General features: G+C 36.0%; 64 protein-coding genes and 3 pseudogenes (2 of these 67 only partly in view). 27 read left to right on the forward strand and 40 right to left on the reverse strand.

Annotated features, from left to right (window positions below; genetic code table 11):
* From PGC35_RS10365 to PGC35_RS10385, 5 genes are all read right to left on the reverse strand, one after another.
* Positions 1 to 817: the 5' portion of an NAD-dependent epimerase/dehydratase family protein gene (locus PGC35_RS10365; RefSeq protein ID WP_375219101.1), read on the reverse strand. The gene continues 131 nt to the left of window position 1, outside the view; the window shows 817 of its 948 coding nt (coding positions 1-817); its start codon is at positions 815 to 817; the stop codon falls past the left edge of the window.
* Between the two features lie 406 nt (positions 818 to 1223).
* The gene (locus tag PGC35_RS10370) at positions 1224 to 1949 is read right to left on the reverse strand and encodes an IucA/IucC family C-terminal-domain containing protein (protein WP_375219102.1); all 726 of its coding nucleotides are present in this window, start codon (positions 1947 to 1949) and stop codon (positions 1224 to 1226) included.
* Positions 1950 to 2762, reverse strand: coding sequence for an ABC transporter ATP-binding protein (locus tag PGC35_RS10375; RefSeq protein WP_053591469.1), 813 nt, complete (start codon positions 2760 to 2762; stop codon positions 1950 to 1952).
* Between the two features lie 30 nt (positions 2763 to 2792).
* A complete protein-coding gene (locus PGC35_RS10380) occupies positions 2793 to 3848 on the reverse strand; it encodes a FecCD family ABC transporter permease (protein WP_053591468.1) in 1056 nt (351 codons plus the stop codon).
* Entirely contained in the window at positions 3845 to 4849 is a 1005-nt protein-coding gene (locus PGC35_RS10385; RefSeq protein ID WP_375219103.1) for a FecCD family ABC transporter permease, read from the reverse strand. The genes PGC35_RS10380 and PGC35_RS10385 overlap by 4 nt, the downstream gene beginning before the upstream one ends.
* Before the next feature lie 197 nt (positions 4850 to 5046).
* On the opposite strand from PGC35_RS10385, the gene PGC35_RS10390 reads away from it, so the two are divergent.
* The gene (locus PGC35_RS10390; RefSeq protein WP_275787932.1) at positions 5047 to 6024 is read left to right on the forward strand and encodes an ABC transporter substrate-binding protein; all 978 of its coding nucleotides are present in this window, start codon (positions 5047 to 5049) and stop codon (positions 6022 to 6024) included.
* A gap of 85 nt (positions 6025 to 6109) precedes the next feature.
* Here PGC35_RS10390 and PGC35_RS10395 read toward each other — a convergent pair whose 3' ends face one another.
* The 7 genes and pseudogenes from PGC35_RS10395 to PGC35_RS10425 all read right to left on the reverse strand — a co-directional run bounded on the left by PGC35_RS10395 (position 6110) and on the right by PGC35_RS10425 (position 12296).
* Complete coding sequence (locus PGC35_RS10395; protein WP_375219104.1) at positions 6110 to 7012, reverse strand: DMT family transporter; 903 nt, start codon at positions 7010 to 7012, stop codon at positions 6110 to 6112.
* A 112-nt stretch (positions 7013 to 7124) separates the two neighbouring features.
* Positions 7125 to 8576: a magnesium transporter CorA family protein gene (locus tag PGC35_RS10400; RefSeq protein WP_375219105.1), complete on the reverse strand. Its 1452-nt coding sequence runs from the start codon at positions 8574 to 8576 to the stop codon at positions 7125 to 7127.
* A 118-nt stretch (positions 8577 to 8694) separates the two neighbouring features.
* Positions 8695 to 8862, reverse strand: coding sequence for a hypothetical protein (locus tag PGC35_RS10405; protein ID WP_172794360.1), 168 nt, complete (start codon positions 8860 to 8862; stop codon positions 8695 to 8697).
* Between the two features lie 58 nt (positions 8863 to 8920).
* A complete protein-coding gene (locus PGC35_RS10410) occupies positions 8921 to 9409 on the reverse strand; it encodes a YndM family protein (protein WP_375219106.1) in 489 nt (162 codons plus the stop codon).
* 211 nt (positions 9410 to 9620) lie between these two features.
* Positions 9621 to 10400: pseudogene (locus PGC35_RS10415) on the reverse strand (cytochrome c oxidase assembly protein); the annotation flags it as partial.
* A gap of 16 nt (positions 10401 to 10416) precedes the next feature.
* Positions 10417 to 10896: a DUF2243 domain-containing protein gene (locus PGC35_RS10420; protein WP_056830730.1), complete on the reverse strand. Its 480-nt coding sequence runs from the start codon at positions 10894 to 10896 to the stop codon at positions 10417 to 10419.
* 359 nt (positions 10897 to 11255) lie between these two features.
* Entirely contained in the window at positions 11256 to 12296 is a 1041-nt protein-coding gene (locus PGC35_RS10425; protein WP_375219107.1) for an ATP synthase beta subunit C-terminal domain-containing protein, read from the reverse strand.
* A gap of 186 nt (positions 12297 to 12482) precedes the next feature.
* On the opposite strand from PGC35_RS10425, the gene PGC35_RS10430 reads away from it, so the two are divergent.
* Complete coding sequence (locus PGC35_RS10430) at positions 12483 to 12881, forward strand: VOC family protein (RefSeq protein WP_375219108.1); 399 nt, start codon at positions 12483 to 12485, stop codon at positions 12879 to 12881.
* A 391-nt stretch (positions 12882 to 13272) separates the two neighbouring features.
* Here the strand turns inward: PGC35_RS10430 and PGC35_RS10435 are convergent, their stop codons facing one another.
* The 6 genes and pseudogenes from PGC35_RS10435 to PGC35_RS10460 form a co-directional block, all read right to left on the reverse strand.
* Complete coding sequence (locus PGC35_RS10435) at positions 13273 to 14238, reverse strand: hypothetical protein (RefSeq protein ID WP_375219109.1); 966 nt, start codon at positions 14236 to 14238, stop codon at positions 13273 to 13275.
* A gap of 73 nt (positions 14239 to 14311) precedes the next feature.
* The gene (locus PGC35_RS10440; protein ID WP_275787753.1) at positions 14312 to 15088 is read right to left on the reverse strand and encodes a hypothetical protein; all 777 of its coding nucleotides are present in this window, start codon (positions 15086 to 15088) and stop codon (positions 14312 to 14314) included.
* A 44-nt stretch (positions 15089 to 15132) separates the two neighbouring features.
* Positions 15133 to 15564, reverse strand: a complete 432-nt coding sequence (locus tag PGC35_RS10445) for a hypothetical protein (RefSeq protein WP_375219110.1) — start codon at positions 15562 to 15564, stop codon at positions 15133 to 15135.
* 207 nt (positions 15565 to 15771) lie between these two features.
* Positions 15772 to 16074: pseudogene (locus PGC35_RS10450) on the reverse strand (hypothetical protein); the annotation flags it as partial.
* A gap of 15 nt (positions 16075 to 16089) precedes the next feature.
* Positions 16090 to 16596, reverse strand: a complete 507-nt coding sequence (locus PGC35_RS10455) for a GNAT family N-acetyltransferase (RefSeq protein ID WP_375219111.1) — start codon at positions 16594 to 16596, stop codon at positions 16090 to 16092.
* 53 nt (positions 16597 to 16649) lie between these two features.
* Positions 16650 to 17384, reverse strand: a complete 735-nt coding sequence (locus tag PGC35_RS10460; protein ID WP_375219112.1) for a MerR family transcriptional regulator — start codon at positions 17382 to 17384, stop codon at positions 16650 to 16652.
* Positions 17385 to 17474: 90 nt separating this feature from the next.
* On the opposite strand from PGC35_RS10460, the gene PGC35_RS10465 reads away from it, so the two are divergent.
* Positions 17475 to 18170: a CPBP family intramembrane glutamic endopeptidase gene (locus PGC35_RS10465; protein WP_375219113.1), complete on the forward strand. Its 696-nt coding sequence runs from the start codon at positions 17475 to 17477 to the stop codon at positions 18168 to 18170.
* Positions 18171 to 18207: 37 nt separating this feature from the next.
* Here the strand turns inward: PGC35_RS10465 and clpP are convergent, their stop codons facing one another.
* From clpP to PGC35_RS10505, 8 genes are all read right to left on the reverse strand, one after another.
* Positions 18208 to 18783, reverse strand: a complete 576-nt coding sequence (gene clpP / locus PGC35_RS10470) for an ATP-dependent Clp endopeptidase proteolytic subunit ClpP (RefSeq protein WP_056830739.1) — start codon at positions 18781 to 18783, stop codon at positions 18208 to 18210.
* A gap of 15 nt (positions 18784 to 18798) precedes the next feature.
* On the reverse strand, positions 18799 to 19620 hold the full coding sequence (locus tag PGC35_RS10475) for an RNA polymerase sigma factor (RefSeq protein WP_375219114.1): 822 nt from the start codon (positions 19618 to 19620) through the stop codon (positions 18799 to 18801).
* A 77-nt stretch (positions 19621 to 19697) separates the two neighbouring features.
* Positions 19698 to 20255, reverse strand: a complete 558-nt coding sequence (locus tag PGC35_RS10480) for an isochorismatase family protein (RefSeq protein ID WP_375219115.1) — start codon at positions 20253 to 20255, stop codon at positions 19698 to 19700.
* A 144-nt stretch (positions 20256 to 20399) separates the two neighbouring features.
* A complete protein-coding gene (locus PGC35_RS10485; protein ID WP_375219116.1) occupies positions 20400 to 20771 on the reverse strand; it encodes a DoxX family protein in 372 nt (123 codons plus the stop codon).
* 121 nt (positions 20772 to 20892) lie between these two features.
* A complete protein-coding gene (locus tag PGC35_RS10490; protein WP_056830746.1) occupies positions 20893 to 22086 on the reverse strand; it encodes a nucleoside transporter C-terminal domain-containing protein in 1194 nt (397 codons plus the stop codon).
* A 418-nt stretch (positions 22087 to 22504) separates the two neighbouring features.
* The gene (locus PGC35_RS10495; protein WP_375219117.1) at positions 22505 to 22858 is read right to left on the reverse strand and encodes a hypothetical protein; all 354 of its coding nucleotides are present in this window, start codon (positions 22856 to 22858) and stop codon (positions 22505 to 22507) included.
* Between the two features lie 24 nt (positions 22859 to 22882).
* Positions 22883 to 23674 (reverse strand): GNAT family N-acetyltransferase, encoded by a 792-nt coding sequence (locus PGC35_RS10500; RefSeq protein ID WP_375219118.1) that lies wholly within the window; start codon positions 23672 to 23674, stop codon positions 22883 to 22885.
* Positions 23675 to 24247, reverse strand: a complete 573-nt coding sequence (locus tag PGC35_RS10505; protein WP_375219119.1) for a tetratricopeptide repeat protein — start codon at positions 24245 to 24247, stop codon at positions 23675 to 23677.
* A gap of 143 nt (positions 24248 to 24390) precedes the next feature.
* On the opposite strand from PGC35_RS10505, the gene PGC35_RS10510 reads away from it, so the two are divergent.
* The 3 genes and pseudogenes from PGC35_RS10510 (at position 24391) to PGC35_RS10520 (ending at position 24872) form a co-directional block, all read left to right on the forward strand.
* On the forward strand, positions 24391 to 24552 hold the full coding sequence (locus PGC35_RS10510) for a hypothetical protein (protein ID WP_375219120.1): 162 nt from the start codon (positions 24391 to 24393) through the stop codon (positions 24550 to 24552).
* 53 nt (positions 24553 to 24605) lie between these two features.
* Positions 24606 to 24656, forward strand: a pseudogene (locus tag PGC35_RS10515) (hypothetical protein); the annotation flags it as partial.
* A 6-nt stretch (positions 24657 to 24662) separates the two neighbouring features.
* Complete coding sequence (locus PGC35_RS10520; protein WP_375219121.1) at positions 24663 to 24872, forward strand: hypothetical protein; 210 nt, start codon at positions 24663 to 24665, stop codon at positions 24870 to 24872.
* A gap of 64 nt (positions 24873 to 24936) precedes the next feature.
* Here PGC35_RS10520 and PGC35_RS10525 read toward each other — a convergent pair whose 3' ends face one another.
* Entirely contained in the window at positions 24937 to 25314 is a 378-nt protein-coding gene (locus PGC35_RS10525; RefSeq protein WP_375219122.1) for a nuclear transport factor 2 family protein, read from the reverse strand.
* 246 nt (positions 25315 to 25560) lie between these two features.
* Here PGC35_RS10525 and PGC35_RS10530 point away from each other — a divergent pair, with 246 nt between their 5' ends.
* The 4 genes from PGC35_RS10530 to PGC35_RS10545 all read left to right on the forward strand — a co-directional run bounded on the left by PGC35_RS10530 (position 25561) and on the right by PGC35_RS10545 (position 29239).
* Complete coding sequence (locus tag PGC35_RS10530; RefSeq protein WP_375219123.1) at positions 25561 to 26109, forward strand: GNAT family N-acetyltransferase; 549 nt, start codon at positions 25561 to 25563, stop codon at positions 26107 to 26109.
* Positions 26110 to 26474: 365 nt separating this feature from the next.
* Positions 26475 to 27503 (forward strand): PTS sugar transporter subunit IIC, encoded by a 1029-nt coding sequence (locus tag PGC35_RS10535; protein ID WP_375219124.1) that lies wholly within the window; start codon positions 26475 to 26477, stop codon positions 27501 to 27503.
* Between the two features lie 123 nt (positions 27504 to 27626).
* Positions 27627 to 27776 (forward strand): hypothetical protein, encoded by a 150-nt coding sequence (locus PGC35_RS10540; protein WP_172794361.1) that lies wholly within the window; start codon positions 27627 to 27629, stop codon positions 27774 to 27776.
* A 182-nt stretch (positions 27777 to 27958) separates the two neighbouring features.
* On the forward strand, positions 27959 to 29239 hold the full coding sequence (locus PGC35_RS10545; protein WP_375219125.1) for a glucose-6-phosphate isomerase: 1281 nt from the start codon (positions 27959 to 27961) through the stop codon (positions 29237 to 29239).
* Between the two features lie 205 nt (positions 29240 to 29444).
* Here PGC35_RS10545 and PGC35_RS10550 read toward each other — a convergent pair whose 3' ends face one another.
* Positions 29445 to 30338 (reverse strand): ROK family protein, encoded by an 894-nt coding sequence (locus tag PGC35_RS10550; protein WP_375219126.1) that lies wholly within the window; start codon positions 30336 to 30338, stop codon positions 29445 to 29447.
* A 1-nt stretch (position 30339) separates the two neighbouring features.
* Positions 30340 to 32028, reverse strand: coding sequence for a glycoside hydrolase family 13 protein (locus tag PGC35_RS10555; RefSeq protein ID WP_375219175.1), 1689 nt, complete (start codon positions 32026 to 32028; stop codon positions 30340 to 30342).
* Between the two features lie 167 nt (positions 32029 to 32195).
* On the opposite strand from PGC35_RS10555, the gene PGC35_RS10560 reads away from it, so the two are divergent.
* Both PGC35_RS10560 and PGC35_RS10565 read left to right on the forward strand, forming a co-directional pair.
* Positions 32196 to 32978: an ABC transporter substrate-binding protein gene (locus PGC35_RS10560; protein ID WP_375219127.1), complete on the forward strand. Its 783-nt coding sequence runs from the start codon at positions 32196 to 32198 to the stop codon at positions 32976 to 32978.
* Between the two features lie 128 nt (positions 32979 to 33106).
* A complete protein-coding gene (locus tag PGC35_RS10565; RefSeq protein WP_053591444.1) occupies positions 33107 to 33391 on the forward strand; it encodes a YiaA/YiaB family inner membrane protein in 285 nt (94 codons plus the stop codon).
* Between the two features lie 65 nt (positions 33392 to 33456).
* Here the strand turns inward: PGC35_RS10565 and PGC35_RS10570 are convergent, their stop codons facing one another.
* From PGC35_RS10570 to PGC35_RS10585, 4 genes are all read right to left on the reverse strand, one after another.
* On the reverse strand, positions 33457 to 35064 hold the full coding sequence (locus tag PGC35_RS10570; RefSeq protein ID WP_375219128.1) for a thiamine pyrophosphate-binding protein: 1608 nt from the start codon (positions 35062 to 35064) through the stop codon (positions 33457 to 33459).
* 145 nt (positions 35065 to 35209) lie between these two features.
* Entirely contained in the window at positions 35210 to 35842 is a 633-nt protein-coding gene (locus PGC35_RS10575) for an FMN-dependent NADH-azoreductase (protein WP_375219129.1), read from the reverse strand.
* Positions 35843 to 35976: 134 nt separating this feature from the next.
* Positions 35977 to 36942, reverse strand: coding sequence for a quinone oxidoreductase family protein (locus tag PGC35_RS10580; protein WP_375219130.1), 966 nt, complete (start codon positions 36940 to 36942; stop codon positions 35977 to 35979).
* 328 nt (positions 36943 to 37270) lie between these two features.
* A complete protein-coding gene (locus PGC35_RS10585; RefSeq protein WP_375219131.1) occupies positions 37271 to 38110 on the reverse strand; it encodes a pentapeptide repeat-containing protein in 840 nt (279 codons plus the stop codon).
* A gap of 175 nt (positions 38111 to 38285) precedes the next feature.
* Between PGC35_RS10585 and PGC35_RS10590 the strand changes: the two genes are divergently transcribed.
* Positions 38286 to 38849, forward strand: coding sequence for a TVP38/TMEM64 family protein (locus PGC35_RS10590; RefSeq protein WP_375219132.1), 564 nt, complete (start codon positions 38286 to 38288; stop codon positions 38847 to 38849).
* On the opposite strand, the gene PGC35_RS10595 is transcribed toward PGC35_RS10590, so the two are convergent.
* From PGC35_RS10595 to PGC35_RS10615, 5 genes are all read right to left on the reverse strand, one after another.
* Positions 38846 to 39463: a class I SAM-dependent methyltransferase gene (locus PGC35_RS10595; protein ID WP_056830775.1), complete on the reverse strand. Its 618-nt coding sequence runs from the start codon at positions 39461 to 39463 to the stop codon at positions 38846 to 38848. The genes PGC35_RS10590 and PGC35_RS10595 overlap by 4 nt on opposite strands.
* 198 nt (positions 39464 to 39661) lie before the next feature.
* Complete coding sequence (locus PGC35_RS10600; protein ID WP_375219133.1) at positions 39662 to 41092, reverse strand: serine hydrolase domain-containing protein; 1431 nt, start codon at positions 41090 to 41092, stop codon at positions 39662 to 39664.
* Between the two features lie 69 nt (positions 41093 to 41161).
* Positions 41162 to 41716, reverse strand: a complete 555-nt coding sequence (locus tag PGC35_RS10605) for a TetR/AcrR family transcriptional regulator (protein ID WP_375219134.1) — start codon at positions 41714 to 41716, stop codon at positions 41162 to 41164.
* A gap of 111 nt (positions 41717 to 41827) precedes the next feature.
* On the reverse strand, positions 41828 to 42496 hold the full coding sequence (locus PGC35_RS10610) for an SOS response-associated peptidase (RefSeq protein ID WP_375219176.1): 669 nt from the start codon (positions 42494 to 42496) through the stop codon (positions 41828 to 41830).
* A gap of 140 nt (positions 42497 to 42636) precedes the next feature.
* Complete coding sequence (locus PGC35_RS10615) at positions 42637 to 42984, reverse strand: winged helix-turn-helix transcriptional regulator (protein WP_056830777.1); 348 nt, start codon at positions 42982 to 42984, stop codon at positions 42637 to 42639.
* A 187-nt stretch (positions 42985 to 43171) separates the two neighbouring features.
* Here PGC35_RS10615 and PGC35_RS10620 point away from each other — a divergent pair, with 187 nt between their 5' ends.
* Together PGC35_RS10620 and PGC35_RS10625 are read left to right on the forward strand one after the other, a co-directional pair.
* The gene (locus PGC35_RS10620; RefSeq protein WP_375219135.1) at positions 43172 to 44230 is read left to right on the forward strand and encodes an LLM class flavin-dependent oxidoreductase; all 1059 of its coding nucleotides are present in this window, start codon (positions 43172 to 43174) and stop codon (positions 44228 to 44230) included.
* Positions 44231 to 44242: 12 nt separating this feature from the next.
* A complete protein-coding gene (locus tag PGC35_RS10625; RefSeq protein ID WP_375219136.1) occupies positions 44243 to 44809 on the forward strand; it encodes an NADPH-dependent FMN reductase in 567 nt (188 codons plus the stop codon).
* A 75-nt stretch (positions 44810 to 44884) separates the two neighbouring features.
* On the opposite strand, the gene PGC35_RS10630 is transcribed toward PGC35_RS10625, so the two are convergent.
* Positions 44885 to 45886, reverse strand: coding sequence for an LLM class flavin-dependent oxidoreductase (locus PGC35_RS10630; protein WP_375219137.1), 1002 nt, complete (start codon positions 45884 to 45886; stop codon positions 44885 to 44887).
* A gap of 812 nt (positions 45887 to 46698) precedes the next feature.
* Here PGC35_RS10630 and PGC35_RS10635 point away from each other — a divergent pair.
* From PGC35_RS10635 to PGC35_RS10655, 5 genes are all read left to right on the forward strand, one after another.
* On the forward strand, positions 46699 to 47532 hold the full coding sequence (locus PGC35_RS10635) for an alpha/beta fold hydrolase (RefSeq protein WP_375219138.1): 834 nt from the start codon (positions 46699 to 46701) through the stop codon (positions 47530 to 47532).
* A gap of 198 nt (positions 47533 to 47730) precedes the next feature.
* Positions 47731 to 48447: a carboxymuconolactone decarboxylase family protein gene (locus PGC35_RS10640; protein ID WP_375219139.1), complete on the forward strand. Its 717-nt coding sequence runs from the start codon at positions 47731 to 47733 to the stop codon at positions 48445 to 48447.
* Between the two features lie 14 nt (positions 48448 to 48461).
* A complete protein-coding gene (locus tag PGC35_RS10645; protein WP_053591431.1) occupies positions 48462 to 49148 on the forward strand; it encodes a CoA transferase subunit A in 687 nt (228 codons plus the stop codon).
* Positions 49141 to 49776 carry a 3-oxoacid CoA-transferase subunit B gene (locus PGC35_RS10650; RefSeq protein WP_375219140.1) on the forward strand — a complete coding sequence of 212 codons (636 nt, stop codon included), beginning with the start codon at positions 49141 to 49143 and terminating at the stop codon, positions 49774 to 49776. Before PGC35_RS10645 ends, PGC35_RS10650 begins: the two co-directional genes overlap by 8 nt.
* 12 nt (positions 49777 to 49788) lie before the next feature.
* Positions 49789 to 50982 (forward strand): thiolase family protein, encoded by a 1194-nt coding sequence (locus PGC35_RS10655; protein WP_375219141.1) that lies wholly within the window; start codon positions 49789 to 49791, stop codon positions 50980 to 50982.
* A 79-nt stretch (positions 50983 to 51061) separates the two neighbouring features.
* On the opposite strand, the gene PGC35_RS10660 is transcribed toward PGC35_RS10655, so the two are convergent.
* Positions 51062 to 51382, reverse strand: coding sequence for a DUF3870 domain-containing protein (locus tag PGC35_RS10660; protein ID WP_053591428.1), 321 nt, complete (start codon positions 51380 to 51382; stop codon positions 51062 to 51064).
* 167 nt (positions 51383 to 51549) lie between these two features.
* On the opposite strand from PGC35_RS10660, the gene PGC35_RS10665 reads away from it, so the two are divergent.
* From PGC35_RS10665 to PGC35_RS10695, 7 genes are all read left to right on the forward strand, one after another.
* Entirely contained in the window at positions 51550 to 52881 is a 1332-nt protein-coding gene (locus PGC35_RS10665; RefSeq protein ID WP_056830789.1) for a short-chain fatty acid transporter, read from the forward strand.
* A 188-nt stretch (positions 52882 to 53069) separates the two neighbouring features.
* Complete coding sequence (locus PGC35_RS10670; protein ID WP_375219142.1) at positions 53070 to 53672, forward strand: carboxymuconolactone decarboxylase family protein; 603 nt, start codon at positions 53070 to 53072, stop codon at positions 53670 to 53672.
* Between the two features lie 14 nt (positions 53673 to 53686).
* Positions 53687 to 54574 carry a 3-hydroxyacyl-CoA dehydrogenase NAD-binding domain-containing protein gene (locus tag PGC35_RS10675; RefSeq protein ID WP_375219143.1) on the forward strand — a complete coding sequence of 296 codons (888 nt, stop codon included), beginning with the start codon at positions 53687 to 53689 and terminating at the stop codon, positions 54572 to 54574.
* The gene (locus PGC35_RS10680) at positions 54575 to 54745 is read left to right on the forward strand and encodes a hypothetical protein (protein WP_375219144.1); all 171 of its coding nucleotides are present in this window, start codon (positions 54575 to 54577) and stop codon (positions 54743 to 54745) included. It abuts the gene before it with no gap.
* The gene (locus tag PGC35_RS10685; RefSeq protein WP_375219145.1) at positions 54712 to 55617 is read left to right on the forward strand and encodes a zinc-dependent alcohol dehydrogenase; all 906 of its coding nucleotides are present in this window, start codon (positions 54712 to 54714) and stop codon (positions 55615 to 55617) included. The genes PGC35_RS10680 and PGC35_RS10685 overlap by 34 nt, the downstream gene beginning before the upstream one ends.
* Positions 55618 to 55629: 12 nt before the next feature.
* Positions 55630 to 56310 (forward strand): cyclase family protein, encoded by a 681-nt coding sequence (locus PGC35_RS10690; protein ID WP_375219146.1) that lies wholly within the window; start codon positions 55630 to 55632, stop codon positions 56308 to 56310.
* A gap of 252 nt (positions 56311 to 56562) precedes the next feature.
* Positions 56563 to 57671: the 5' portion of a LysM peptidoglycan-binding domain-containing protein gene (locus PGC35_RS10695; protein WP_375219147.1), read on the forward strand. 406 nt of this gene lie beyond the right edge of the window; the window shows 1109 of its 1515 coding nt (coding positions 1-1109); its start codon is at positions 56563 to 56565; its stop codon lies off the right edge, out of view.

Genomic DNA, 57671 nt, shown 5'->3' on the forward strand with positions numbered 1-57671 from the left:
GACAACTATGTTTAATATCTCCTTCTCTTGGAGATGTAAATTCTTTTGGTACTTGGACTCCGTTTATGTCACTTATTAGAGAGAGTATTTCATTAATAGAAGTTCGTTGTGAGGTGCTAATCTGTATCGTTTCTTGGTCTCCACACTCTATACTTGCGATATTCGCATCCACAACATCTTTTACATAGACGAAGTCTCTAGTTTGTTTTCCATCCCCATGAACGCTAATTTTTCCACCTTTATTAATACGATCGAAAAAGACAGATACAACTCCGCCTTCTCCTTTTGGCATTTGTCTAGGTCCATACACATTTGCAAATCTCAAAATTGTATAGTTTTGTCTATAAAGCTCATAAAAAAGCCTTATGTAGGACTCAGCAGTCAACTTGGATAAACCATAATAAGAAGATGGGTCAGTATTATCCTCTTCGTTTAAGAGTCCTCTATCTAAATTTCCATATACTGCGGAAGTACTTGCGAAAATAAATTTTTTTACCCTTGCATTTTTGCAGGCTTCTAACATATTAATAGTTCCAATAATATTGACATCCGCATCATAACTAGGATTTTGTACAGATTTTCCTACATCCGATTGAGCAGCTAAATGAAAAATTGCATCTGGTCGAATATTCTTAATTATATTTTTTGCATCTTCACTACAAATATCAACTACATGCATATGTGCTTGCGGATTTACTTGTCCAATTTGTCCTGAGCTTAAATTATCAAGAACGTGTACCTCCATTCCTTTTGAAATAAGTTTATCTACTAGGTGAGAACCGATGAAACCAGCACCCCCTGAAACGATTACTATCATAACTAATCTCCTTCTGTTTTTCCATACTATATGCAGTACTAAAGATTGTTAATGGGACATTTGCCAACAAATATAGATTCCTAAAAAGAGATGATTGAATAGCAAGGACATTCATTCATCGGAAAATTGTTTCTAATAACTGGTGTTTAATTAGAATAAGAGAATATCTAGTAGAATGAGGAGGGGTTTATAGAAACTTTGGAATTAGGGTTCGGAAGAATAAGCTATCTAGAAGATGATACGAAGTTTTATGCTTTCGAGGTGGGAATGATCTTGTAGAAGCGGTAGCGTAGCAAAGTAAGATTATTTCAGATAAACGAATGACATGGTAACGCAGAAATTGTAGCCCCTTTATCTGAGAGTGGATTTTTAAAGGAAAAAGAAAAAAACTAGACAATTTAGGTGTCTAGTTTTTTATATGCGGACATGTTGTGCAATACTTACCACTATTCGTTAAATGCGAGTAACAGCAAGTAATTCTTTTCCTACCTCTAATTCCTAACTCTTTTTTGTAATATCTTGCTAAAGGATTTTCACTATACTCACCAAAGAGCTTACTTGATGTAGGTGAAAGGATAAAATGAAAGTCTTCCTCTGCACGTTTTACAACATTTCGAGATATTTCTTCCTCTAGCAAAACAGTCTCATACAGCCAGAAAATATAAACCGCAATATTTTCCCATAAAACAAGCTTCGACACTTTCGCGACATTAGAGAGAATGTTTAGTATTGGTGATAAGTGTTCTTTAAAAAGGCTCTCTATACTGCTTTCCCGCCAATCCTCTCGATTCCCTTCGAGATTTTGCACATCTAGATGGTGAAAGTAGAAAAAAGGAAGCCAAAGTTCATCACTATCTTTCGTTTCTAATGAGACATTTTCAAATGAGATATTTAATCTTTTATTACAAGTGGTCATCGTATACAAATAAATAACAGACAAAAATGCATATCTTTTTATAAAAATAGAAGCTGCAACCTTTATATTAGCAGCCCCAATGTAATGCTGTAAGGAAACTAAATAACTCTTTAAATAGGATTCATCCAAGAGTTTTGACGTTTCAATTGAAAGAGAAGAATCCAATTTTTCTGTAGTCAAACGTAATGTTCGGAGTTTATCGAGATTTAAATTCAATTAAAGTCCTACTTCCTCTAAAATGCATCTTCCCTTACCAAATGGAATACATAATGGCGTACCAAAAAGAGGATCTTTTGTAATCTGACAGTCCATACCAAACACATTTTTTACTAACGGACAGCTTATAATATGCTCTGGTTTACCTTGTGCATAAATTTTCTGATCCTTAATCGCAACTATATTATCCGCGTACCGGCATGCCAAATTTAAATCATGTAGCACCATTACGATTGTTCGTTTCTCTTTTTCATTTAGTTCATAAAGTAAATCAAGAATCTCAATTTGATGTGTCATATCAAGATATGTAGTCGGCTCATCCAAAAGGATAATATCCGTATCTTGCGCTAAAGTCATAGCAATCCACGCTCTTTGGCGTTGTCCTCCAGATAAAGAATCTACCGGACGATCTTTTAAGTCTTCAATACCTGTTGCTTTTAAGGCATTTGTTACTTTTTCTTCGTCTTCCTCTGTCCATTGCTTTAACCATGTTTGGTAAGGATATCTTCCTTGTTTTACTAATTGAAGCACAGTCAAACCTTCAGGGGCAATTGGAGATTGTGGAAGAATAGACATTTGCTTTGCAACATCCTTTGTGGACATTTTAGATATTGCGTCACCTTCTAGCAATACTGCGCCGGTTTTCGGCTTCAACAATCGAGCAATTGAACGAAGAAGTGTTGATTTTCCACACCCGTTTCCACCAATGAAAACAGTAATTTCCCCTTTTGGTATTTGAAGATTTAAATCATTTATAATAATACTCTCCCCATACGATAGGGTTAAATTTTGTGTTTCAATCACTTGTTTCATTTCAATACACTCCTTTTTTCAATATCACTATTATGCATTCCTTGTTTTAAACAATAAATAAATAAAATAAGGTGCTCCTATTCCCGCCGTAAATACACCCGCAGGAATTTCCAAAGGAGAAAACATTGTTCTCCCGATTAAATCAGCTAACATAACCAATATCCCACCGATTAATGCCGACACTGGTAAAAGTGCTCCAAAAGAAGATCCTACTAACCTTCTTGCCATATGAGGAGCCATTAAACCGACGAATCCAATACCACCCGCAAATGCTACAGAACCTCCTACAAGTGCAGTGCTTACTAACAATAAGAAGAAACGTTGTCGTTGAATACTTCCCCCTACTCCTGTAGCTATGTCATCTCCAAGCTCTAAAATATTTATATTTTTTACCATAATGAAGGCAATCGTAACAAAAATAATCGTCCACGGCACTAATATAGCTACATTACTCCAGCTAGAACCATAAACACTACCAGTAATCCATATATTCGCTTGGCTCGCCCTATAAATCGGTCCCATAATCATCATCAATGTAGTTAATGCTTGCATGAGCGCCGAAATCCCTATTCCGATAAGCACTATTCTTATAGGTGATACTCCGTTTTTCCAAGCTAGAACGTATACTAGGAGCGCGATGACCCCTGCACCAACAAACGCTGCAAGAGGTAGCCATTTAATACTTACCGTTAAAGAGTTATTTGTATCACTGAAGAAGGATAAAAAACTTACAACTGCCACGGATGCTCCGCCAGTTATTCCTAAAATGTCCGGCGAAGCCAAAGGATTTCGTATCATTCCTTGAAGGATTCCACCAGCTACCGCTAAAGCAATCCCTACCATTAGTGCTACAATAATTCTAGGTAATCGGAATGATTGGACTACAAGCTGTTCCATGTCGCTTCCACCACCAAAAAGAACGCTCAAGACCGTTAGAGGGCTTAATCTCATATCGCCTAAACCGGTGCTGACAATAAATACAACTCCCGTAATTACAAGGAAACTTATTAAAACGAATATAGCTTTTTTATCAAATAGAAAGGATATTTTTCCTTTTAATGCTCTAAAGCTTTTGTATTGATTCATCGTGCATTAAACCCCTTTCTTGCAATGTAGATGAAGAATGGAGTCCCTATAATAGCAGTCATTACACCTACTGGAATTTCTTGAGGCATAATGATATATCTCGCTAATATATCTGCAACAAGTAACAAAATTCCTCCTAGAACACCTGAAAAAGGTATAAGCCAACGATGATCAATACCAACGATAAATCTAGTAAGATGGGGAATCACAATTCCTATAAAGCCAATTGGTCCAGCAATAGCTACGGATCCTCCTGCTAATAAAATGACGATAATAGCCACTATAATTTTTAAAAACCCAGTATTTACACCTAAACCTTTGGCAACATCTTCACCCATAGATAGAACATTCATTTTAGAAGCTATAATAATAGAACCGAACCAACCTAACAGTAAATAAGGTAAAACATTTAATAAGATTTCCATCTTTCTACCTTCAACTGATCCAGCTAGCCAAAATAAGACCTGCTCAAAAGCAGCTTCATTTATAACAAGAAATCCTTGTGTAAAAGAGGCAAACATAGCTGACATAGCGGCTCCAGCTAAAGTTAATTTCATAGGTGTGAGCCCTTCTCTTCCTGTTGCGCCAATCGTATATACAGCGATTGCTGCTACAGCCGCTCCTAAAAAGGATATCCAAGTAAATGCTTGAAGATTACTTACCGAAAATAAAGTAACTGCTAAAACTACTGCAAATCCAGCTCCAGCATTCACACCAAAAATCCCAGGCGAGGCAAGTGGATTTTTCGTAAGAGTTTGCATTAAGACCCCTGATATGGCTAAGCTACTTCCAACAGCAGCAGCAATAAGTGCTCGAGGTAACCTCACTGTTTCAATCACTATATGTTCGTTGGAACCATTATTATTTTGAAAAGCATCTAGAATCATCTTCCAAGAAGTTTCCGTATATCCGTAAACGATACTTGCACACATTAATAAGACTAATAGAGAAACGGCTATGATTAGACCAAGTAATCTTTGCCCATTTGATTTTAATAACATAACAGTAACCTTCCTAAGACACTTTTATAAACGCTATTTACCCCCTAGTCTATTGTAAGTTTAAAGGAGTGTCAATGAGTTTGAGAATCATTTTCAATTTCTTATTGACATAAGTTAAATAGAGCACTATTATAAAGCTTGTATTGAAAATGATTATCATTAACATTTGAATTTAGGAGGCAATCTAAGTGAATAATATGAAAAAGTTTTTCGCTATTATTTCTATATTTTCTTTATTGTTATTAACAGCGTGCGGACAAACGAAAGAAGACGCTACTACAACAGGTAAAGAGGACAAAGAAGACACAAGCTATACAGTAGAACATGCAATGGGTACTACTACAATTGAAAAAACACCTGAAAAGGTTGTAATTCTTACTAACGAAGGTACGGAAGCCTTACTTGCTTTAGGAGTAACACCTGTAGGTGCTGTTCAATCTTGGTTAGGAGATCCTTGGTATGACCACATTAGTGAGGATATGAAGAACGTAGAAGTTGTAGGCGTAGAGCAAGAGGTAAATTTAGAAAAGATAGCAGCCTTAAAACCAGATTTAATTATTGGGAACAAACTACGTCAAGAAGCTGTTTACGAGCAGTTAAGCGCAATTGCTCCTACTGTGTTCTCTGATACATTACGAGGCGATTGGAAAGAAAACTTCACATTATACGCTAAGGCATTAAACCTTGAAGAAAAAGGAAACGAAGTATTAAGTCAATTTGACACTCATATAGAAGAAGTAAAACAAAGTCTAGGGGACAAAGTGAACCAAGAAATTTCTGTTGTACGCTTTATGGCAGGTAAATCTAGAATTTATTATACTGACTCGTTCTCTGGAGTTATTTTTGATCAATTAGGATTTAAACGTGCTGCTCAGCAATCGGAACTTTTTACAGCTGATAACAAGCTTGGTAATTTAGCTATAGAAGTAGGAAAAGAAGTTATACCGAAAATGGATGGAGATGTGTTATTCTACTTCACATATGCACCACAAGGTGACCAAGCAGCACTAGATACCGCTGCTGAATGGACGAACGATCCTCTTTGGAAAAATTTAAACGCTGTAAAAAGCGGGAATGTTTATGAAGTAAGTGATGCTATTTGGAATACAGCCGGTGGTGTTTTGGCGGCAAATATCATGTTAGATGAAATCGAAGATATCTTTAATAAAAAATAAATAAATAAAAAGACTACAAACTCGAAAAATGAGATGTTTGTAGTCTTTTTATTTTAGTAGGATTAAACAATTTATATTTAGTCTACTAGAAGTCTAGTTTTTTTACCTTTTCATTTCGTTTTATTTGCTGTAGCAAAAAGAAAAATACTCCCAGCAACACAAGTATGCCTCCCATAATTTGCATGGCTACAAGTCGTTCATTTAAAATAATTGCCGCTAAAATAGTCGCCCCTACTGGCTCACCCAAAATACTCATCGATATAGTAGTTGCACTAACAAAATTCATTAGCCAATTGTTAATCACATGTGATATGGTCGGAACTATTGCAAGTAGCACAAAAATACCCCATTCTTTTGCATCATAACCACTTATCTGAACGCTTGTTGCAATATTGTACACAATCAACGCAACTGCTGCAAAAGCAAAAACAGAAAAACTATATATCCAATGGGATACTTTTTTGACGACACTTTGTCCTATTAATAGATATCCCACCACAGCAATGACACTTAGGAATGAAAGGATATCTCCAATAATCGCATTTTTACTTAAACCAAAATCACCCCACCCTACCATAACTGCTCCTACAACTGCTATTGCCATTGTCATCAAGGCAGATTTAGTTGTTTGTTCTTTAAAGAAAATCGCTCCGCCAATCAAAGCAATAATGGGTTGGAGAGCAAGAATAATTGTCGAACTCGCTACGGTAGTTAACTTTAAAGAACCAAACCAAAGAGCAAAGTGAAGTGCTAAAAATAAGCCAGATATGAATAACAATACCCATTCTCTTCTAGTTATTTTTTGAAACTCTTTTCTTTTAATCAATACAATTGGTAATAATAAAAAGCATGCTAAAATCATGCGATACATACTTAAAATAGTTGCTGGTGCATTCGACCATTTCACAAAAATCGCAGCAAAGGAAATTGCAACGATAGAAATAATCAATGGTAATACGATGGATTTCGATGTAGTTCCTTGACTCATTATAACTTACCTCGTCTCATAACTTCCCTATTTTTCTTTTCGTACTTTAATATAATGGATAATGATCGGAAAGTGAAACATAAAATAAACTTTCTATCTTATCGATAGAAAGTTATTTAAAGGAATCTCTTTTTCTTTTCCTATATATATTACGGATACCTTTTATTCCTTCCGTTGTCAGTAAAAGAACAGATAATGAAATCCCAATTAATGCCGTTAGCAGTGATATCCATTCAAAAAAGGAGTACCCCGATACTTTTGACCAATCCGTTTTCCCTTTCCAGTCTTCTATAATTAAGTTCATACCATAAATTCCTGAAATCACTGTAAAAACCGTTAACATAAATAACAACATGTTTTGTCTCTTATCCCGTTGTTTTTCCTGTGCCTGGTTAAGGTCATCTACCGTATTTTTCACTTCTTCAAACAAAGTATTTATATTAAATGTCTCCTTCAATATTTTTGTAAGCTCTTTACCTTCCATTCGAACCGAAACATTTTTAAAATAGTAGCGAGAATCGAACTTTGAAATCATTTCTATTAATTCCTCTACATATTCCTGATCCTTTGACCAACTTACTTCGCTATGTTCGAAAGAGAGTTTTAACAGCATTATTTTATAGTAGTAATGAAGCCATAAATTATAATAATGAATACCCATAAAGTGTGAAATTTCATTTTCTAACTCATGATTTTTTTCTACTGAAACAGTAGTCTGTGTGTGTTCAGAAGTAATAATATATGTACTTGGCGCCCATCGATCATACAACCGTTTCTCTATATAGCGTTCAATATATTTTGGATTATTTGCTGAGATAAACTCCTGCCCTTTTGAATCTTTTCCATCCAACTGTCCCATTCTAAATAATTGGTCATTTGTTATTGTCTGGTTCTCGCCTGCTATAAAAAAGGCAGACGCAAGCATTCGTTCATCTTCAAAGTAAGGTAAGCTTCCGTAGTACCCTTCTAATTTCTTGTTTCGTATGATAAATGGCTTTAAATTATGGCATAAATAATCTAGAATAAGCTCACTAGTTGAATCAAACTTTCCGCTTTGATGAATTATTTTACCGCCTTTTTCCTCTTCAATCTTTGCCTCTAATACACGAAAATGATTCATAAAATCCAAAACATTCGTTAGACTTTCTTGTTTTTTATCCATCTCTGTGCGAATGGTTATTAATCCTATTCCAAATGGGCACAATATAATATCGATGCTATTTAATGTAAAATCTAAGTTGTTTCCATTTACTTCGTAAACATAGGAGTCCCTTATTTGTTTGGAATAACGTAAAAAACCTCTGTCTTTAGTAGAAAAAGGAAATAGTTTATCTTCAATATACGGTAGAAAAAATTGATCTAATTCTTTATGACTAATTTTAATACCTTTCCCATAATAAAGATCCTGTAAATCTATATTTTTTAATTTAAAATAGTCAAACTGGTGCTCTACTAGGTTCTCCATTAAATCAGCCCGTTCTTTCTCGCGAAAAGAAAAAGGAAATAAGAATGTCATATATGACTTGGAGATAGTAAGATTATGTATTTTTATTTTCTCCACCATCTAAACGACCCCCTGATCTATTCCTTTGATAGATTATACCTCAATCCGTGAAACGCTAAACAAAAACACAGTTCTTCCTAATATCCCTTTAGGAAGAACTGTATTCATTTATCGAGTATTATTTTTGTTTGTTGTTTTGTTTGTTACGATTGTTTTTGTTTTTATTATTATTTCGCTCATTGTTATTCGTATTATTTAAATTTTGAAAGTTGAAGTCGTCAGCGAACTCAGCTTGGTTATTTTGGTTGTTATTACGAACCGTGTTATTACGATTATTGTTTCCCATGAAATGCTCACCTCCTTGACCATCTTAGATTGGTCTGAATGGAGGAAATTATACTTTTTTAATACATATTATGTGGCTTTGATTCGTCCTTCTTGTTATCACTAATGTCTCCAGACATTTTATCTAAATCTGCTTCTTCTGCAAATTCTGTTTGTAAATTAGTTCTTTGATAATATCCAGTTTTTTCATCTGGATTGGATTTTTCTGGTTCAAAAATATTCATTTGCATATAACGATGGAAATACATTTCACCAACTCCTAGAATTAAAGCAGATATAAATGCTGCTGTTCCTAATGCGATTGGTTCATCATATAGGTTATAACCCAGCAACCATATCACCGCAAAGGCAAGAACAAAATCACCGATTGCCGCAAGGACATTGCCAATCCTCGGCAAAATAAACTCATCCCCAATAAAACCAACAACAGTTAAAACTACACTAGTTATTAATATTTCGGTTAAATCAACACCAAAAAATAAGCCTAAAACAACCCAAAGAACGGCAGTAGTCATAATTAATTTAATTACAAATGATTTTATATGCATCACTTCACACCTTTCCTTCACTCTTTGTTGGTTGACCTGTTCTATCTTGATTTTCGCCTTTGACTTTTTTAGCAAACCATTCATTCAGTTCTTTATAACTCATCCCTGAATTCGCATTTAATCTTTTTACCTCTTCTATGTTTGTACCAACGACCGTATAGTTCTCTGAATTATGCTTTATGTGAAACCCTCCCTTTTTATACGATTGTAAGTTAGATTGATCCCGCAAACGGGAATGTTTGTACCACTGGAAAAACAAAACACAAATCAAACCTACTTCTATAGCATCACCACCATAGTACATAATCATCCCTCCAAGTTCGGACTGTAATCTCGTAACGCCAACAGGAGGATGGGCATAGATGTGCTTAGAAAGGATTGCATGACCAGACAACGCAAATAATAAAATTACGGATCGATAAACAAAACTTTTTCTATTTGGGGACGGATCAATATAAATGATTGAAATAGTAAATAAATAACCAGCAAGAAAAACATGGAAGTGAATGAACACATATAGAAGCATGTTTTGGTGCATCATAAGGAACAACTCAGTTGTATAAAGCAACCATAGACCTCCGACATTCAATACGGACGCGGTGATAGGATGATGAAGGATTTGTAGTGGCCAACTACGTAATACATGAGAAACTTTCCTTGCAACGGGTACAGGAAGCGTTCGCAATAGAAGGGTCATTGGTGCAGCTATTGCTATAAAAAGCGGGGCAAGCATACCAAGTAAAAGATGCCCAATCATATGTGCAAAAAAATTTGTATGTGATTGTTGAGCCAATGGTCCGATGACTGCAATCGTTGCTGATAATATACCCAGTATCAAAAAAACCATACGATACACCGGCCATTGTTTTTTTCTGCGATTAGATATTATTACTGCTGTTATATAAAGAATGAATGCAAGAAGAAAAGGAGTAGCCAGGACCAATTGAAAAATGTCTATATCACTAGTAGAGGCTTGGTGATTAGTATGCATGTGTGTTCTACTCCTTTCATTGTGCTCTTTGTCGAGTACTATAAAGAAGGAAGATGCCAATAATAATCATAATTGCTGCAGAAATATTCCATACTAAATCATAAGGAAGAATATTTACACCATAACGAATTTGATGTAGTCCCATCCATTTATGCTGAATTATCCCATCATAAAGTTGGAATGCACCTGCTCCCAAAAATATTCCACCTATCCATCGTTTTAACCAGAATGCATGACGACGGTGAAGATCAGCTAGCAAGAAGGAAGATCCTATAGTTGCAAAAAAACTAAAGGCATGAAATAAACCATCGGATACTAAACCAATATCCGTCGTCGACTTATCATAAAAATGATGCCAATGAAGAAGCTGATGAAAAACAGCCTCATCAATAAAAGCAACAAAACCAAAGCCAAATAGGATGCCTGTCCACATATTGCGTTGCGCATATAATAAACGATTTTCATGCTTCTTAGTATTTTTAGTCACTGTATTCATTTGGTCCTCCTTAAGGAAAGTTTTGGTTAGTTTCCCCCCGAAAAGGAATTTCTAAACCAATTAATTACAAGGCTTCTTCTGGAAAGTGGGATTCCAACTAAAAATTTAGAGCTAGTAAAAAATGATGCACATTCCAGGAAAAATACTAATAAAAACACCGTTGACTAATAAAATCGTTTGAAATTTTTTATTTATAGGCTATTCCCAACAAAGTATTCTACTTTCAACTAAATCCTCTAGGATACCGACTAAACGCCCTAAATTTCTACTAACATATTTGAAGATAATTTTCAGCCGTTTGTAGCTTCTATTTTCCAGTAATAAAGTGAGCGGAAAATAAATTCCGCTCACTTTATTAATTATTCTAAACTACCTTTAAACATTAGCTCTTTAATTGTAAAATTGTCAGCTTTACCCTCTAAAATATATTCAACATCTTTTAGCGTCTGTTCCATGTTTACCTCTTTACCCTCTTGGCCCGTAACTTCTTCAGCGACAAAAAACGGTTGAGTAAAATAGGCTTCTAATCGTGTGCCACGTTCGTATGTTTCTAGATCAGTGTCTCGAATCTTATCTTTGCCATGAACTGTTACGATCGAACGCAGTTCTCGATATCTTCTTAATAACTTTTGAGCACGTTGTCTTAAGTTAAAATGACGTTGATCTAAATCTACTCCTTCAATTATTGAGGATGTAGAATATAACGGATGCACCGCTGGATACAAATGTCTTGTAGCGAGATCAACATCTAGTTGCCATACCGTTTCTAAAGGACCGTAAGGCATTTCCTCATCCACTACTTCTCCAGAAAGGTCTAATAATATGGTTGTAATATTATTAATACTTTCAGCCACTAGTTTTTCTTGCAAATCTAAAAGTTCTCCGGATACAATGTAGCTTTTATCCGTTATAAAAATGATATCCCCCGAAATTGCAGAAAGACTTTTGAAAGTCTCCTCAATCGATTTTGTTACATAGTCAGCTAATTCAATGGTCCCTTCTAATACACTGTATTCTGTTGTCGGTAATAAGAATACAGTTGTATAATTGCTCTTTTTAAATCGATGCATTAATTCAGCTAAAATGACAACCTGCCCCATACCTGGTCTAGCAATTAAACCAGTCGTGCCTTCTTTTACGAGCGGCGCAAAGAAATCCAAAGTTTTAATTTTCGTTTCAATCATATTCAACTTCTCCCCTCTTATTATAAGCTCATCTACCGTACAGTTAGCTAATGATGCAAGACCTACTAGCGTTCTTACCTCAGCCTTCCCTAAGTCAATTTTTCCTGTGCATAAATTCGAGACAGTAGCTGGTCGAATTCCTATCGATTTAGCAGCGGTTGTTAGGTTAGGTACTTTTCTTCTTAATAAGGCAACGTTCAAACGTATTTCATCCATTATTTTCCCTCCTTGTTACTTTTAATAGTAATTTATTTTACTTTTAAATGCAATATAATTTTTCTCTTGAGAGTAAAAAATATTACTCTATAGATTAAATGTAAATTTTTTTACCTTTTTATTAAGAGGCAGGAATTCGCCATTCCTATGTGGAATATTTCTTAATAATAAGGAGGATTAAAAACTATGACTCACTTCATTTCGCGCATTTCCACAATAGAGATTCCGGTAAGTAATTTAGAGACTTCCATTGATTTTTATACAACTGTACTTGGTGTGTTTACAGATTTTAAAGGCGAAAAGGCGGCAATGTTGTCTTTTCATCAAAAAGGAGTTCCTACGATTTATTTAGTAGAGACAGAGGACTTCCAACCTCTTTCGTTTTTTAATAATCAATCAAAAATAGAGCATAGTATTATCGATTTCTATACTCCTTTACTAAAGGACTTTTACAAATTTCTAGAAAAGAAAAATATTGAAGTGGGACCATTGAATATTAATGAGGAGGGCATCGGAGGGTTTGGTTTTAAAGATCCTGACGGAAATCTGCTGAGTGCATGTAATGTAGAACATCTTGGACAATAGAAAGAAATTGCTATGTGACTTTATGTAATACCTGTTTTCAACCGTTTCTGGATTGCTACGATCAGACTCGGCTACAACTTTATCGTGGGATTATGAAGGGAAGGTCGTGACTGCGGTCACGACCTTCCCTTCTTTTACGATAATCTTTTGGCGTTCGTCTGTCCTTCGCCCTCTAGAAACTTTTGGAAACAGGTTAATAAAGCCTTGGATTATTAGAGAATTGATTCTGTCTTATTCATATTGTAAGCTCCCGAAGATGCAATTTCGGGAGCTTTCCACTAACTTTATTAAGTAAGCATTCTAATTGAAATGTTATATATCTAGTCGGAAAGAAAAAGCACCAGGTTCATACACAATCTAAAATTGTAGATGAACCTGGTGCTCCGTATTATTAGATTGTTATTGTGCTCAATGACTTATTTAAAAGAAATAATACCTTTTCATTAAATAATGAAGGTGATACTCGAGACATTTCTTCAATCGTTTTGTATTGAATTTGATGGAATTGAGGGTGATTTTCAATACCCCTTAAAATACTGTTCATAACTTCATGTGCTTTTGGATTCATCATTATATCAGAAAATGTACTGTTTATAGAGAAAACATCTCCAGTTATTGATAATTCTTCTACTATAACATTTTGTGTATTAGGCATTAAAAACCAATCTGTTACGGAGTAAATATCTACAACAACAGGCTCTTGTGTTTTTATCTCTACAACAGGTTCTGAAGATGATGCTTCGACAGGACTAACTTCTGTTGTTGGAGTTGGCTGTGGTTGTGGTTGCTCACCGTTTTCAGTTCCCGGAGTAGGTTCTGGCTTCTCTCCCGTTTCCGGTGTTGGTTCTGCAACTACTTCTGGACTTGGAGTAGTCGGAGTTACCGGTGTTGGTACTGGAATGAGTTTTAATTCAGCAGCTTGACCATCCATTTGTGCTTTTGCCTGAGCGATAATTGCATCCAAGTTTGCTAGAATTGCTGCCTGTTGAGGAGAATTGTCTACTTTCATACTTGCTCTAATTTTCTCCGCATGCGCTTGTAGCGCTGCAATGCGAATTTGTTTTTCAGAAGCAGTAAAAGCAGCAAGCTGTTCTTCTGCAATTTTCATTTCCGCTTGAAGTTGACCTTTCAATTGTCCCATAAGCAAATCTCTTTCTGTATTAATAGCTGCATCAATTTCTTTTAGCGATTCGTCTTGTTTTTTTGAAAACCAATTAGCTATTAATAGTTGAACGTCTTGATCAGCTAAAGCTGTTTTAACACCACCACCAAGGCCAATGGATAGGCAAAGAGCTCCAGCTATTATAGTAGCCTTTTTAATCGGTTTTCTTTTATATTTTTCTAATCTACTTAGCATGTCTTTTCCTCCAATCAGAAGAATAAGGACCTCTTAGTAACGGAGGCCCTTATTAAGAATATTATAAGAGATATTAATTATTAAATGCTGTGTCTACAATGCCTTGTAATTCTGATTTCGCTAACCCTTCAAGTTCTACAGCTTTTGCAGTGATTAATCCTTGTTGAACAACAACTAATGCATCTCTTTTAGCTGTAATAATTCCACGAAGTTCAATAATTTTCGCATCAATTAGAGCAATAATTTCATCGGTAGTTTGAGTAGTTTCAGCAGACAATTTATTTTGAAGATCTGTTTTTGCAGCATTTATCGCATCATTTAGATCATTAACTGCAGTAGCTTTTGCTCCTTCTAAATCAGTTGTTAATGTTCCAATTGCTTCAGTTCCCTTTGCTCCAGTGTGAACTGTTAAATCATTATTAGCGTAATTTATTGCCGATGTTCCCGCTTGATTGATTAATCCATTTGCAAAGCCTCTCAGTTGATCAAATTGACCAGATAGATAGGATTCAATATGTTCTTGCTCTTCTTTAATTGCATCTATATGGTCTTGCGCTTCTTTACTAATTTTTTGTTTTTTATCAGCTGATTCGCTATTTTTAGTTTGATTAATGCTATCTGTTGCTCCTTTTTTTAATCCGTTATATTCAGTTACTAAGCCATTTATTCTCCCATTTACATTACTCGCAACATTAGCTTCGATTTGTGAAGATGCACTATTAAATTGACCGTCATACCAAGCTTTTAATTTTGTCCCAGCATCTGAAGCTCCAAATGCTACTCCTGCTCCTGCAAACAAAGTTACTGCTACTGTTCCTGCGACTACTTTACCTTTTACTGTTTTAATCATTTTAATATCTCCCTTAAGTTTTATAATTTTTTTATAATAAGTCCTTAATTACCAAATACCTCTTTTAGTACTTCTTCGATGTCTTGATCGATTTCGTCTTCAATTTTTTCGTTGTCTACGTAATCTTCAAGGTTTACTTCTTTTAGCTCGGTAACTGATTGGTCTAACTGACTTTTAGTGTCCTGTTGATACCCCTCAATATTAGCCTTGGATTCTTTTATCTGATTACTAATCATACCTACAATGGAAGATTCAAAACTCTCTAATGTTTCCAATAGAAAGATATTTACTTCTTCGAAGGTTCTATCAATATCAGATGACACAAACTCTCTTTTACTTCCACTCTCCTTTACAAATGTTTGTCCATACCATTTAGAAAGGGTGTTTTGTGGGAGACCACTTGCATAAATGGTGCTGGCGCTTAGTAATACCATGAATAGTACAATAGTTCCAATAATTTTCTTAATATCTAGCACCCCTTTCTAGTTGCCCCTAAATATTCTATCCATGTACCTATTATTTTATAACTAAATTTACAAATATATTTTTATTATTGTTTGAAATCATTATTTCACATGTAATAAGACACAAAAAAACACACATCAAAATTTGATGTGTGTTTCCTTTTACCCATGATACCATTCTATTTTTCTGGAAATATCAAATATATATAATTTTTATACCTATTTACCCAATATCTTTTTTAACTCTCTATATCCCTGGGAAGTTAAGGTTAATTCCTTCTCCAAAAATTTGATAATTTCTCCGATAATACCACTAGTTTGATGAACTCCTAGGTCGGTATTCATCATAATTACAACGCCCGTCTCTAAATTTGAATGGGCAACCATCATACATTGAAAACCTACTCCCCAACCAAGCGAAGAAATTTTGAATTCTTGTGCGTAATGATTGAGAAACACACCTAATCCAGTCCACTTGGCACAGCCTTGTGAAGATATCATTTCTTCTGTAACTCTTTTGTTTCCGCCTCCTCTTTTTTATATTGTTTTATAGTAGATGATTGTCGCTTGTAATTCGCCAGTTTCGGATTGGGCAAAGTTCGGAATCTTACCTGCTGGAATATAGCCTAATGAAGTGTAGAGGAGATTGGAGGGGTCTCCTTCTCTTGTGTCTAGAACCAACAAAGACTTTCCTTCTTTAATTGCTCTCTCTTCTACTTTTTCCATCAAGGAACGACCAATTCCATTACGTCTATAATGAGGATGTGTCATTAATTTTGCTATTTCAGCTCTATGAACACCATTAGGCTTTTCACATAAATGTAACTGCACGCTTCCGACAATTCGATTGTTCCTTTTCGCCACAAGCAAAATGACATTAGGGCTTAGAACATCCTCCCAATAGTCCATAGCATCGGGAAGCTGTAGTGGCGGTAAAAACCCTACTGAAGCTCCATCTTCTACTACTTGAACGAGTAGCTCTGATAGTTCTTCCATATGCTCTTCCGTGGAAAAAAGTTGTTCCATTACCATTTGATTTATCATTTCTATCACCTCATATTAATGTGTTTTACTCTACAGACTAATTCGACAAAGGTTTAAACTTTCCCTTTTAATGAATCCTCAAGAAAAATTAGGATGTTCTCGTTTATATGGTATAGACCTAAAGCTTGTGATGCACTCTCCGATTTTCGCAACTCCCAAAATTTATTGGCTAACTCCTCATCATTTCCAAAGGTTGATTTGGATAAGTATTCAACGTCTTCTGCAATCAATCTTCCTTCTGGTGAGTTTGGAAGCTTTCCTTCTGCAATACAAAGCTCGATGCGTTTAATAATTTTAATCCATTTCCCCACGTCCCCTGGATCATCTTCCAGCTTTGGCAGACCTTCCAATAAGGTAATCCTTTCCTCCTCAGTGAACATCTCTTGCCATACTTCTTCCTTGTTAAACTTTTTAGCTTTTTGAAATAGAGGTAGTAGTTCCTCCCATTTGAGCGTTCCTTCTAGTTTCACGACATTTAGCAAAGAATTTGTATGATCTAACGATTTTTGCAACTGTTGTATTTCAGTTTTTAGTCGTTCCTGATGCAATTTTAAAATCTGATTAATTGATATCTGATCAATAATTAGCTGAATATCCTTTAACGATAAGGAAGCTGATTTTAATAATGTTATCTTTTCAAGGATTAATACTTCATTATCAGAATAATGGCGTTTACCACTCTCATTTATATATGTAGGCTTTAAAAGACCGATTTCATCATAATAGCGAATAGTTCGAACGGATATATTTAGTTTTTTCGCTACTTCCCCCGTTGAAAAAATTTTCATGTTCATTCCCCCATAAAAAAACCTTGTAGGTAACGTTACGTCACCATTTACTCTTAAAGTAACATATTTATTTATGGGAGGAACGATAAAATGAATGAATTTACATTAAAATCAATGGGCTGGTCTTGGAAAGAACTTATACTATTACTTCTCCTTACATTTGTATTTGTACCAATCATTATTGAACATTTGGTGCATGATGCGTTTTTAAATCTATTTACTAACGAATTATATGCTGGCACTTTAACTGGATTTATTATGGCAATTGTATTTACTACAGGAACTTTTTTTATCGCATTGAAGTTAAATAATTTAACATGGCGTGCTGTCGGCTTAACCCCCTTCTCTAAATCATATTGGAAATCGCTTGTATTTTGGACGTTTGTTTTGGTTGTCACTAGTGTCGTGGTTGTTATTTTAATGGAAATGATTGGTTGGACATCGGGAACTTCGAAGACAGAAAGCCTACAGTCTAATGTGAACTTCTGGACAGTATTAATCGGGTTTGTATCAGCAGCAATTATCTCGCCTGTATATGAAGAAATTTTCTATCGTGGGTTTCTTTATAAATGGTTTCGCTTGAAATGGGGGGTACCGATTGGAATTTTACTTAGTTCCTTTATTTTCATGCTTGTACATATCCCTACGTATAATACTTTGCCAATCAATTTTCTATCAGGCGTTATCTTTTCTTGGACATATGAAAAATCAGGATCTATTTACCCCGGGATGATTATACATGGTATTTTCAATGGCATTGCAGTATTACTAACCATCATAGGATAACAAAAGCTCCTCATCTTAAGTGATGAGGAGCTTTTGTTTAAATAATTTGATCGATTATACCGTAATTCACCGCTTCTTCTGCTGTCATGAAATAATCACGGTCTGAGTCTTTTGCAATTTTGTCGATTGATTGGCCTGTTCGTTCTGAAAAAATGCGGTTGATCCGCTCTTTCATCAGGAGGATACGTCTAGCACTAATTTCAATATCACTTGCTTGACCTTGCGCTCCTCCAAGCGGCTGATGAATCATAATTTCACTGTTCGGTAAGGCAAAGCGTTTTCCTATTGTACCTGCAACGAGTATCGTTGCACCAAAAGATGCTGCCAACCCTGTACAAATAGTCCGAACATCAGGTTTAATAATCTGCATAGTATCGTAAATAGCAAAGCCGGCACTTACCGATCCACCTGGACTATTAATATACAATGAAATATCCTTTTCTGGATCCTCTGCTTCTAGAAACAGCATTTGTGCCACAATATTATTTGCAACTACATCATTGATTTCTGAGCCAAGGAAAATAATTCGGTCTTTCAATAATCTAGAGTAAATATCATAGGAACGCTCTCCGCGACTTGTTTGCTCCACCACATATGGAATAAGATTAGACATTTAATAACTCCTTCTTTAGGCTACTGCTAAAAGCTCTTTTTGCTCCATCCAAGCTATTTGCGACAGCAAGGTCGATAGCTCTAATTGATAAAAAGGAACCATTAGGACTCCACCATTTTTCTTTGGAATCGAGATAAGCACATAAGGAGTACCGCTACCCACAAAAGATTGTACCACTGGGATTGAATTACATTTTAGCTCATTAGTTTGAGCTTGCATGAACGGAGCTTGTATTTCTTCTTGATAAAGTCGTAAGACGGTGTCAGGACTTCCATTTTTTAAAGCATCTATATATGGAATAGTACATTCTTCTTCAAGCTCGTAAAGGGGTTCTTGTCGGACTAGCTGTTTTAAGTTTTTACGAGCACGATGAAGGGCAGCTTTTATAGACCCTTCACTAGAATAAAGAAGGTTAGCTGTTTCTTTTACAGTGTAACCAAAACCAAATACTAACAATACGACTGTCCGTTGTTTGGCTGTCAACTCGTTGAGTAATCGATTAATCGTCGGTGTTATTGATTCTGTATGAGGTTCATCATCATTTAATTTAATATTGGTTACATCTTGATACATGTCTTCTTCTATTTTTCGTTTACGATATTTATCAATCCACGCATTAGAAGCTATCCGATACAAATAAGCCTTCGCTATTTGTTTAGGCATTTTCAACCAGCTTTCATACGTTTTTACAAGGGTCTCCTGCATTAGATCTTCCCCGTCCCATTTGGTATTCGTAAGGGATAGACAATACTTTTTTAAATCGAGCAAGTAAGGCTCGATTGCCATCTCAAATTCATCATTCATTTCAATGGGAGTTTTTTCAACAAGCGGCCGCATGTTTATCCCTCCTAAAAATTTGTCTTTCACTTATATAAACGGAAAAAGGGAGCTAAAAGGTACGGCTTAAAAAAAATTTATCGATACGTATCATGTGTCGGTTGAAACAAATCTTCATGCGCACTTCGTACAACGGAAAAATGTTCAACATTATAATGACCATGAAGTATTTTATTATGATGGTTAATGATTTGTTCTGCTGAAAGGATCGTGGAATCGTTTGTAGAATGCCCATCCCCAACTAACGTTACATCCATATTATTTACTGTTGCAGTTCTAACCGCGGTGTCAATACAGTGTTCGGTCTTACACCCCATAATAACGACATGTTTGATCGCATTTTCCTCTAAGTAATTTTTTAGTCCTGTTCCGTGAAACGAATTAGTAGCTGCCTTATCAAATATTTTTACATCTAATGGAATGGTAATATCCGAATGTATTTGAAAGCCTTCCCCTTTTCCCTCCGAAACATCCGTGTCTCGGACAAATAATACGATTGCATTAGATTCTAAAGCTTTTGATATCACTAAGTTAATGTTAGCAACTAGCTCTTTTTTCTTGAATACACTTTTTTCATTTTGATTCCCTTCAATCAATTCTTGCTGAGCATCGATGATCAATAAAGCTTGTTTCAATAGAAACACTCCTTTTCTAATTCAAATAGGTCTTCATTTGCAACCTGTTTATTTTATTCGACCATTTTCAATCATTTACCTTTTTATTTGAACTCATAAAAAAAGAAGGGATGAAATTCATCCTCTTCTTTAAAATGAGCTTTCTTAGAATCCAGGAAAGTTGGATAAATGACTAAAGTTAATGAAAAATATAATGAACGCTAATATGCCTAGAAATAAAATCGTGGATGTTTGTTTGAAAGAATCCTTCACGCGCAGATGTGTCAAAATTCCACCAATGGCTGTGATCCCAATTATCAGCGCTCCAACAGCTGCCCAGCTATGCGCCAAAATTCCGATAAATAATGCCAATGCCCCTGCTAATTGAACAATACCGGTAACAACGCGGAACCACTGTGGCAACTTCCAATGATTAAAGTTTTGAACATGCATCTTCGAGCCAGTTACTTTACCGTATCCAGCAATCAAAAACGAGAAACCTAATAAAACCTGCAAAATAATTGATATAATTCCCATTTTCACATCCCTCCTTTATTACTTTATATATGCTTGAAGGAACTAATATACGAAAACTTTTTTATACAAAAAAAGACTCGAAAAAATTCGAGTCTTTTTACGTTTAGTTAATGTGGTTTTATTACCAAACAAATAAACCTACAATTGCAGCACTTAATAAGGAAACAGCGATTCCGCTGACAAGAAGTTTCCAAACGTTTCTACCTATAATAGCGGACTTTCCTTCTGACAATAGGGAATTGTATGATCCATAAATCATACCAATCGTACTGAAATTCGCAAACGACGTTAAGAATGTCGCAGCTACAGCTACGGTATGCGGTGACAACGTTTGTAATTGATCTTTTAAGTCTACCATGGCAACGAATTCATTTGTCGCTAATTTTGTCCCCATCAGCTCCGCAACATACATAGCTTCTTGCATTGGTAAGCCAAGCAACAAGGCAAATGGACTAAAAATTACACCAAATATTTTTTGGATAGTCAGACCATCCACGAACACACCTAATATTCCATTTACCGCAGCAGTTAAAGCAACGTATCCAATAAGCATTGCTGCGATTACGATTACCATGTTCATACCAACCATCATACTGTTCGAAATAGTAGAGAAGAAATCCTTTTTCTCTGATTTAGGTGGTGTATAAATAATATCTTCTTCTTTTGTCACAGTTATTGGATTTAGTAAGCTGACAATGAGAAGTGCGTTTAAACAGTTTAACGGAATGGCACTAAAAACATACTCGGCTGGGAGCATTGTTAAATAGGCACCTATTATGGATCCACTGATACAACTCATACTCATGATCCCTATAGTAAGTAAACGGTTATCCTTTAATACTGCTAGCTGGTTTCTTATAACAGCTAAGGCTTCCGTATTTCCTAGGAACATCATTTGAATGGAGTAAAAACTCTCTAATTTCGGTAGCCCTGATATTTTTGATATGACCCAACCAACTTTATCAATCAGCCAAGTTAAAATACCAAAGTAAGAAAGTATATCAAAAAAGGTTACGACGAAAATAATCGGAAGCAATGCACTAACTAAAAAATCCACAGATTCATTTCCAAAGGCAGATGGAATAACAAAAGCGATTCCTTCATTAGCACATTCGATTAGCCATATAAAGAAATCGGCAATTTTATTGATGACCCAACCACCGATATTTGTTCCTAACATAAATGCTGTAACAAGAAGTTCAACAATTAATATGGAAATAATCGGTCTCCATCTAACTTCTTTCTTACTTGGAGAACATAAATAAACAAGACCAAGTACCACAATAATACCTATAACATTCAATAAAAAATACATCCAAGCAACTCCTAGTTGTTAAATTAACTAGCCCTTATTTTTCATTATTTCCGTTGAATGAAAAAAATAAAAAATAGGGGCTTTAAAATAGAAAGAGTAGTTTATACCTACCCCTTCCCTTATTCATATTTAATCAAACTTCAAGTATTCTAAGCTTCTCTATCTTCAGCTATAAATGATTGACCCAAAAAATCCAAGTGGATACAAGAAAGATTTTATTTATACTACCCTTTCCCTTTCTCATAAGCAAGTGATTATCTCGAATTCGAAATTGAAAAATTAATACAAAGATTCGCAAATAAATATTATTTTTAAAAAGTTCTTGCATATAAAATAGTATGAACAAAATTCTTTTTCTCATACTGATTAAGACAATGACAATAGGTCACCGAATTTTTCAGTGACCTAAAATTTCTTCCTATTTATTCTTGCTTGCTAAATGTCCTAAAACTAAATAAATAATTCCGATGAACATAATGAAAAGTTCATTTTTAAAACCAATCAAGCCAAAACCAAGCGTTAAACATAATCCAGTATAAATAAATTTCCAAGGTTTATTTTTAAGAAAAAATGAACCAATTCCAGTGATTAAACCAAACAGAAGCAATAGTATCATTAGGATTAATATAGCTAATTTATCGGATGATGAATAATCATTACTTGTTTTTAATGCTGTTGATAAACTCATTCCTATAAAGTACAATATTCCAAATCCTATCGCTCCAATGATAGTCGTCGTACCTACTACTACCCCTAAAGTCTTTGTATTCACTTATCCGTTCATTTAATCACCTCTTTATCGGAATTTACTCCATAAAGCTTTGGTATAAGCTAATTTCATACCTATCCTTTCCATATTTCGATGGCTAGCACTTCCAAAAGATGTCTCACTTACAATATATTTTGCTCCTTTTTCCATAGCAACTTGTATCCGCTTGTGAAGTAAAGCTGCTTGTACACCTTTTCGCCGATATTCTGGCAAAGTTGCAGCGGCTGCCAATGTTCCAATTCCATCTTTGATAAACAAAACAGCAATTCCAGCAGGCACATCATTCACATATGCAGCAAAAAAATCCCAACCAGGTACATCAAATAAAACCTTATTATTTTGCTTTATACCATCTTGAGTAAAACCGGGAAGACCAAAAGCCTGTACATAAATTGAAGCGAATAAATCAAACTCATCTTTCAACAATGGACGTATCTCCACCTCTGATTGTTGGCTCTGTCCCTTTAAATTAACTGTTTCACCGATAAATGAATTATGAAAACCAGATTGATAATAACCATGTTCAGTTAATGCACGGAATAATGGATCCGAGCTATTTTCAGGTGTTATTTCTATTCTAAAGTTCATGGAAAGATCTTTATAAAATCGAAAAATTTCCTCTAAGTGTAGTAAATCCAATTCGTTTAACCCTCGAACTGTATTAAAAGCCGGACCAGGAATTTTTTTAACAGAAAAAGCATGCGTTTTTCCCTTTATCAATTGATGAACGCCCATTGGATTACCTTCTATCGATTGAATAGCATCCAATCTGGATGCTAAGGTTTGAATTTCTGCTTGCTCAATTATTGATAGTCTCATTTAAATACCTCCAAATTGCTTTGTAAATTTAACAGCCTTTTGAGTGGATTCAATTAAAGATGGGTCCCCTTTTACTTGCCTTAATGACAATGCTTGTTGAAAATTATCCAAAGCCATAATCGGCTGCCCTAATTCTAAAAGACACTTTCCTTTATGCTGATAAGCAAAGTCTAATAGGGTAGTATAATTTAAATCCAACGTACACATATTAATGGCTTGTTCAAACTTTTTTAATGCCAAATCATGTTGTCCATCATATTTTAACGCTTCCCCAAGTCGAATTATATTGGCTATCTTTTTATTCTCTTCGCTTAATGAAACAGCATATTCTAGACATTCAATTGCCGACGTTGTATTTCCAGTAATTCTATATAAATTGCCTATACTTCCATAAATAAAAATTTGATCCTCTAGTTTGTAATTCGATATTGTTTCAAGCTTTTCCTCAAACTTTTCAATTATTTTTTTTAGCACCTTCTCATCAGCACATTTCTCTCTAAGGAATTCATTTTCGTCAAAATATATTAAATCGTTTAGTAATAATAGTTCATTTTTCAAATCATACAAGTTCATCCATTTTCACACCCTCTTTGAGCTTTTGATACGAGATAATAAGAAAAAATGCAATCAGACATTAATTCGGCAAAAAGTGTATGATGTCCTTTTGCTTTATATAACTTCCTCTACAATATTAACGATGAATTGGAGGAATGATGATGACAAAAGGTTATTTAGCAAATGGGTTATTTGGTTTAGGGGATAGATTAGTCAATGAATTGGTAGCTAAAGAAGTTCGAGTAGCAATCCCAGGCGTGGACTTATATGTACCACAAGAAAACTTGGCGATAAATGACAAATCGGCTTACGCAGAAGTTTAGCAATTGCAAATGCAGACATAGAAGCTTTAAAGAACAGCGACTTTTTAGTAGCTATTATTGATGGAGTTGAAATAGATGCTGGTGTGGCTGCTGAAATTGGAGCATTTTCCATGCTAAATCGTCCTATTTTTGGACTTTATACTGATACTCGACAACAAGGAAGAGACAATATAAAAAAAGTCGATGCATTAGTAGCCGATGGAACAGAAAACCAATTTATGTATCGAAACCTGTTTGTCATTGGTTTGATTAAACAAAATGGAGTAATAGTAAACTCTATAGAGGAATTATGTGAAGCTTTAAAAACAACCAATCAATAGATTATTATCTTTATGAAAAAGGCATGTGTTTAATATAATACATGCCTTTTTCTAACCAGACTTACTACCTCTCTAACTCAATATATTCGCGCAATAGTTTCCAGTTATCTTTTTCTTTTCTCCAAACAAACATGCATTGAGCCGAATAAGGTTTACCATCAATCCTGTTTGTTTCTCTTCCCATGATTAAAAACTCCTCCCCATTTTTTCGTTCTGACACAGAAACAGGCACAAAACTTTTTTCTGCATTACCATACTGCTCTAATACACTGTTTAAATCATAGTTATAATCATATCGATCTGGTTGATCGAGGTTTGAATGAGCCCAATAGCCAACAAAGTTTTCAGACATAAACAGCCTGATCCCATCTCCATCTTTACTTTTAAATCCATCATTCCAAGACTTAAAATATTCCTCTATGACTTTTTGTATTACTTCCATGTTCATCCTCCCAACAAAAAAATTTCACCGTATAAGTCATTCGATGAACTTTTAGTAATTCCTTTTTCTTTTAGTTCTTTTCCAATTTTAACTAATTTTACTTTTATATTATAATAAATTTATATAACGAGAGGAGTGTTAAAAATGAAAAACTTTCAAATGGTGATTGAAAAGTAATTGGCATTCGCCTACTCTTTTCAATTCGATTCCCTTCATTTTAAAACTTGAAAAGAAAAGAGGAATTGCATGTTTTATCAAGATGAAGAGTTAATTTTACGACCTATACAAAAGGGAGATTTACCAAGACTTTGGGAACTAATTTATAAAGATGAGGCACCCGAATGGAAAAAATGGGATGCACCGTATTTTGAGCATAAGGTTATCTCATTCGAAGCGTTTATGGAAAAAGCCGATTCATTTGTACAAAGTGAAAATATGTGGGTAATTGAAGTTGCAGGCTTAACCTGCGGTACTGTTTCATATTACTGGGAGCATGAGCCTTCTAAATGGCTAGAGATGGGGATTGTTTTTCACGGATCGGCTAATTGGGGAAAAGGTTTGGGGACACGTGCTTTAAAACTTTGGGCAGAGCATTTATTTAGCACTATACCTTTAGTTCGTGTTGGATTTACAACATGGTCAGGTAATGAGCGGATGATACGTGTAGGAGAAAAACTAGGTATGACAATGGAAGCACGAATCCGTAAAGTGAGATTTTACAATGGAGAATATTACGATTCAATCCGCATGGGTATTTTGAGGGAAGAATGGGAACAACTTAAAATAGGAATTTGAATATTAAAAACTGGTTAGTAAATGATCTAACCAGTTTTTGACTTTAATTGATCATTACTGTTACACTACTCGCTGATAAAGCTGAATGTACGTAGTTAGCCAAATTGCCAAATACGTGCTATTTATAAAATTTAGAAAAAATTGATATTGACTAAAAATAATAATTATATTAGTATTATAACAATTTCATAAGAGAGAAACAGACATCATGGATAATAGACAACACGAAGACGATATTAGAGAAATCAATTAAGTTAATGTGGCAACAGCCAATCAATAGTTTAGCGTGCTGGTCCTTGATAAGGGCTTTTTATTTTTTAATGATTCTCGATATATTTAATACTATATATTAGGAGGAATACATAATGAAGCAGTCGACAAAAGAATATTTGGTCGACCGAATGTACAAGGGTTCCCAAGGATTAGCAAATGCAGTTCTTGTCACTCTAGGGATCGGTCTTCTTATAGAAACATTTGGATCATTTACAGGTTGGGAGGGCTTTTTAGTCATTGGAAAGGCTGCACAGCTTATGTTAGCTCCTGCTATCGGAGCTGGTATCGCCTACCAACTTGGCGGAAATACATTAGTGATATTTAGTGCGATGGCTTGTAGTACTGTAGGTGCTAATGCTTTGCACCTTAGTGCAGAGGGTACCTGGGTACTCACTACAGGACAACCGATTAGCGCCGTTTTGGCTGCAGTTGTTGCTATCTGGGTTGGAAAACGCATTGCCGGTAAGACAAAGTTAGATATGCTAGCTATCCCATTCGCATCTATACTGATTGGAGGTGTCGCAGGTGTTGGTTTAGCCGCAGTAACAACTCCACTATTAGAATCATTAAGTAGATTTATAGCGAATTCTGTAACAGGTTCCCCTCTTATGGGTTCAATTGTTATCGCACTTGTTTGGAGTATTTTCCTTATGTCCCCTGCTTCATCTGCTGCAATTGCAATTGCATTACAACTCGATCCTGTTTCCAGCGCAGCTGCATTAATTGGATGTACTGCTCAGTTTGCAGGGTGGACAGCGATGTCATGGAAACAAAATGATCTTGGTGCAAATATTGCGCAGTCTTTTTTAACACCTAAAGTCCAAGTTCCGAATATTGTTAAAAACCCAAGACTTGTTATTGGTCCATTTCTTGCTTCTGTTATTTGTGCACCAATCACCATATTGGTTTTTAACTTCCAGGTTCCATACACTTTAGCTGGACTTGGACTAAATTCTTTTATTGCTCCTCTTAATATCTTGGCTAATCAAGGTATAGGTGTTCTCCTGATGTACCTTGTATTAGGAGTAGTTTTGCCAGCTCTTATTTCTCTTTCCGTGTATCATTTGTTAAAAGTTAAAGGACTAGCTAAAACTGGTGATTTGCATATGGAAGTTCAATAAATATGATGTTACATTACAAAGCACACATTTTGGTAGATTACCAAATGTGTGCTTTTATTTGTTTACATTGGTATTTACAGGGTATGTAGATTACAAGAATATACAGGGATGGAGTGAAGAGAAATGGATGAAGAAAAACGTGTAGAAGTCCATCGGGAAGAAAAAACAGATACTGGTTTAGTAGGTGCGACATTTATTAAATATGCTGCTTATCTCATTATCTTCTTTGGTGTTCTTTGGTTCCTAATTTCATATATTTTCCCGATGTTTTAAGAAGAAAAAATCACATTCTGCGTTAACGCAAAATGTGATTTTTTTGGTTGGTTTAATTGTTTTTGGTGTATGTCCCTAACTTCTTCTCCTCTCTCCTTTGAAATAAATCAATATGAGCGATTTATTTTCTAAACAATGGTAAAATAAAAGTTAGAAAAATATGATGTATAAAGGGGATAAGCATGAATATTTCCATAAATTATTCTGGAGACTACCTTGAGCTCATTACACCTGAATTAGAAAACAAATTGGAAGCAATACATAAAGGAATTCAAACGAAATCTTCAGAAGGTGCAGATTTTTTAGGTTGGTTAGATTGGCCGAGCACTTTGAGCCAAGATTTTTTAAACGATATAAAAGAAACCGCTGAGCGAATTCGTTCTCATTCCGATGTGTTGGTTGTCATAGGTATTGGAGGATCTTACTTAGGATCGAAAGCAGTAATAGAAGCGTTATCTACACCATTTCAAAAAACTAAAGAGACAGAAGTAATCTTCGCTGGACACCTAGTAAGTGGTGAATATTTAAAGCAATTAATGACATATTTAGACGATAAAGATGTTACATTGAACGTCATTTCAAAATCAGGAACGACATCCGAACCCGCAATCGCATTTCGTTTTTTACAACAGTACATGGAAAAACGATATGGCGATCAAGCTGCAAAACGTATCATCGTCACAACTGACCAAGAAAAAGGTGCTTTGCTTACACTGGCAGTAGAAAAAGGATATCAACGTTATGTAGTACCTGATAGTATTGGAGGTCGCTATTCCGTTTTGACGGCGGTTGGTTTGTTACCAATTGCCGCTGCAGGTTTCGATATCGATCAACTGATCAATGGCGCAAAAATAGCAGAAGAGGAATTTGCTAAATTTGATACAAAATCGAATCGTGCAATTCAATATGCTGTTATCCGCAAGCATTTATATGATAAGGGCTATCCTGTCGAAATCTTGGCAACTTTTGACGAGAAGTTAAAATATGTACAAGAATGGTGGAAACAATTATTCGGAGAAAGTGAAGGAAAAGAAGGGAAAGGAATCTACCCTTCGTCTGTTCTTTATTCAACGGATCTGCATTCCCTAGGTCAATACATTCAAGACGGTAAACGTATGTTGTTCGAAACATTTTTAATGGTTGAAAAGACGGATGTTGATTTGACTGTTTTTGAAGCAGAAAATGACGGGGACGAACTGAATTATTTAAGTGGCCTTACACTTCATGAATTTAATGCTGCATGTCACGAAGCAACAGCATCTGCTCATTTGCATGGCGGAGTTCCCCAAATCACTATTACAATGGAACAAATAGATGAGCGTAATCTTGGCCACTTATTATATTTTTATATGATGGCCTGTGCGTATAGTGCATACTTACTCGACATCAATCCATTTAACCAACCAGGAGTAGAAGGGTATAAAACAAATATGTTTAAAATACTTAAGAAACCTGGATATTGAAAAAAAGTAGTGCACACCAATAAATGGTTGCACTACTTTTTTTGATAAAGGAAGATATGAGTAGACCATCCGAATATTCGGTCAAACCATCCGATTTTACTGATGAACCATCCGATTATTCGGGTCAACCGCCCGATTTTTCTTCTTAGCCATCCGATACCGAATAAAAAACGTTTTGCACCCAATGGACAAAACGTTTTTTCTATTAAATCATATCCATAACAAGCATGGCCGCTCCAAGCATTCCTGCTTCATTTCCAAAATTGGCACGCTTTATTTCTAATGGTTTTAGTTTAAGTGGTTCTACCATAGTAAGCAGGTTCTCCCACCAATCATCAGCCGAATCTGCAACCCCTCCGCCAATTACAACGCAATCCATATCTAACACTGCTTGGAGATTAGATATAACAATTGCAAAATCCGAAAGAAATCGATCACGTACTGTTATAGCACTTGAAAGTCCTGTAGATGCTAGACGAAACAGTAGATGGGATATTACCAGTTTCCCTGTATCAGGATCGATGACATTTTCCTCTTCTATTAATCTTTTTAATGCAGTACCAGAGACATATTGTTCACTGCATCCCTGTCTACCACAGCCACAAAGTAGGCCATGCGGATATAAGATTAAGTGACCTACTTCTCCTGCTCCACCATGTACTCCGTTTTCCACGTTTCCATCAAAAACGAAGCCGCCTCCAAGTTTAGTTCCTACTGTTAAACAAACTACTCTTTTGAAGTCTTTTGCTGCACCAAGTTTTCCTTCTGCAAGCGCAGCGCAATTTGCATCATTGTTAATCTCCACACGTAAACCTGTTGCTGCCTCCAGTTGAGCTTTTACAGGGGTACCTTGCCAGCCTTCAAGTTCTGTCTCAAAGGTTACAACTCCCGTTTTGGCGTCGACCATTCCTCTAGTACCTATTCCGATCCCTAATAAATCGGGATAATTCTCCATCATCTTTAACACTTGCTCTTCTAAATAAGGATATAGCGGTAAAACAGTTGGAATAGTTGTATCCTCTATAACTTTACCAGATTCACATACAACACCAATTCTTATTTTTGTTCCTCCAATATCAACACCAAGAACTTTCTTCAATCTACTTTCCCCTTTCAAAAGCAATCACAAATGACTCGTAAGGACGTACTTCAACCATATCTCCCTCTAACTTAGGAGAATCATAGTTAGCTATCATAATGTTTCCTTTGGTTTGAGGAAGGTTACATTCCTTCCACACAAGTTGGTTTGTTTTCTCTGAAAAATTGTTTACAATTAGCCATTCTTCTTCGGCTGTTTGTCGTTTGTATACAAACAGATCCGGGTGATCAGGTAACAATAATTGAAAGCTTCCATGCGTGATAATAGCATGTATTTTCCTTAATTGGATTAGCCTTTGATACGTATAAAAAATGGATGATGGGTCTGCAATGGCTTGTTCCGAATTAATAAAAGAAGTATTCGTATTCATCCGAATCCATGGTGTACCCGTCGTAAAACCTCCATTAGATGTCCACTGCATTGGCGTACGTGCGTTATCTCTACCCTTTGCATAAATACTAGACATAATTGTATCATGAGCAATCCCCTGCTGGCGCTTTTCCTTATACATATTCAGCGTTTCAATATCACGATACTCACTTAAACTATCAAACTTTACATTTGTCATTCCTAACTCTTCACCCTGGTATATATAAGGTGTCCCTTGAAGCATATGAAGACAAATAGCCAACATTTTAGCTGATACTTCTCGAAATGCACCATCTTCACCAAAACGGGAAACGACTCGAGGTTGGTCATGATTATTCCAATAAAGACTGTTCCACCCTACTTCATGCAGTGCATGCTGCCATTTTTCGAGGTTCCGTTTTAATGCTACTAATTCTAATGGTCGAACATCCCATTTCTCATTAGGGCCACTATCTAAATTCATATGCTCAAATGTAAAGATCATATTCACTTCTTGGTTTTCTGGATTTGTATAGATTCGAGCATCTTCTGTTGAAGCTCCAGGCATTTCTCCTACAGCTAATACATCATAACGACTTAAAACCTTCTCATTCATTTCCCGTAGATATGTATGAATTTTTGGCCCATTCATAAAATAAGTACTTCCATCACCATATCCTTGTTCATGGTGAATCTCTCCGTCAGGAAGTTTCTCGTCCTTTGAAATAAAGTTAATAACATCCATCCGAAAGCCGCCAATTCCTTTTTCTAACCAAAACGTCATCATATCAAAAATATCATTTCGAAGCGGCTCGTGTCCCCAATTTAAATCTGGCTGTTTTTTCGAGAATAAATGAAGGTAATAAGAGTCTGTCAATTCATCCTTTTCCCATGCCGGTCCCGAAAATATAGAGCCCCAATTATTTGGAGGTTGTGCCCCTTTACCATCCCTCCAAATATAATAATCGCGATAGTTAGAATCCTTTGATGAACGCGATTCAACAAACCATGCATGCTCGTCTGAAGTATGGTTCACAACTAGATCCATCACAATTCGAATATCTCTTTGTTTCGCTTCCTCAATCAGCTGTTCAAAATCCTGCATTGTTCCAAACTCTTGCATGATCGTTTGATAGTCTCGAATGTCATAGCCATTATCATCATTAGGAGAATCATAGACTGGACTCAGCCAAATAATACCTATACCTAGTTTCTTCAAATAATCCATTTTTGAGATAATACCTTGTAAATCACCGACTCCATCACCGTTGGAATCCATAAAACTTCTTGGATAAATTTGATAGACGACACTACGCTTCCACCAAGGCTCCATTTCTTTCACCATCCCATTTTTACCAAGTGTTAGAAATATTCTAATCTTTCCACAACTAGAATGCAAGCGCTTGCATTATATTGTTACGATAGAATAGTATTGTATGATTTAGAGGACAATTTTTAGAGGATATCGAAGTATGAAGTTATATATTTTTAAAGAATAGGAGAAATGTAATGACTAATTTATTAACTGATCATCTTGGAAGAGAAGTGAAGGTCACCTCTTCCCCCAACCGCATTGTTTCCATTTGTCCTGCGATTACAGAAACATTATTTGCTTTAGGTTTAGAAAATGAAATAATCGGCCGTACGAAATATTGCATTTTCCCTCAAAAGAAGGTGGAAAAAGTAGAAATAGTGGGAGGTACAAAAGAAGTAAACGAAGAAAAAATACGGGAATTACAACCTGATTTGATTCTAGCTGAAAAGGAAGAAAATACAAAAGAGATTGTGCAAGCTTTAGAAAAAATTGCACCAGTATTTGTTTTAGAAGTACAGTCAATCAAGGATGCATATCGTTTTATAAGAACATTGGGGGCACTTACTAATAGAGAACAAAAAGCAGAAGAGCTTATAACCTCATGTAAATTTTCATTCCCTGTAGTTCCTGGTAACGAAAAGAAAAAAGCAGCATATGTCATTTGGCGGAAGCCTTATATGGTTGTTGGTGGAACTACCTATATTAATGATGTTTTACATACGCTTGGTTTTCATAATCCATTTGAAAAAGTTGGTTCCAGATATCCTGCAGTATCAAAGGAAGAATTTGCAAAGGCTAACCTTGACGTTCTTTTTTTGGCATCCGAACCGTTTCCTTTCCAAGAAAAACATGTAGCAGAATTTCAATCGTTTCTTCCGAACACGAAAATAATTTTAGTTGATGGAGAAATGTTTTGGTATGGTGCGAAGATGGTTACTGCTGGTTCATATTTCAAGGAATTAATTGAAAATATATAAGCAATTTTTAATGATTTCTTTCTTTACAAAACATCTTGTTTGAAAAACGTCTTTCCTGTAAATTAAAGATAAAGGGTAATTTTTCCTTACTACTGAATATATATTAGAAATGAAGAAAGGAGATTTTTATGAATAATAGAAGGTATAGAAGGCGTAATACAATGGCATTCACGGTATTATCCTATTTTACTTTATTCGCTGGCGTCTTCATGTTTAGCATCGGTCTTTATAATGCAGATAATTTAGAGCTCAATGAAAAGGGATATTATATCGCCGTAATGATATTAGTGGCAGTTGGAGCAATACTTACACAAAAAGTCACTCGCGATAACGCAGAAGACAACGAAATTCTTGCAGAGCAAGAACAAGAACGACTTGGTGTAAGAGCCCCTTCAAATGCGAAAGAATCATAATTTTAATGAAAAGTCCTGTGCGAGTTGAACACAGGACTTTATTTGTTTTTATTCTTTTTACAGCTTCACTTTGTTTCTGGAAAGAACTCCTGAGCGGTTGGAATATCAACTAAGGTCGGACCATTTGTTCTAATTGCTTGTTCGAGAATTGTTTCTAATTCACTATCTATTTCTGCTCGGAGACCAGTCCACCCGCATGCTTCCGCCACTTTAACGAAGTCTGGATTCGTTAATTGTGTACCTAGTTCTCTATCTCCAGCTGCTTGCATTTTATCTATTTCCATTTGTAAAGAACCATTGTTAAATACGATTACTGTGATATCCAAGTTATAGCGAGTTGCAGTTAGAAGATCAGCCAACGTCATCTCTATACCACCGTCCCCTACAACAGCAACCACTTGCTTTTCAGGCTGTTCCAGTTTTGCGGCAATGGCAGCTGGAAGTCCAAAGCCCATGGAGCGCCAATAGCCTGAAAATAATACTCTCTGACTATTAGGACGGAAATTACGGTTAAACCAAACCGTTACATCTCCTGTGTCCAATGTTAGTACCGCATCTTCAGCGATTGTTTTTTCAATAGCTCGGACAATGCGAGAAGGAGAGACAGGGAAACCAGATTTTTTACCTTCTTCTTCGTTTTGTTTGGACCATTTTCTTTTCGTTTCTTCGATATGAGATAACCACTCGGTATTCGTCTGATAGTCTACTAAGCTTTGTAAAAGTAGTGGAACCACATGCTCTACTTTGCCTTTAACACCCATTTCAACTGGAATACCTTTTGTAGCATTTTCAAAATGGGTATCAATTTGAATAATCTTTGCATTTGTAGGCACATAGCCCTCTGGCCACCATGTCACTCCTGCTAGTAGAACGACATCAGTTTCCTTGAATACATCAGCTGCATGAGGATTTCCCCCTTCCCCGATCCCTTGTAGAAGTTGTGGCGTATCTTCCTTAAATACTCCTTTTCCTCCTAGACTTACCAATATGCCTGCTCCCCAAGCTTTAGCAAGCTCTTCAAGAGACGAAGATCCATTTACAGCTCCTGCTCCAGCAAGAATCATAGGTTTTTTTGCCGATTTCATTACTTCCGTTATTTCTTTTAAATCTTCTATTTGAAAAGAGGTTGTTCCTTCTATCACAGACGGTAACTTTCGAGGTTTCTTATTTGTTTCTATTTGAAATAAATCCTTTGGAATTGATATATGTGTGACCGTTCGCTGTTCTAAGGAAATTTGGGACGCTTTGACGAGTAGATCCACAATTGCATCCTCACTAGCAAGATTTGCGGAAAAAGTGGCAAATGGTTTAAACAGTTCTTGTTGATCAACATATTGCTGATAGTCTGTACCTATTTTATTTAGTGGTGCCTGGCCCGACAGTGCTAGCACAGGTGCTTTATCCGAATAAGCATCCCCAAGGCCATTCAGTAAATTTGCTGCCCCTGGTCCCATCGTAGCCGTACAAACCGCAAGTCTTCCCGTTAGCTTAGCTTCAGCAGATGCCATAAATGCCGCAACCGACTCATGCTTCACAGGGATAAACTGAATCTTCTCCTGTTTGTCCAGGGCATCCAATAACCCGATAATAGCATCCCCAACAACTCCGTAAATTCGCTTAACCCCCAATAAAGACAGTTGATCCACTACAACCTCGGCAACAGTTTTACCCATACAAAATTACCTCTCCTTTTAACAATTTAATTATCAAGTATTTTCCCTTATATAAATGGGATAAACATTTGACCTGTAAATATAAAAAAACGTTCACTAGTCATCATTAGACTTGTGAACGTTTTTTATAAGTTCATAATTATATTTATACTAATTGTTTAGAAAGGTTTTGAGCAACTACTCTTACTTTTTCTAAACCAGCTGCAATAATTTCTTCTGCTTTGTCAGGCATTGCATTGTGCCCTTCAATAATAACTTCATCCGTAATTTGCATACCGAATACGCCACCTACAACATTTTTAATGTAGTTTGCAGACATTTCCATTGGTGCAGCTTCTGGAGAAGAGTAAATGCCACCACGTGCATTTAAAATAACGGCTTTTTTATCAGTCATTAAGCTTACTAATTGACCTTCTTCGCTATATTTGAATGTGAAACCAGCTTGGTACACATAATCGATAAACGTTTGTAATGGTGCTGGAATTGTTAAGTTCCATAAAGGGAATGCGAATACTACTACATCAGCAGCAGTTAATGCGTCCATAGCTTTTTGTTTTGCAGCTAAAAGACGTGCTTCTAAGTCAGTTAATTCTTCACCGTTTTGAACTTTTCCAAAAGCATTGAAAAGATCTTGACCGAAGTAAGGCATATCTTCTTTAAATACATCAATAGTGGTTACATTTGCACCTTCGATATTTTCCATAAATGTTTCGTACATTTTACTTGAAACAGCTTCAGCAGCTGGACGGTTATTTGCTTTTACTACTAATATATTCACTTGTTATTCCTCCAAAAATTATATTGATAACATACGATATATTAACAGATAGTCTATTAGATTGTAAACTACTTCGATTTCAAGATAAATAATTTTATTATAAAATGTCACATACATTTCACAATTACTTTGTTTTAAGGTATTAATAAAATCTTCCCGACACTTATTCTACTTTCTAAGAGGGCGTGCGCTTGAGCACCATCCTGTAATGAGTACGTTGTCGGTTCATTCACTTTTATTTTCCCATCTTTAATCCACTCAAATAGCTGTGTTGAACGAATTTTTCTTTCCTCAAATGAAGTTAGAACGTTCCAAAGATCCCCACCTGTAAGTGTTTTAGAAGTATCCATTAGCATTCTCGGATCTATCGGAGCAGGATTGCCACCCGACATACCATAAAATACGACTGTTCCACCTACTTTTGTAGCCTCAAAACTTTCTAATAAGGTAGAACCGACTGATTCATAAACCACATCTACCCCTAGACCGTTTGTTACGTCTTTGATTTGTTCAATCCAATCTTCGCTATATAAAAACACAAAATCTGCTCCTGCCGTGGATGCAGCTTTTGATTTTTCTACTGAGGAGGTTAGCCCGATAACTTTTGCTCCTAAAAGCTTACCTATTTGTATAAGATTTTGACCAACTCCACCTGCAGCTGCATGCACAAGTATAGTGTCATTCGCTGTAATTTTGTAACTATCTTTCGTTAAATAATGGGCGGTTAAGCCCTGGAGTAAAACTGAAGCAGCTGTTTCAAAGGAAATATCAATCGGTAACGGTATAACTTTATCTATTGGAACGGTGACCAATTCAGCATTAGCAAATGGGACATCTGCAAAAGCAATTCGATCACCAACCTTCAAGGTCGTTACATCCTTTCCTACTTGCTCCACTACACCCGCCCCTTCGTACCCCAAGATATATGGAGGCTGACCTGCAAGATGATAATTTCCTTTTCTTCTGTATATATCAGCAAAGTTCAATCCAATCGCTTTCATTCTTATCAATAGTTCATTTTCTTTCATGATAGGGTCAGAAACTTCTTTATATTGCAGTACTTCCGGTCCACCAAACTCCTCAAAGATCAGTGCTTTCATGTGAACGCTCCTCGTTAGATTAATTTTAAAAATAATATTAAATGAACTAAGAATTAGAAACAACTAATGGGTCTTTTCGGTAAAAAAAAAAGAGCTAATCGCTCCCTTTGAAAACAATATTCCCACATCATTAACGTAGAATTTTTTGAAGGGTTGTTCGTAACTTCCATCACGACCAACCCTTCTTTTCGGTAATCTTACGGCTATATTCTGCTTTTGAGATAATTAAAAAATAGATGCTGTCCTATTTCTATGTAAGCTCCCTTTTATTTGACGAGTGTTGACTATTTTCAGAAATTCCTCACAAAGCAACCACTCTATTATTTGTTTAATTAGTCCAATGAAAAGGTGTCTTTAAGGAGGATGGTAACTTAGTATTGCTATCTCCTTTTGCAGCGTTTATTTGTGCTTGAGTAAGAAAAATACTTCCCGTTAAATTTGCACCACTTATGTCAGCGTCTCTCAAGTCTGCTCCGATAAAATCAGACATCCTCAAATCCGAATTCTGCAAGTTTGCCGCAATAAGAAACGCACCTCTAAGATTTGCTCCTCTAAGATCTGCTCCTCTTAAGTTTGCTCCTAATAGCTCTATTCCCCGACCAATCTTTTTCTGCTTCTTTATTGGAGCTTTAGATCTTACAAGTTCACTTGTTCGCAAAAGGAACTCGTTAACAGCCGCTCTGTGGGCATGGACATCAATAGTTAAAATTGATTGAGGAGGCAAATGAGTAAGTTCCTCCGTTTTTTCCAAAGCCTCTTCTAAATCTCTATATATAGGCTTTGTCTCCTCTCGACAAAGCGCTTCACTTAAATACAAAAGTATTTCATGAAGTTGCTGCATGATAGGAAAGACATCGAACATTTCCTTAGCGGTTGAAGGATTATCTCTCCAATCATTCCCTTTATATGTGAACTGGGATACTTTTTGCCCTGCGCCAAAGCATTCATAAACTGTACAGCCTTTATATCCTTCATTTCTAAGGTTTTGATGTATTCCACAGCGATAATCGGATTGCAAGTTGGAACAAGGAGTACCTCCGTCTTTATCCAATGGAAAATCAGCTGATTTTGCGTAAGGTAAAGCTACGCAACACAGTCCAAAACAGTTTCCACAATCAGCTTTTAATTTATTTTTAATATTGTCGTTTATTGATATATGTTTAGACAATATCTACACTTCCTTTATTAGTTTGTACCATATAAATAATACATTTAGGAGATGTATATAGGAAGTAAAATTATTCCTATTCTAATTAGGAGAAGGTTAGATTGATGTTGTTAACAAAGCGATGTATAATGCAGCAAGAGAACGGAATAGCTAAAGGATAGGTGGTTCGTAATCTATGGAAGAATTTATACAACATATTCCAACATTGAGTAGCCCCCTCCAATTCCTTTTATTACTCCTGTTGAATTTATTCCTTGGGGCAATTGGTTTTGTGCCAAGTTTCTTCGTTACTGCCATAAACATAGATGCACTTGGTTTAATATGGGGAACCATTCTAACATTTTCGGGAGAAATTCTCGGAGCACTGTTTGGATTTCATTTATATCGCTGGGGATTTTCAAAGGTCCAGCAGGAATGGTTTAATCATTCTATTTTTAAGGCAATAAAAAACAGCTCTCCCTGGAAGGTATTTTCCTTCGTTATTTTATTTAGAATTATTCCTTTTGTTCCATCCGGATTAGTTACCGCAGGAGCTTCATTGACCTCCATTAGTGGATGGTTTTTCATGGGGGCAAGTACGATTGGTAAGATTCCCGCAGTTGCCATTGAGATAGCAATTGTCTTTGGAATTGTAAAAAATGTTCCTTCGAGTTATTTATATGGATTTATGGTCTTGTTCCTAATTATTATTACGCCTTTTTGGATTAGAAAGAAAAGGAAAAACAACAACGGCAGTTAATTTTTGTGAATTACTATTTTTCTATACATTCCTTTCAACATAACTGGCTTGTCTTCTTTTATATAAATATTTTCATTATTTCTTATGAAAAGTTCTTCGAAGCTTAAGCCTATATCAGTTCCTAAAATCCTTATGATCGGTCTTAGTATTGACTTGGGCAATGATAGCTTTTTATTTTTTGGAACAAATTTATCAAAAATAATTATGTCACCTTCCGATTTTAAAACTCTTGTCATTTCCCTAAAGCATTTATCGGCATCAGGCACTACAGAAAGAATTAGACTGGCAACAATATAATCAAACGATTCACTTTCAAATTCCATATGTTGTGCATCCATCTCTAAAAATTGAATGGAGGAATCTACAAATTTTGTTCTTGCTTGGTTTAACATCTCTGTCGAGTAATCAACTGCAGTAATTTCAAAATTTGCATGGTTTATTAATTCTAAGTCAGCGCCAGTGCCTACACCAACAAATAGTATTTTTTGTCCGCTCTTAAAATGTGTTTCCTTAAACACTTCTTTTCGACCATTTAAAAAAGCACCCGAATTAAAAAACTTATCGTACATAGGAGACCAAATTTTATAAATTATCCTATTCCAAAAATTATCCAAGACTGGACCTCCTCTATCCAAATCATCAATTCTCATGTAAGTTCCGATGTAAGTGTCTTTGCTAGATTTCTATTATGTTTTTTTAGTGGATCTACCATTATCTTTATTCAATAAAAACTAGCTAATTCCTTCTAAATTTTACTCGTAATAATAGGATGGAAACCTAATAGGGACGTCCCATATGAGGAAATCCCTATTTTAACAGATTAGCACCTTTCTTTTTTTATACATCATGAAAAATAGTAATAACCCATAAATTGCTAATATCCCGACTAAACATATTATTAAAAATGCAATATCAGGAGCATAATAATAAATTGTATGCCAAGGGGAATCAAACAAATAAGTTATTAAAGGAATTAATACTAATGAAAATATGATGGAGATTACTCCTATAATCGCCCATCGTATAATTCGGACAAGGTTCTTCCTTTTCAAGTGTACGAGATTCCATATAGTCAATACAGCCAGAAGGATTGCTACAATTAATGTTATCCATTGCATTTGATAACTGGCCTTTGGAATTTCAGGCAACTCACCATCTTCGATAATGGTTTTGAGCCCTTCTCTTATATATGCGGTATGTAACACTTCAGAAAAGTTATTTTTATTCGTTAGCAATATGAATCCATAATCCTTTTCAGGGTTTAGGAAAAGCTCTGCACGCGAATCAGGTGTTTCTCCTCCATGAAAATAAAAAGAATCTGTCTTCTTTATAGAAATTCTCCAGCCTAATCCATAGTACATTTCTTCTTTTCTATGCACTTGGGGGGAGGTATATATATCAAAAGTATGATTCGACAATAAGTCTCTACCACCATCTAATAAAAACTGTATAAACTTAGACATGTCATTAGCTGTAGATGCAATATAACCATAGGGAGCCCCACTATCATCAAATAGATTCTCGCTTTTAATCGGTTTTCCAAACCAAGATTGAAAGCCTGGTTGATATCCTAGTCTATTAGCATTTTCATAGTTTGAGACTGTCCGATTCATCTCTAGAGCAGAGTAAATTTCATCATCCATAAACTCAGCAAACGATTGATCTGTCACGTTTTCAATGACCTTTCCTAGAAGTAAATAGTTGGCAGCACTATACTGATGAATTTCACCTGGCTCATGATTGAGCGATACATTATTTAATTTTTGTACTGCTTCGTCAATTGTATTTACCCCTCTTAGCATAAGTTCTGCCACTTCTAAACCCTCATAAGAACTGATTCCACTTGTATGCGTTAATAAATGTCGAATAGTTATATTTTTTTCAAAACCATTTTTATTATATTGAAATGATGGTATGTAGGTATCGATAGTCTGATCTAGTTCGATATTCTTTTGTTCAACCAGCTTCATCAATGCGAGACTGGTCAAAGGTTTACTAATAGAACCCAATGTAAATAATGTTTCACTTGTAACCGGTGTCCCATCACTCCGACTACCCCAATTATCTTGAAAATATATCTCCCCATCTTTCACGATGGTTAATGAAACACCTGGAATTTTATATTCTTCGATGGATTTTTTCATAAAATCTTGTATGAGTTGTGTATGATCACTACTTGTTGCACTTGCGTAAGAGTTAAACATTGTCATACTCAACAATAAAAATAGCATTACTTTCTTCATTTCTCTCACCTAATTTCAATTTTTTATATTAATTGGTCGACCAACCAATACTATTTAAAATTAAAAACTCTACTTCTTCAAATAGAGTTCTAATAGAGTTTCTAACAGACAATAAGCTCCATCTATATCAAAATCTTTATCCACAATTTTTTGTAATGCTAAACCATCAAAGCAAGCTAACAGAATACTAGCTATTTCTTCCGAACCATCTGTGCTACCAATAAGGTTTTCTAATGGTTTAGATAAACTTTCTCTTCCGTTTTTTAAAATAACAGCTACTTCTTCTTGTATATACTCATTTTTTAATCCTAAAGAATATATCTCATAGCGCCAACGGTACCATTCAGAATCTATTTCAGCTCTTGATTTTATTTCCTGTAAAGTATCCTTTAGGGAAATAGACTTCTCGTCTTTTCCATCATATTTATTGTGAAATCGCTCTTGAACTTGATTTTGAACCGAAAGTAACAATTCTTCTTTATTTTTAAAGTAATAATGAACAAGTCCTGATGTTATGTCCGCTTCTTTAGCAATTTCCTTTATGGAAGCATTTGTATAACCTTTCCTTGCAAAAACCTTATAAGAAGCATCAATAATGCGTTGTCGCTTATCTTCCTTGCTCATATTCTCCACCTCGTTTATTTGGTCAACCAACCAAATTATAAAACTTCTATATTATTTAGTCAATTTTTTAAAAACTATAACTATAAAAGAGGCCATTCAAACTGCCCATTTTTATAATGAGTTTAATAACCCTATGTGATTATTCTTTGGTGAATTGACCTCAATTGAGACAGGAAAGGCTTCCATTAAAGAAGCATCATAAGGGACTAACATGCTTTTTAATTCATCTATGTTCTGAAGAGAATCCAACCAATTCTTTTCATTCTCTTGTTTCAATATAACAGGCATACGATGATGAATGTCCTCCATTAAAGTATTAGCTTCCGTTGTCAGAAGGGTACAAGTGTAAATACTTTTACCGTCCGGTGCTTTCCACATTTCCCATAATCCTGCAACCGTAAAAAGTTCATCCGATTTCATTTTAATTAGCATTGGCACTTTTCCAGAGGTTGTCGTTTTCCACTCATAAAAAGAATTCATAGGAATTAAACAACGTCTTTTTAAGAATGCCTGACGAAAACTAGGCTTTTCATCTACTGTTTCTGCTCGAGCATTTATCATTTTATAACCTATTTTTTCGTCTTTTGACCAGGACGGAACAAGTCCCCACTTTAGCTGACCCATGCGATTGCTTTTTCCATCATGGATAATTGCAACAACCTGTTGGGAAGGTGCGATATTAAAACTTGGTATATAGAACTTTTCATCCATTGCGACAGCAACATCAAAGCGATCCATAAGCTGTTCGTAATTTGTAAATAACGTATAACGACCACACATAACCCACACTACCTCTTTCTTCCCAATGCCTATTTTTATCATTATACAAAAGCACCCTATAGATCACTCTTTTTAAGTGGCATTCTATAGGGTACAGTTTATTGTTTTCATTATCTTGCATAAGAAGGTAATACTTCAGTTTACCCTAAAGTCTGCTGTCTTTTTTTCATTTTATGAAGTGTATGAGCTGTTCCCCAATCATGCATTGCAACTAAAATCGGTTCTAAACTCTTTCCGTATTCCGTGATGGAATATTCCACTTTGGGAGGAACTTGAGGGTACACTTTACGAGTAATAATATCCTCTTCCTCTAATTCGCGAAGCTGATTTGTAAGCATTTTTTGAGTAATTCCTGGTATGCTTCTTTTTAAATCGCTAAATCGTTTTGTTCCATTTTGCAATAGAATTAATAATATAATTGGCTTCCATTTCCCAACTAATATACCTAAAGCATCTTCTACACGACATAGTTCTGGCTGCATTTCCAATATATATTCGCCCCTTAGTATCCTTTTGTATACTATACCACTTTTAAGTACGTACTTATATTAAATATCGTTTCAGATTATACTATCATCATTCAAAGAAATTTGAAAGCAAGATAGTGAAATCAGACACAAGTAAAGTAAGTACGAAATAAATAACACATACTTATTAATAGAAGGGTTGATATAAATGGAAAAATATCGAATTGACCAAAGTAAGGGTCTAGAATTTGGACTGTATACTCTTGGTGACCATATCCCAGATCCACTTACAGGTGAACGTATTTCAGCTGAACAACGTATACATGAGATTATAGATTTGGCCAAGCTAGCGGAGCAAGCAGGTTTAGACTTTTTTAGTGTCGGAGAAAGCCATCAGGAGTATTTTGCAACGCAGGCACACTCTGTTGTGTTAGCAGCAATAGCCCAGGCAACTAGTAAAATTAAAATCGCGAGCTCCTCTACCATTATTAGTACGTCTGACCCTGTTCGTGTGTATGAGGATTTTTCAACGATTGATTTAATTTCTAAAGGGCGAGCTGAAATTATAGCTGGACGTGCATCTCGTGTAGGTCTTTTTGATTTGTTGGGGTATAACGTTCGCGATTACGAAGAGTTGTATGAAGAAAAGTTTGATCTGTTATTGAAAATAAATGAAGAGGAAGTTGTCAATTGGGACGGTAAATTCCGCGCTTCATTAAATAACGCTAGAGTAATTCCACGTCCTAAAAACGGCTCATTACCTATTTGGCGTGCAGTTGGGGGACCTCCAGCTAGTGCTATTAAGGCTGGTTACGCTGGTGTTCCGATGATGCTTGCTACATTAGGTGGACCTGCTACAAGCTTTAAATATTCTATTGATGCTTACCGGGAGGCTGCCGAGCGTAGCGGCTTTGATCCATCAACTCTTCCAGTTGCAACTGCCGGCTTTTTCTATGCTGCCGAAACCACTCAACAGGCACAGAGTGAGACCTACCCATACGTGAATCAAGGGATGCAGTTAATTAATGGACGAGGCTATCCAAAACAACATTTTGCACAAGGTGCAGATCCTCGTGATGTGATGAATATTGGTAGTCCGCAGCAAATAATTGAAAAAATTCTCTATCAGCATGAACTTTTTGGTCACCAACGTTATATTGCACAAATGGATTTTGGTGGTATACCATATGAAAAATTAGTAAAAAATATTGAATTGATCGGTACCGAAATCCTACCGGCAATTAAAAAATACACAGCAAAAGATTAGGAGGCCACAAACATGAAAATTGTAGGATTGTCAGGTTCTAGAGTGGGCTCGAAAACGCGTACTGCTATGAATTATACATTTAAAACTATCACCGAAAAATATCCAGATGCAGAAGTGACGTTAATAGATTTAGCGGAATATGACGTTCAATTCAGTGACGGTCGGAATTATTTAGAATATGAGGGCGACACCGGGTATGTGGCAAAAACAATTATGGAAGCCGATGCAATCATTATTGGAACTCCTATTTTTCAAGCATCCATCCCTGCTACACTCAAAAACATTTTTGACTTACTCCCCGTTAATGCTTTTTGGGATAAAGTGGTGAGTATGCTTGTAACAGCTGGGTCACCCAAACATTATTTAATTGCCGAGCAGCAGTTAAAACCGATTTTATCTTATATGAAAGCTCAGATTGTTCAAACATACGTATTTATTGAAGAAAGAGACTTTCACCGAAAAGAAATCGTAAATGATGATGTACTATTCCGAATCGATCGTTTAGTAGAGGATACTGTTGTGTTAACTGAAACCTATACTAAAATCCGAGAAGCAAAAGAAGCGGAATATAATTTTTAATAGTCGATTATGAAGAAAATGAAAAATAGAAAGAGCATGCTTTGATTGTTAAAGCATGCTCTTCTATTTACCTCTTTAATTGCCATCGACGACTTCTTTTAAAATTTTATATGAACGTTTCTGTTTGGCAGGATCATAAATATAAGATACTGCCATGATTTCATCCACGTCATACTTCTCTTGAAAATTGGTAAACTGCTCTCGAATGGAATTTTTATCTCCTAACATAATCATACTGGACATCGATGTAGCCATTTCTTTTTCAGATGGGCTCCATAGGGAATCCATGTTTTCAACTGGAGGACTTAACGGCATTTGTGAGCCACGTACAACATTCAAGAAAAATTGCTGCATTGTTGTCGATTCAAACTTTGCCTCTTCATCACTTTCAGCTGCAATCACATTTAGACAAACAATCATATACGGAGAATTTAAGTATGAAGAAGGCTGAAAATTATTTCGATAAATTGAAATTGCCTCCTCCATATGTCTTGGTGCAAAGTGTGCTGCGAATACATATGGCAGGCCTAATTTAGCGGCTAACACAGCTGAATCTGTCGATGAACCGAGAATATAAATAGGAATATTCGTGCCGACACCTGGATAAGCTTTTGTATAACCTTGGAGCTCTTCAGGCCCAAAATACGTTAGCAAGGACTTTACATCTTCTGGAAATGTATAGACAGAATTATTTTGAGATCGTCTTAGTGCAGTTGCCGTCAGTTGGTCAGTACCGGGTGCCCGTCCAAGACCCAAGTCTAATCGATTAGGATAGATGGTCGCCATTGTACCAAATTGTTCTGCAACTACTAAAGGAGAATGGTTAGGTAGCATTATTCCGCCTGATCCAATCCGTATATGTTCGGTATTTTCTAATGTATGTTTTATTAAAATAGAGGTAGCGGAGCTAACTAGTGTTGGAGTATTATGATGCTCCGCAATCCAGTATCTTGTATATCCCATTTTCTCCGTTGCTTGCGCCAAGTCAACCATTGCATCAATGGCTTCTTTAGGTCCTTGCCCTTTGCGAATTGGAGCCAAATTTAAGACTGATATAGGTATTTGTATAATTGACATTTAAGATTTGTCCTTTCTTCGAAAAGTTTCTATTCCATTGTAAACATAAGAACTAAAGAAACAAATTTATATGCTCCACTCAAAAAATTAATATCCAATAGATTCTAATTAGTAGTTTACGCAAGCAACAATATATCAATACTATCAAGAAATTTAATCGGTACTATTAGTTCTTTTAAAATTTAAAAGTAACTTGTTCCAATTGTTTTTCTAAGTATTATTCTGCTTTACAATCTTTTTATATTTGTGCAATTTTTCAACATAAAAATTACCAAAATGGATTATGCAAATTTTATTAAACTTTTGTTATTCAGTGTTATATTTTTTAGTTTACTTTGTTCTATATTGCTTTAATCCTGATGGGATTTTAATAAATTTATGTTAATTTGGAATCTGGCATTTTTTTAGTTAAATCTGAGTTAATTTCATAATTGCTTCTTGTAAAGAAAAACACGAATATTCGGATAGAATTATATTAAAATATTCGCTTATATTGAGTTCTGATTACATTAATTGGAGCGGAAGGCGGCGACTCTTGCGGGATTAGCTTGAGCTGAAGACCCCGCAGGAAAGACGCTGGCCGAACTTTATTTTGCCAGTGTCTTTGCGACGAGTAACCGCAGGAGCACATGTTTTCCGAGGAGGCTGAAGCCAAGCCCGCGGAAAACGTCCGCCTGAAGCGGAAATCCACTTTGTTCGGATATCAATATTTAGTTCCCTATAAAATTAACTTAAATCTATAAAAATATTTTGACATTTTCTGAAAGTAGGTGTACAAATAATTTTAGACTTTTAACATAAGGAGGATACATATGGAATATCGTTCAATCGAAGTCAATGGTGGTACGCTAGCCTATGCTGAATATGAGGGAACACAAGGGGTCATCATCGGAGCGCATGGCTTAACAGGAAATAGTAAACAACTACATTATTATGCTGAATTACTTAAAGGAGATTACCGATTTATTTCTGTCGATTTACGAGGCCGTGGAAATAGTTCCGCCGCTACAGAAAATACAGGTATTGAGCAACATACGCAAGATATTATTGGTTTAATCGATGCGTTAAATATACAAAATCCCATATTAATGGGCTACTCAATGGGTGGGTTCATTATGGCAAATGTCGCTAGTAAACGCGATGATGTAAAAGGAGTCGTTTTACTTGATGGTGCTGCCACATGTACGGATCATCAACGACAAATAGTGGAGCCTTCTCTAGGCCGCATTAGTAAACATTATGAATCTGCAGAAGACTATTTGGAGGAAATAAAAAAAATCTATAGCAATCTCGGAGTAGTTTGGGATGAGCATATGGAAAGTGTTGGTCGCTATGAGATAGCTGAAGTAGATGGGCACTGGGAGAATAAATCCGATGAAACAAAGATTCGACAAGACTTCCAAAGCTTCTACGAATATAAGCCAGCGGAAGTATTTACTAATATAGAATGCCCCGTGTTACTAGTACATTCTACAGGTGGTATCGGTGCAATGCCTGCGTTATTTTTAGCTGAATCTTATATTGAAACACAACAATATGCAAAAGATATTCATAAAGTTACGTCTGACAGCAATCATTACACACTTGTATTCGAAGAACGTAGCGATGTTAACCCAACGATAAAAGATTTTGTAAATAAATTATAAAAAAAGATTGAAATTTGTCGAACTTTATGTAAATATTTAATTAATCTTATATAAAGCCTATCAGGTGGCTACAAGGAAATAACCTTTCTTTGTTCTTCCCCACTTGACTGTTGGCCTCATTACTCTCAAATGACACTTATGTTACGTGTTCATGAGAGTAGTGTGGCCTTTTTTATTTTGTTAAAGGAGTGAAAATAGATGGCAACTGGATTAGAGTACTTTAAAAAAGTTTATGATGTTGTACCGGGATGGGTACAAAAAATGCATGATTACAATCCGGCAATGTTAGATCACTACACAGCATTACGTGGTGCAGCAATGGCTGATGGAGTTCTATCTGTAAAAGAAAAAGATATTTTACTAGTTGGCATTAATTCTGCTCGACATTATGCTCGAAGCATGGTTTACCATACAAAAGGTACAATCGATGGCGGTGCTACTCTTGGAGAATTGGCTGAGTATTTACTTGTTGCCTATAACTACGGTGGAGAAAAAGCATTACAAATAGGTCTTCAATCTTTTGAGTATGCACTTGAGCTAACTGGCACACATGCTGAAAAAATTCCACATGATGCTACAGCTACAGATATTGTTCGTTATTACGCACATTTCGCTTCCACCGAAGAAAGTAAAAGTTACTACGAACAGCTCATCTCTCTTTTTGTAAATGGTGATGAAAACGCTTTATCTGCTAAATTACTTGAATCAAATATAGTCAATGAACAAATGAAATACATTTTAATGACAGGCATTTACACGACGGTTTTACAAAATGCAGAAACAGATTACTGGGCAAAACAAGCACGTGAAAAAGGCGTAGATGAACCTCGCTTAGCTGAACTTGGATACATTTGTCTTTTGACAGCCGGTATTCCTTCCTGGTTCGAAATCAGTGACGCACTTATTCAAAAATAACGGAGTGAAAAAGAATGAAAATTTATAACTCAGCGGAAGAGGCACTAGATTGTGTCCAAACTGGTCAAACGATAATGGTTGGCGGCTTTGGTCTTGTAGGTGGCCCTCTGACACTAATTGATACTTTAGTAGAACTTGAGGTAAAGGACTTAACCATTATTAGTAATAACCTCGGTGAACAAGGTAAAGGCTTAGGAAAATTGCTAGAACAAAAGAAAGTAAAAAAAGCGATTGGCTCTTATTTTACCGGAAATCGAGACGTAGGTGATGCTTTCCAACGTGGTGAAATCGAGATCGATTTATTGCCACAGGGTACATTAGCTGAATCCATTCGAGCAGGTGGCGCAGGAATTGCTGGGTATTATACAAAAACCTCTTATGGAACAAATTTATCAAAAGGTAAAGAAACAAAAATGTTTGACGACGGAGAATATGTACTAGAAGAGGCGTTAAAGGCAGATGTAGCAATTATTCGTGCTTATCAAGCGGATACATTAGGCAATCTTGTATATTACAAAACTGCACGCAACTTTAACCCTATTATGGCAACTGCTGCTAAAACGGTAATTGTGGAAGTGGATGAAATTGTAGAAGTTGGCGAACTAAAAAGTGATGAAATCGTTACACCCCACCTATTCGTTGATCGCGTCATCTTAGCGAAAAAGATTTTGACAAAGGAAGGTGTCATCGAACATGGCTAATCCAATTCAAGAAGCTATCGCCAAACGTGCAGCTAAAGAATTAGAGCATGGGCAAATTATTAACTTAGGTATTGGGATTCCAACACTTGTAGCCAACTATGTAGAACATAACCATGTTTTCTTCCACACTGAAAATGGAATGCTCGGCGTGGAAGATGTAAACGAAGAAGATATAGACCCAAACATCGTCAATGCAGGTAAATTTGCAGTTGGAGAAGCTATTGGTGCCTCTTATTTTGATAGTGCAGCATCTTTTGCGATGATTCGCGGTGGTCATGTGGACGTAGCAATACTTGGGGTTCTTCAAGTAGATGAACACGCACGTATCGCTAACTGGGCAGTACCAGGAAAAAATATTATTGGTGTCGGTGGCGCAATGGATTTACTCGTTGGAGCTCGCAAGGTCATTGTAACCATGACTCATACATCAAAAGATGGAAAAAGTAAAATCTTAAAGGAATGTAATTACCCTATTACCTCTACACGTAGTGTAGACATCATAGTTACTGATTTAGCGGTTTTTAAATACATCGACAGTCAATTGCATTTAGTTGAATTAATGCCAGGGGTGGATTTAGAAACAGTTGAAGCAAATACAGAAGCTCGTTTCATCAATGCATTGAAATAAGGAGGATGCCACATGAAGGAAGTAGTAATTGTAGAAGGAGTTCGTACTGCAATTGGAAAACTCGGCGGTTCACTAATGAATCAGACTGCTGATTACTTAGGTGCTGCTGTTATAAAAGAATTATTGGCTCGCACGCAAATTGACCCAAATGAAGTGGATGAAGTGATTTTAGGTCAAGCAAAACAGAGTGCTGATCAGTCTAATGTTGCTCGCCTTGCTTCATTACGTGCAGACATACCGCTTGAAGTACCAGGTTACACAGTACATCGTCAATGTGGTTCTGGCTTACAATCTATTAATAATGCCGCACAACAGATAGCTCTAGGGTTAAGTGATGTTATTATTGCAGGCGGTACAGAATCTATGAGTACAGCACCTTATTATATTCGTAATGCTCGATACGGGCTAAATGTAGGAAATAGTCTCCTATTAGATCCAAATACGGAAAGTCAGCCTGGCTCTCAACCAGAATCCTATGGGCTAAAAACTATGGGAGAGACAGCTGAAAACTTAGCTGAAAAATACTCCATTTCTCGTGAAGCACAAGATGCATTTGCGTTTCAAAGCCAAAGTCGTACAGAAAACGCTATTAAAAATGGCTACTTTGAAAAGCAAATTGTCCCTTACGAAATTAAAACACGTAAATCGACTGAAATCTTCCAGGTGGATGAACACCCACGGTTGACGCCCTTGGGAAAACTAGCGACTTTAAAACCTGTTTTTCGTGAAGGGGGTTCCGTTACTGCTGCTAACTCAAGTGGTCGTAATGACGGAGCTGCGGCTCTTCTAATAATGTCGAAAGAAAAAGCCGAAGCGCTAGGACTTCAGCCTAAGGTAAAAATCATTGCCCAAGCAGCAGCTGGTGTAGACCCTTCTATTATGGGTATTGGACCCGTTCCTGCAACTCGAAAAGCACTAAAACAAGCTGGGCTTTCCATTGAGGACATTGATGTGATCGAACTAAATGAAGCCTTCGCTTCCCAATCATTAGCGGTTATCGAAGAACTAGGCTTAGACCAAAGCAAAGTAAACCCTAATGGTGGTGCTATTGCAATGGGACACCCAATTGGTGCAACTGGTGCTATTTTAATGACAAAGCTTATTCATGAACTAGCCCGGACCGGCAAGCGTTATGGATTAGTTACCCTTTGTATCGCCGGTGGACTTGGAATAACAACCATTGTTGAAAATTGCCAAACAAAATAAAAAGAGAATTCTTTTTTAAGAATTCTCTTTCTAAGAAAAATGAAACCGCTTTAATATTACGTAACAACGTTTAACTGATCTATTTAGCCAGCTTTTCTAAATATCTTTTCTGTGCAGATTTTAAAGCAACAATAACAGATCCACTTGATGGAGCTATATAATGCTCTTCAATACGCTCAATTAATATATTTACATCCGATGTAAAGTCAAAATCAACGATCATTCGTTTAAAGAAATCTTGTGCTAAACCAGTAATAAACGTGAATTCAGCATCAACTATTTTATGTGTTTGTTGGTCAATCTCAAGCACAATCCCTGCGTGTTTATAGATCTCGTACATAGATGTACCTTGTGGGGCTTTAGCATACGCAGTCACTAGTATAGTATTTAATTTTTGCATAAATAGGAACCTCCGTTAATTTAACTAGATATATTCTAGCATAGTTATTCTGAAAATTAGCCATTCTTGCAAATTTAGATTCTGCTCAAATTGAAACAAAAGAACTAAACGGGAGTACTTGTTCGCTTATCAAACAAATTATTAACAATTTTTAGGGGGATTTTATGATGGAAAGATTAACGAATTTCTTCACTTCCATAATGAAGAAATATTTGCCAGACCCATTTGTATTTGCAATTGGTTTAACGATTTTAACTTTTATTTTAGCACTTTTAATTGAAGATATCTCATTCCTCGATTTAACAACTGAATGGGGTGGCGGCTTTTGGAATCTTTTAGCCTTCACTACGCAAATGGCTGTAATTTTAGCTATGGGTTATGTATTAGCAACAGCACCTATTACCGATCGCTTTTTAAATAAAATAGCAAGTAAGGTACATACACCTAAGACGGCTATTATTGTTGCTACACTAGTAGGTGGTATCGGTAGTTACTTAAACTGGGGTTTCGGACTTGTAATTGGTGGTATTATCGCTAAAAAATTAGCAGTAAAAGTAAAAGGTGTCCACTATCCATTGATTATTGCTGCTGCCTATTCTGGTTTCACATTTTATGGCTTAGGTCTTTCAGCTTCTATTCCAATTTTAATTTCAACACCTGGCCATTTCTTGGAAGAAAATATGGGTCTGATTGCTTTATCGGAAACTATTTTTAGTTTACCAATGATTCTTACAGCTATTTTCTTATTCATCACATTACCGTTATTTAACGCTATGCTTCATCCAAAAGACGCAAAAAATGTTATCGAAATTGATCCTGCTTTATATTTAGATTCTAAAAAAGAAAAAGTAAAAATACTTGAAGAGAATACATTTGCTAACAAATTAAATAATAGCCGAGTACTTTCTTATTTGATTGGTACTTTAGGAATTATTTACGTCATTGTTTACTTTGCTAATGGAAAATCATTAGATTTAAATATTCTTAACTTTATTATCTTATTCCTAGGGATTATTTTGCTTGGTACTCCTGCAAAATATACGGAGCATCTATCAGATGGTATTAAGACGGTATCTGGTATTATTCTTCAATTCCCATTCTATGCTGGTATTATGGCGATCATGGCTGCATCAGGCTTAGTTGATACAATAGCTAAAGTATTCGTTGACATCTCTACTCAACATTCATTACCGTTTTGGGGCTTGATTAGTTCTTTCTTCATTAACTTCTTTGCTCCATCTGCTGGCGGTCACTGGGCTGTACAAGGACCTTTCATGATTGATGCAGCAAAAGCACTGGGAACTTCACTTGGAGAGACTTCGATGTCTGTTATGCTTGGTAACGCTTGGAATGATTTAGTACAACCATTTTGGATTTTACCAGCACTAGCACTATCCCGTTTAAAATTAAAAGACATCATGGGCTTTTTAGTAATGATCATGTTTTATGTAGGAATAGTCTATATTGTTGCTACACTAGCTTGGTCTTACCTATTCTAATCAAGAAATTCGCAAGCGCCTATTATAGGAATACAGTCTAAGTTCGCGACATCGCGTCGCAACGACTGCATGACCCACTTCCTGTGGGCCTCCCGAGGGGGAAAGGCGCTGAAGTCTGAACATTTTCTAATAAAAAAAGGGCCTTGTTTTTATAACAATGGCCCTTTTATATAAACGGAGGTTTAGTTATGCACTCTTTACTTCAAGATTCTTCATTGTCTAAAAAAGAAAAGTCTTTACTATTAGTTGGTTTATTTGCCGCTCGCCTTGAAGAACAAGCAATGCTTCATTTCACAGAAGTGGCGATTGATGCTGGTAATACGGTCAACGAGATTGCTGAACTGATTTCTGCTGCAATTATTTCTCGTGGAATCCCAACTTGGTTATCTGGTATCGAAGCTATTTCTAAAGCCATTGAAATAACAGGAAAGACTGAATCCTTGATAGAGGCACAGAATGTATCTGCATTTTCAACTCAAGAAGATTGTGTAAGCTATTATCAATCAGAGTTTGAGCAACTACCAAAATGGATTCAGTATTTAGTAGATTATGCACCCGATACATTATTAAAGTATAGCAATTTACGTACTACTTCCCTTCGTGACGGTGTGGTTTCACGTTATTTAAAGGAATTACTTTTATATGCTATTAACCTTTGTGATCAATACCCAAAAGGAATTAATATTCATAAAACGAATGCGATTCAATTAGGTGCAACTGATGCAGTATTAGAAGATATTAAAACAACCTGCATTTATGCAGTTGGTATTCAAGCCATTTTTAATGATTAAAGAGGTGTTTCCTTTTGCAACATGTATGCATAATTGGCGGTGGCTTTATGGGGGCCGCACTCACAAAATATTTCTTAAAAGCACAAGTAAAAGTGTCGTTATTAGAAGAGTTTGCATCACGGCGTATGGAATTGATGGCAGATAAAACATTTCAAGAAGTACAATTTTTAGAAACAATCGAGGAATGTAACGAAGTAGATTTTATTATCGAGGCTATTACGGAAAATTTACAAGCAAAGCAACAGCTTTTCGAAAGAATTGACGACTACTTCCCTACTTCTACTACCTTTTGTACGAACACATCTAGCTATCTAATTAGCTCTATTGCGAAAAACGTAAAACATAAAAACAGAGTGATTGGCACGCATTTCTTTTCACCAGCACATATTACTCCTTTAGTAGAAGTCGTGCCAAGTGCTTTCACAGAATCACATCACATCCAAAAAACAATGAATTTTCTACAATCCATTAATAAAAAGCCTGTACTATTGAAAAAAGAAATTCAAGGATTTGTGGCAAACCGACTTCAAAGTGCACTTTCACGAGAGGCAATGTCACTTGTCCAAAATGGCATAGTGTCATCAGAAGAACTGGATTTCATCGCTAAATGGAGTTTGGGGATTCGCTTAGCTAATACCGGCCCTCTCGAACAGCGTGATATTAATGGCCTGGATACACATATGGCTATTGTCAAATATGTTTATCCTACGCTTGAGAATGGTACGGAACCATTACCTGTTCATGAAGACTTAATAGCAAATAGAAAATTGGGAATGAAGACAAACGAAGGATTTTATGATTGGTCTACAATCAATAAAAAACAATATCTAGCCCATAAAGAGGATGTTCTATTAAATATTATTAGGGCAGTATCAGCTCAGGATGGAGAGGTGGATAACTAAATGCAATACGAAGCGCTAGTGAAAAATACAACAGCTCCAAAAGATATTAAATTTGAGACATACAAAATACCTGCGTTAGAACCCCATCAAAGCTTATTGAAAGTAAATGCAGTGGCATTTGTGGAAGTGATTTGCATATGTATGATGGACATGGAGGCTATGATTGGGTAACCTATCCACTTGTTTTAGGTCATGAGGTAACTGGTTCAGTGGTTGCCGTTGGTGAAGGTGAAGTCCCCCAACAACGTATGGTCATTAACCCATATAAAAGCTGTGGTAGTTGTGAATTCTGCCTCGCAGGGGAAAGTAATCGCTGTGATTTCGATGATTATAAATATATAAAAACGCCGACCGAGGCATTACGTTATGGGTTTCGAGAAGCAGGCGGAATGGCAGAATACATGGTTGTCGACAAGAAGAATTTAATTCCTATCCAGGATACAGTAACTGATGAAGTAGCAGCGATTTCAGAGGCACTAGCTGTTAGCTATACCGCAGTGGCTAAAATAGAAAACTTTGAGAAGAAGTCGATTTTAATAGTTGGTCCAGGTCCCATAGGATTAGGTGTAGCGGCCATATTAGTAGGCGCTGGTAATGAACGTGTGATGATGTTGGGTACTGCGGTTGACGAAAATCGCCTTCAACTAGCAAAAGACATTGGTGTTTCAAAGACTTATCAAAACGCAGGGGATATTCCACATGAACAGTTTAAAGGTTTTGATGCTATTATTGATTGTTCGGGACATCCATCTATTCCAAATGCAGCCCTTCGCCTTTTAAAAAGAGGTGGTGAACTCATTTTAGTTGGCATTAATCCAGCTAGTTTTTCTGTTCCGATGGATCAAATCGTTCGTGGAGAGATCTCTATTAAAGGAAGTTATGGCATTACACAAGCAAATTATGAAGCCATATTATTACTCGCAGCAGACGCCCGCTACCCTTTCCAAAAACTAATTGCACAAACTGTGCCCTTTAAAGATTGTCTACAGGGCTTTGAAAGTGCTTTAAATAAAGCTACAGGTAAGGTTGTCATTAAAATGTAAGGAGGAATTTACTTGAAACTCATTGATTTAACTTTAAAAATTTACGATGGACTTCGCTCTTATACATCACATCCACCAATCGCTATTGCAGAGGAATCCACTTTTGAAAATTCTGGTCATCGCTATGTGCCTCCTTGTGAAGGCTTTGAGTCACGAATGCTAAAAATGTCTGATCATAGTGGAACACATATCGATGCACCTTTACATTTTATTCGCGATGGCGAATCTACTTCTGATATGGATCTCTCAAAAGCATATGGAGAAGCTGTGCTATTAGACGTGTCTGACTTTAAAGATCCTTTCCAAGCTGTAACACGCGAAATGTTAGAGGAAGCGGAAAAACGCCAAGGGATAACCGTTCAACCTAACGACATTGTCCTCACACGTACTCGTAAACTTTCATGGGGAGAAGGATCCTTTTATGAAGAACATGCATTTGCACCTTGTGCTGGTGATTGGCTCATTGAAAAAAAAGTAAAATGTGTTGGATTAGATTTAGCCAATATCGACGTTCACGACAATATGATGCGCGAAGTACATCTTAAGATATTAAGCGTACCTATCTATATTGTGGAAAACTTAGTCAATTTACATTTGCTTCCTTTAAACGAGCATTTCACTTTCATGGCACTTCCGCTGAACCTTAAGAACGCTACAGCATCACCAGTTCGCGCTGTCGCATTTATTAAATAATATTGAATTTAAGGATACTCTTTCTTTATAGAAAGAGTATTTTTTTACTTAACATTAGGTTATTATCTACAAGCTGTTTGCCTCATTATTGGCAATGCTTTTCCCACAACCATCTTTTTAAAGCTACCAAATTAAGTAGTACCGTACACCATTGGATACCTTACCACAAAGTACCTGTATCTATTAAACTTAATCCATAGTAACCTATGAAGGTTCTAATACTATTTTCAAATTAGAGGAGAATGAGATTAAGTGAAAAAGATACTTTATAGTATTTTTATATTAATTTTAGTTTTAAGTTTCGAAACTATAAAAGGTGAGGCCTCCAGTACTTCTCTTTCTGTTGGGTCTGTTCAAATAGATAACGTTAAAGTATTAAGTTCACCAAAACAAGGTTCAACCGTTATTACAACTTTAAAAAGAGGTGAAGAATTTCCTGTTCTGTCCACTATAACGGGAGATTCAACTACTGCGGTAGTCCATACTGTAGTTGTCGGGGACACATTATGGAAAATTTCAAACCAATATGGGATTTCATTGGGTCAGCTTCAGAAGACGAACAAGCTTACTACGACCCAAATTCGAATTGGCCAGAAATTAATAATTCCTCAGAATTACCAAGTATATACGGTTATTAAAGGAGATACTTTATGGAAAATTTCCACTAAGTACGGAGTATCTACGAATGATTTGATCGAATTGAACAATTTGCGTTCTTCAAACATACTGGAAGGGCAAAAATTGAACATTCCTGACTATTACCTACAAGTTCAGTTGCTAGACGGTAAAAAAGGATGGGTTAAGAAATCACTTTTACAACAAAGAACTCAGGAGCTAATCGTTATGGGTTGGAAGTATAGTGGGAGTTCCGAGAGCTATGCCCAACAATTGAAGCATTCAAACTTAAATGTAGTGTCACCACGTTGGTATACTTTAAGCAATTCAGGCAATTTTGTTTCCATTTCAGCCGATACAAAATATTTGCAGGATGCACACAGCAAGGGCAAAAAGGTTTGGCCATTATTTGGAAATAAATTCGATCCTGACTTGACTGACACAGTATTAAATAACGCTGCAAATCGTAAGAAACTTGTTGTCGCACTGAAGGACTCTTTAGTCCAAACAAAAAGTGATGGAATCAATGTAGATTTTGAAAACATACATCCGAAAAACAAGGGAGATTATGTTCTCTTCATAACCGAACTTAAAAAAGCTCTTCAGCCTAATGGAATTAAAGTATCTGTTGACGTCACTCGAGAAAACAGCGATCCTTTTTGGTCTGGAAGTTTAGACCGCAAAGAGCTAGGCAAAATTGCTGACTATATCGTTTTGATGGGCTATGACGAGCATTGGGGAAATAG

This window comes from Psychrobacillus sp. PGGUH221 (assembly GCF_042055255.1).
Lineage (GTDB): Bacteria > Bacillota > Bacilli > Bacillales_A > Planococcaceae > Psychrobacillus.

Excerpts from the sequence above, each read along its gene's own strand:
- PGC35_RS10430 (WP_375219108.1), top strand. The coding sequence starts at position 12,483 with ATGACTCACTTCATTTCGCGCATTTCCACAATAGAGATTCCGGTAAGT.
- PGC35_RS10545 (WP_375219125.1), top strand. The coding sequence starts at position 27,959 with ATGAATATTTCCATAAATTATTCTGGAGACTACCTTGAGCTCATTACA.
- PGC35_RS10650 (WP_375219140.1), top strand. The coding sequence starts at position 49,141 with ATGGCTAATCCAATTCAAGAAGCTATCGCCAAACGTGCAGCTAAAGAA.
- PGC35_RS10580 (WP_375219130.1), bottom strand. The coding sequence starts at position 36,942 with ATGAAAGCACTGATCTTTGAGGAGTTTGGTGGACCGGAAGTACTGCAA.
- PGC35_RS10490 (WP_056830746.1), bottom strand. The coding sequence starts at position 22,086 with ATGTATTTTTTATTGAATGTTATAGGTATTATTGTGGTACTTGGTCTT.
- PGC35_RS10510 (WP_375219120.1), top strand. The coding sequence starts at position 24,391 with ATGACAAAAGGTTATTTAGCAAATGGGTTATTTGGTTTAGGGGATAGA.
- PGC35_RS10440 (WP_275787753.1), bottom strand. The coding sequence starts at position 15,088 with ATGATTAAAACAGTAAAAGGTAAAGTAGTCGCAGGAACAGTAGCAGTA.
- PGC35_RS10625 (WP_375219136.1), top strand. The coding sequence starts at position 44,243 with ATGAAAATTGTAGGATTGTCAGGTTCTAGAGTGGGCTCGAAAACGCGT.
- PGC35_RS10660 (WP_053591428.1), bottom strand. The coding sequence starts at position 51,382 with ATGCAAAAATTAAATACTATACTAGTGACTGCGTATGCTAAAGCCCCA.
- PGC35_RS10410 (WP_375219106.1), bottom strand. The coding sequence starts at position 9,409 with ATGCATATAAAATCATTTGTAATTAAATTAATTATGACTACTGCCGTT.
- PGC35_RS10500 (WP_375219118.1), bottom strand. The coding sequence starts at position 23,674 with ATGAGACTATCAATAATTGAGCAAGCAGAAATTCAAACCTTAGCATCC.
- PGC35_RS10390 (WP_275787932.1), top strand. The coding sequence starts at position 5,047 with ATGAAAAAGTTTTTCGCTATTATTTCTATATTTTCTTTATTGTTATTA.
- PGC35_RS10685 (WP_375219145.1), top strand. The coding sequence starts at position 54,712 with ATGTATGATGGACATGGAGGCTATGATTGGGTAACCTATCCACTTGTT.
- PGC35_RS10570 (WP_375219128.1), bottom strand. The coding sequence starts at position 35,064 with ATGGGTAAAACTGTTGCCGAGGTTGTAGTGGATCAACTGTCTTTATTG.
- PGC35_RS10385 (WP_375219103.1), bottom strand. The coding sequence starts at position 4,849 with ATGTTATTAAAATCAAATGGGCAAAGATTACTTGGTCTAATCATAGCC.
- PGC35_RS10665 (WP_056830789.1), top strand. The coding sequence starts at position 51,550 with ATGGAAAGATTAACGAATTTCTTCACTTCCATAATGAAGAAATATTTG.
- PGC35_RS10560 (WP_375219127.1), top strand. The coding sequence starts at position 32,196 with ATGACTAATTTATTAACTGATCATCTTGGAAGAGAAGTGAAGGTCACC.
- PGC35_RS10520 (WP_375219121.1), top strand. The coding sequence starts at position 24,663 with ATGCTAAATCGTCCTATTTTTGGACTTTATACTGATACTCGACAACAA.
- PGC35_RS10460 (WP_375219112.1), bottom strand. The coding sequence starts at position 17,384 with ATGAAAATTTTTTCAACGGGGGAAGTAGCGAAAAAACTAAATATATCC.
- PGC35_RS10375 (WP_053591469.1), bottom strand. The coding sequence starts at position 2,762 with ATGAAACAAGTGATTGAAACACAAAATTTAACCCTATCGTATGGGGAG.
- PGC35_RS10395 (WP_375219104.1), bottom strand. The coding sequence starts at position 7,012 with ATGAGTCAAGGAACTACATCGAAATCCATCGTATTACCATTGATTATT.
- PGC35_RS10620 (WP_375219135.1), top strand. The coding sequence starts at position 43,172 with ATGGAAAAATATCGAATTGACCAAAGTAAGGGTCTAGAATTTGGACTG.
- PGC35_RS10530 (WP_375219123.1), top strand. The coding sequence starts at position 25,561 with ATGTTTTATCAAGATGAAGAGTTAATTTTACGACCTATACAAAAGGGA.
- PGC35_RS10420 (WP_056830730.1), bottom strand. The coding sequence starts at position 10,896 with ATGAATACAGTGACTAAAAATACTAAGAAGCATGAAAATCGTTTATTA.
- PGC35_RS10475 (WP_375219114.1), bottom strand. The coding sequence starts at position 19,620 with ATGCGGCCGCTTGTTGAAAAAACTCCCATTGAAATGAATGATGAATTT.
- PGC35_RS10645 (WP_053591431.1), top strand. The coding sequence starts at position 48,462 with ATGAAAATTTATAACTCAGCGGAAGAGGCACTAGATTGTGTCCAAACT.
- PGC35_RS10380 (WP_053591468.1), bottom strand. The coding sequence starts at position 3,848 with ATGAATCAATACAAAAGCTTTAGAGCATTAAAAGGAAAAATATCCTTT.
- PGC35_RS10655 (WP_375219141.1), top strand. The coding sequence starts at position 49,789 with ATGAAGGAAGTAGTAATTGTAGAAGGAGTTCGTACTGCAATTGGAAAA.
- PGC35_RS10610 (WP_375219176.1), bottom strand. The coding sequence starts at position 42,496 with ATGTGTGGTCGTTATACGTTATTTACAAATTACGAACAGCTTATGGAT.
- PGC35_RS10425 (WP_375219107.1), bottom strand. The coding sequence starts at position 12,296 with ATGGATGAAATACGTTTGAACGTTGCCTTATTAAGAAGAAAAGTACCT.
- PGC35_RS10535 (WP_375219124.1), top strand. The coding sequence starts at position 26,475 with ATGAAGCAGTCGACAAAAGAATATTTGGTCGACCGAATGTACAAGGGT.
- clpP (WP_056830739.1), bottom strand. The coding sequence starts at position 18,783 with ATGTCTAATCTTATTCCATATGTGGTGGAGCAAACAAGTCGCGGAGAG.
- PGC35_RS10455 (WP_375219111.1), bottom strand. The coding sequence starts at position 16,596 with ATGATAAATCAAATGGTAATGGAACAACTTTTTTCCACGGAAGAGCAT.
- PGC35_RS10635 (WP_375219138.1), top strand. The coding sequence starts at position 46,699 with ATGGAATATCGTTCAATCGAAGTCAATGGTGGTACGCTAGCCTATGCT.
- PGC35_RS10540 (WP_172794361.1), top strand. The coding sequence starts at position 27,627 with ATGGATGAAGAAAAACGTGTAGAAGTCCATCGGGAAGAAAAAACAGAT.
- PGC35_RS10485 (WP_375219116.1), bottom strand. The coding sequence starts at position 20,771 with ATGGGAATTATATCAATTATTTTGCAGGTTTTATTAGGTTTCTCGTTT.
- PGC35_RS10680 (WP_375219144.1), top strand. The coding sequence starts at position 54,575 with ATGCAATACGAAGCGCTAGTGAAAAATACAACAGCTCCAAAAGATATT.
- PGC35_RS10605 (WP_375219134.1), bottom strand. The coding sequence starts at position 41,716 with ATGAGCAAGGAAGATAAGCGACAACGCATTATTGATGCTTCTTATAAG.
- PGC35_RS10405 (WP_172794360.1), bottom strand. The coding sequence starts at position 8,862 with ATGGGAAACAATAATCGTAATAACACGGTTCGTAATAACAACCAAAAT.
- PGC35_RS10400 (WP_375219105.1), bottom strand. The coding sequence starts at position 8,576 with ATGGTGGAGAAAATAAAAATACATAATCTTACTATCTCCAAGTCATAT.
- PGC35_RS10640 (WP_375219139.1), top strand. The coding sequence starts at position 47,731 with ATGGCAACTGGATTAGAGTACTTTAAAAAAGTTTATGATGTTGTACCG.
- PGC35_RS10435 (WP_375219109.1), bottom strand. The coding sequence starts at position 14,238 with ATGCTAAGTAGATTAGAAAAATATAAAAGAAAACCGATTAAAAAGGCT.
- PGC35_RS10505 (WP_375219119.1), bottom strand. The coding sequence starts at position 24,247 with ATGAACTTGTATGATTTGAAAAATGAACTATTATTACTAAACGATTTA.
- PGC35_RS10465 (WP_375219113.1), top strand. The coding sequence starts at position 17,475 with ATGAATGAATTTACATTAAAATCAATGGGCTGGTCTTGGAAAGAACTT.
- PGC35_RS10670 (WP_375219142.1), top strand. The coding sequence starts at position 53,070 with ATGCACTCTTTACTTCAAGATTCTTCATTGTCTAAAAAAGAAAAGTCT.
- PGC35_RS10600 (WP_375219133.1), bottom strand. The coding sequence starts at position 41,092 with ATGAAGAAAGTAATGCTATTTTTATTGTTGAGTATGACAATGTTTAAC.
- PGC35_RS10525 (WP_375219122.1), bottom strand. The coding sequence starts at position 25,314 with ATGGAAGTAATACAAAAAGTCATAGAGGAATATTTTAAGTCTTGGAAT.
- PGC35_RS10590 (WP_375219132.1), top strand. The coding sequence starts at position 38,286 with ATGGAAGAATTTATACAACATATTCCAACATTGAGTAGCCCCCTCCAA.
- PGC35_RS10630 (WP_375219137.1), bottom strand. The coding sequence starts at position 45,886 with ATGTCAATTATACAAATACCTATATCAGTCTTAAATTTGGCTCCAATT.
- PGC35_RS10565 (WP_053591444.1), top strand. The coding sequence starts at position 33,107 with ATGAATAATAGAAGGTATAGAAGGCGTAATACAATGGCATTCACGGTA.